Genomic DNA, 57,671 nt, shown 5'->3' with positions numbered 1-57,671 from the left:
GTGTCGGCGAAACTCGAAACGCGATCCTGCACGAAGGGCGGCACCGTCTCGGCGTAGCCCGGACCGTCTCCGCTGAAAAAGGTCTTGTCGACCTTCTTGTTGAAATCGTGTACCTTGCGGTTCCGCGTCTCGTAGGGGTCGTGGATGCCCCCCGGCGCGACCTCGGGTCCGGGGACGGAACACCCCGCGATGCCCAGAGCGACGGTCAGAACCACGACCGGCCTTAAATTCACCATCAACCCCCAGTCCTCTTCAAATCCCTTGGGAAAGCCTCGCGCCTTCCGTAAAAGGGTAGGTAATTTCATCTCCGCTCGTTCCCAACGAAGGATGCCGGAATCCCCGCCCATGTGGCACAATGGCGACAAGAGGCGGGACAGGGGTTCACTGTCACCGATTCCGGCCCAAGACACAACGAAGGGCTGATACAGGCTTATGAGCATGGCACAGAAAGACACCGGCCGCGAAGAATTGCGGGCAGCCCGCAGGCAAAGCCGGCCATATTACTGGTTTGTCGGCATCTTCAGCTTTTTCGTCAACATGCTGATGCTGACCGGACCGATGTACATGCTGCAGGTCTATGACCGCGTGCTTGGCTCCCGGTCCGAGGCCACGCTGATCGCGCTGTCGGTGCTGGTGGTCTTTCTCTATTCGATGATGGGTCTGCTGGACTACGTCCGGGGCCGAATCATGGGGCGGGTGGCGGCCCGGTTCCAGGCGGCGCTGGACCTGCGGGTCTTCGATGCCGTGCTGCGGCGCGCGGCGGTCCAGAACGATGACCTTGCCCAGACCGGGCTGCGGGACCTGGAATCGATCCAGAGGCTGATGTCCTCACCGGTGCTGATGGCCTTCTTCGACATTCCCTGGACGCCCTTCTTCATCTTCGCGATCTTCATCTTCCACCCCTGGATGGGCATCCTCGCGATCTGCGGCGGCCTGTTCCTGATCGCGGTGACCCTGATCAACCAGACGGTCAGCAAGAACCCGACCCAGAAATCCAACATCGCCGTGATGCAGGCGGAACGCACCTCGGACCAGATCCGGCAGGAGGCGGAGATGGTGCAGGCGCTGGGGATGCGCGGCGATGCCTTCACCCGCTGGATGAAGGCGCGGTCGCAGGCGCTGACGGGACAGATCCATTCGGCCGACCTGACCGGCACCTTCACCACGATCACCAAGACCTTCCGGATGCTGCTGCAGTCGGCGATGCTGGGCCTGGGCGCCTACCTCGTCCTGCAGGGAGAGCTGACGCCGGGCGCGATGATCGCCGGCTCGATCCTGATGGGCCGGGCGCTGGCCCCGATCGAACTGCTGATCGGCCAGTGGGCCCTGGTACAGCGGGCGCGCAAGGGCTGGGACAACCTCGCCCAGCTCCTGACCGAGGTGCCCGAGGCCGGCAAGCCCACCGCCCTGCCGAAACCCAAGGCCAAGCTCGACGTGCAACAGCTGACCGTCGTCGCGCCGGGCGAACAGCAGGCGGCGCTGCGGCTCGTGTCCTTCAACGTCGGTCCGGGGCAGGCTTGCGGCGTGATCGGGCCGTCGGGCGCGGGCAAGTCCACGCTGGCGCGCGCCCTGACCGGGGTCTGGCGTCCCGCGGGCGGCAAGATCCGGCTCGACGGGGCATCACTGGATCAATACGGCGCCGAGACGCTGGGCAAGCACATCGGCTACCTGCCCCAGCGGGTGACATTGTTCGACGGCACCATCGCCGAGAACATCGCCCGCCTGTCGCCCCAGCCCGACGCTGACAAGGTCGTCGAGGCGGCGATGAAGGCCGATGCGCACGACATGATCCTGAAATTGCCGCAAGGCTATGATACAAGGGTTTCGGCTGCCGGCGGGCGGCTGTCGGGCGGCCAGATGCAACGGATCGGGCTGGCCCGGGCGATGTACGGCGACCCGGTTGTGCTGGTGCTGGACGAGCCGAACTCGAACCTCGACAACGAGGGGTCCGAGGCGGTGAACAAGGCGATCAAGACCTTCAAGGAAGAAGGCAAGATCGTGCTGATCATGGCCCACCGCCCGGCCGCCATCAAGGAATGCGACCTGCTCCTGATGCTGGAAAACGGTGGTCGCGCGGCCTTCGGGCCCAAGGAAGAGGTCTTGCAGGCGATGGTCAAGAACCACCAGCAATTGCAGAAAGCCGGACCGGGAGGCGTCAGATGAACCCCGACAAGCAGTTTTCCCTGCGCATGCCGATGATCTTCGGGATCATCGGCCTGTCGATCCTGGTGGGTGGGTTCGGCACCTGGGCGGCGACGACGAACATTTCCGGCGCCATTGTGGCCTCCGGCCAGATCGAGGTCGACCAGAACCGCCAGGTCGTCCAGCATCCCGACGGCGGCGTGGTCGCCAAGATCCTTGTCGACGAGGGCGACACGGTCGAGGAAGGCCAGGTGCTGATCCGGCTGGACCCGACACTGCTGCTGTCGGAACTGGCAATCATCGAGGGCCAGCTCTACGAAATGATGTCGCGCCGCGCGCGACTGCAGGCCGAACGTGACGGCAAGGACGAGATCGTCTTTGCCGAGGAAGTGCTCAAGCGCGCCGAGACCGATCCCGAAGTGGCCGAACTGGTCGAGGGTCAGCGCAATCTCTTTTTCGCCCGCCGCGATTCGGTCGAGGGCGAGATCGGGCAGCTGCGCAAGCGCTCGGAGCAGATCGCCGATCAGGTCGTCGGCATCGTCGCCCAGCAGGAGGCGCTGGACCGGCAGCTGGACCTGATCCAGCAGGAGCTGGTCAACAAGGAAGGGCTGCGGGCACAGGGCCTTGTCCGGCAGCCCGAGATCCTTGCCCTCCAGCGCGAGCAGGCGCGGCTGGCCGGTTCGGTCGGCGAGCTGAAGGCCTCCAAGGCGCAAGCCGAGGGACGCATAACGGAAATCGACATCCAGATCCTCAGCCTGCAGACCAAGCGGCGCGAGGAGGCGATCACCACCCTGCGCGACCTGCAGTTCCGCCAGCGTGAACTGGCCGAGAAACGCCAGGCCATTCTCGAACGGCTCAACCGGCTCGACATCACGGCGCCGGTGGGCGGGGTGATCTACGGGCTGACGATCTTCACCCCGCGCTCTGTCATCCGCCCGGCAGACCCGGTGCTGTTCATCGTGCCGCAGGACCGTCCGCTGGTGATTGCCGCACAGGTCGAACCGATCCACATCGACAAGCTTTTCGTCGACCAGGAAGTGAGCCTGCGCTTTTCCTCGCTGGACCAGCGCGAGACGCCGGAACTGTTCGGCCGGGTCGTGCAGATCTCTGCCGATGCCTTCGAGGACCAGAACTCGCGCGTGCGTTACTACCGGGCCGAAATCGTGCTGAGCGAAGGAGAGATCGACCGCCTGCCCGAGGACGCGGCGCTGATCCCCGGCATGCCGGTCGAGGCCTTCATCCGCACCGAGGACCGCACGCCGCTGGCCTACCTGGTCAAACCCTTCACGGACTATTTCGCCAAGGCCTTCCGCGAGAGCTGAGACCTGCGGCCGGGCGGGTTTCCGACCGGCCCGGTGGCGCGCCGCAGGGTGCTTGCGCCCGGTTTGCGGCGCCGTTAGCGTGGCCGCGAAATCCGACAAGGAACGCATCATGACCAATGCCATCGACGCCCGCCTGGCCGAACTGGGCCTGACCCTGCCCGACGCGCCGGCCCCCGCCGCCAACTATGTGCCCTACGTCCTGTCGGGCAACCTGGTCTTTGTCTCGGGACAGATCAGCATGAACGCGGACGGGCTGATCACCGGCAAACTGGGCGCCGGACTGAGCGTCGAGGAAGGCGCCGCGGCGGCCCGCGCCTGCGCCCTGAGCCTGCTGGCACAGGTCAAGGCGGCCTGCGGTGGTGACCTGAGCCGCCTCAAGCGGGTGGTCAAGCTGACCGGCTTCGTCAATTCGACCGACGATTTCACCGACCAGCCCAAGGTCATCAACGGCGCCAGCGATACGCTGGTCGAGATCCTGGGAGATGCCGGTCGGCACTCGCGCTCTGCCGTCTCCGCCGCCGCGCTGCCGCTGGGCGTCGCCGTCGAGATCGAAGGCATCTTCGAGATCGCGTGATGGTGCCCCTGCCCGCGGCCTTTCTGGACCGCCCGATTGCCCACCGGGCCCTGCACGGGTCCGGGCGGCCCGAAAACTCGCGCGCGGCGATCCGCGCGGCGATGGAGGCGGGCTATGGTATCGAGATCGACCTGCAAATGTCGAAAGACGGGCAGGCGATGGTCTTTCACGACTACGCGCTGACCCGGCTGACCGGGGCCAGCGGGCCGATCCAGCAACGCAGCGCCGCCGAGCTTGGGGGCCTGACCCTGCTGGGCGGGGATGAGGGCGTGCCGCTGTTCGCCGAGGTGCTGGAGATCGTCGGCGGTGCCGTGCCGCTGCTGGTGGAACTCAAGGATCAGGACGGGCGGATGGGGCCCGACGTGGGGCGGCTGGAACGCGCCGCGGCCGAGGCCGCGCAGGGCTATCAGGGCCCGCTGGCCTTCATGTCCTTCAACCCGCATTCGGCGGCCGAGATGGCGCGCCTGTGTCCCGATGTCCCACGCGGGCTGACCACCTGCGCCTGCACGCCCGAGGATCACCCGACCCTGGGCGCCGAGGCCCGCGCCGAGCTGCGCGCGATGCCGGGGATCGCGGAGATGGGGGCCGCGTTCATCAGCCACGACCATCACGATCTGGCCAATCCGCAGGTTGCCCGGCAAAAGGCGCGCGGGCTGAACGTGCTCTGCTGGACGATCCGATCGCCCGAAGAGGAGGCGCAGGCGCGGCAGGTCGCCGAGAATGTGACCTTCGAGGGGTACATGGCTTGATCGGCGCGCGCGGGATGCCAGATTGAGCCATGTCATGACGGATCAAAGCCAGACCCCCACCCTGACCGTCGAAGTGCTGTCTTCGCTGGACCAGATCGCCGCCGCGACCTGGGATGCCTGCGCCTGCCCCGAGGCCGCGGACGGCGGGCGCCCCAACGATCCCTTCACCACCCATCGCTTTCTCAAGGCGCTGGAGGACAGCGGATCGGTCGGGACGGGCACCGGCTGGGACCCGCGCTACCTGGTGGTCCGCGACAGGGAAGAGACGATCGCCGTGGCGCCGATGTACGGCAAGAGCCACAGCCAGGGCGAATACATCTTCGATTTCAACTGGGCCCATGCCTACGAAGGCGCAGGCGGGCGCTATTACCCGAAACTGCAGATCGCCGTGCCCTTTACCCCTGCCACCGGGCGGCGGTTCCTGACCAAACCCGGACACGAGGTTGCGGGCATGTCGGCGCTGGTTCAGGGGGCGGTGCAACTGGGCGCGGAAAATCGTCTTTCCTCGATGCACGTCACCTTCTGCACCGAGGCAGAGGCCATCGCGGGCGAGGAAATGGGCCTGTTGCGCCGCACCACGCAGCAATTCCACTGGCAGAACCACGACTACGCGGATTTCGACGCTTTCCTGGCCTCGCTGAGTTCGCGCAAACGCAAGAACATCCGCAAGGAACGCGCCCGTGCGCAGGCGTTCGGCGGCGAGATCGAGATGCTGACCGGCGACCAGATCCGCCCCGAGCACTGGGACGCCTTCTGGGTCTTTTACCAGGATACTGGCAGCCGCAAATGGGGCACGCCCTACCTGACGCGGGCCTTTTTCGAGGCGGCGCATGAGACCCTGCGCGACGACATCGCGCTGGTCATGTGCACGCGGGATGGACGGCCCGTGGCCGGAGCGCTGAACTTTATCGGGCGCGACGCACTGTATGGCCGCTACTGGGGCTGTATCGAGGACCACCCCTGCCTGCACTTCGAGGCGTGTTACTATCAGGCCATCGACCTGGCCATCGCGCTGGGGTTGGCCACGGTCGAGGCCGGGGCGCAGGGCGAACACAAGCTGGCGCGCGGATACCTGCCGCGCCAGTGCCATTCACTGCACTGGATCGCCGACCAGGGCTTTGCCGATGCGGTGGGGCGCTACCTGGATGCGGAGCGGCGTGCGGTGGACGAGGACATCGAGGTGCTGACCGCTTTCGGCCCCTTCCGCAAGGACAGACAGGAGGACCACGAATGACCGAGAAACTGTCGGATACCGCCCGCAAGACCGTGCTGGAACCGCTGCTGGAGGCGGGCTGGGAGATGGTCGAGGGACGCGACGCGATCACCAAGACCTACCAGTTCAAGGACTTCACCGAGGCCTTTGCCTGGATGACCCGCGCGGCGCTCTGGGCGGAAAAATGGAACCATCACCCGGAATGGTTCAACGTCTACAAGACCGTGCAGGTGACGCTGTCGACGCATGACGTCGACGGGCTCTCCGCGCTGGATGCCAAGCTGGCGCGCAAGCTGGACAGCCTGTGACATAGGTTTCGGGAGGCCCGGGCCAGTGCCGGGCCTCCCGTGTCGCGATCAGATCGCGGACAGCAGCGCCTCGCCGCCCGAGGTCTCGCAGACACCGGGGTTTTCCTCGAGGTGCAGGACAGAAACCTTGCCGTCCTCGACCAGCATCGCGTAGCGCTTGGACCGTTCATAAAGACCCGCGGGCGGGGCGGTAAAATTCATCCCGATGGCGGTGGTGAATTCGGACGCGGGATCGCCCAGCATCCCGATGCCCACGCCTTCGGCGCCGGTGTCCTTGCCCCAGGCGCCCATGACGAAAGGATCGTTGACCGAAAGGCAATAGATCGCGTCCACGCCCTTTTTCGCGAATCCTTCGGCGGTGCGCATGAAGCTGGGCACATGGGCGGTGCTGCATGTCCCGGTAAAGGCCCCCGGAAGCCCGAAGATCACGACCTTGCGGCCCTTGGTCAGCTCGCTCAGCTTGACCTGTTCAGGGCCCTCGTCGCCCATACGGGACAGAGTTGCCTCTGGGAGGCTGTCACCTACGGAAATTGCCATTGTCCTGTCGCTCCTGCGAATTGCGTTTCTCCGAATCACGACTATAGGGTGTCCCGGGCAAAGGAAAACCGGAGGGCGGAGATATGAGCGATGTCGTGGTGATCGGTGCAGGACAGGCAGCGGCCTCTCTGGTGGCACGACTGCGGTCCAAAGGGCACGAGGGCAAGATCACCCTGATCGGCGAAGAGCCGGTGCCGCCCTACCAGCGCCCGCCGCTGTCCAAGGATTACCTGCTGGGCAAGATGGAGTTGGAACGGCTGTTCCTGCGGCCCGAGGCGTTCTACGCCGAAAACGGCATCGATCTGCGCACCTCTGACACCGCGGTCTCCATCGACCGGGCCGACAAGACCGTGATCGCCGGCGGAGAGGCGATTTCCTACGACCATTGCGTCTTGTGCACCGGATCGGTCCCGCGCCGCCTGCCCGGCGCCATCGGTGGCGAACTGGAGGGCGTGCACGTGGTGCGCACGCTGCGCGACGTGGACAAGATGGCCCCCGACTGCACCGAGGACAAACGCGTGCTGGTTGTCGGTGGCGGCTATATCGGGCTGGAGGCCGCGGCGGTCTGCACCAAGCTGGGGCTGAAGGTGACGCTGGTCGAGGCCGCCGACCGCATCCTGCAACGGGTCGCGGCACCCGAGACCTCGGCCTGGTTCCGGGCGTTGCACACGGCACGCGGCGTGGACCTGCGCGAGGGCGTGGGCCTGAAGCGGCTGATCGGCGAAACCCGCGTCACTGGCGCGGAACTGGCCGACGACACCGTTCTGGACGTGGATTTCGTGATCGTCGGTGTCGGCATCACCCCCACCACCACCCTCGCCGAGGCCTGCGGGCTGGAGATCGACAACGGCATCGCCGTCAACGCGCAGGGCCAGACCAGCGATCCGGCGATCTGGGCGGCGGGCGACTGCGCCTCCTTCCCGCAGCACGGCCAGCGGATGCGGCTGGAATCGGTGGGCAATGCCATCGACATGGGCGAACTGGTGGCCGACAACATCATGGGTGCCGGGCGCGACTACATCGCCAAGCCCTGGTTCTGGTCGGATCAGTACGACGTCAAGCTGCAGATCGCCGGGCTGAACGCGGGCTATGACCGGATCGTGGTGCGCGAGGACGGCGAGGCCCGGTCGCATTGGTACTATGCCGGCGACACCCTGTTGGCGGTCGACGCGATGAACGACAGCCGGTCCTACATGGTGGGCAAACGCCTGATCGAGGCGGGCAAGAGCCCCGACCCGGCGGCAGTCGCGGATCCGGAAACGAACCTCAAGGCACTGCTCAAGGCGTGAGGATCGTCGCGGGAGACTGGCGCGGGCGACGGCTGGCAGCCCTGGGCAAGGGGGATGCGGGCGCGCATCTGCGCCCCACCACCGACCGCGTGCGCGAGGCGCTGTTCAACATGCTGGGCGGCGGCCGTTTCGGAGATCCCTTTGACGGGACGCGGGTGCTGGATCTCTTTGCGGGGACCGGCGCGCTGGGGCTAGAGGCGCTGTCGCGCGGGGCGGAAAGCGCGGTATTCGTCGATGACGGGCGCGTGGCGGGCAAGCTGATCCGCGAGAACATCCGGTCGCTGGGCTGCGGGGATCGCGCCCGGCTGATCGCGCATACTGCCAGCCGCCTGCCCCCGGCCGAAATCCCCTGCGAGTTGATCTTCCTCGACCCGCCGTACGGCAAGGCGCTGGGGGAAAAGGCGCTGGCCTCCGCAAGGGCACAGTGCTGGGTCGCGCCGGGCGCGCTGGTGGTCTGGGAAGAAAAGACGGCGCAGGTGGCGCCCGAGGGCTTCGACCTGCTGGACACGCGGCGCTATGGCGACACGCATGTGACGCTGCTGCGGGCGACGACGCAAGAGTGAGACGAGACCCCGGCCTGTAGGCCGGGATTGGGTCAGCGGACAGGACAGGATCCGCCCCTGCCAAGCGGCTGGAAGTTTCGCGTTCAGATGGTATCTTCCAATTCAAATGAATGAATGGGAGGTATCCATGTCGATCTTTCGCCCTTCGCGCCGTGACCTGCTGAACATCGCGGCCCTGTCGCCGGCGCTGGCCCTGCCCGCACTGGCGGCCTCGCCCGCCCATGCGCAGACACTGGGCGCCCCCGCCGGGGCCAACCCCGCGCATTTCCGGTTCCAGCTGGGTGAGGCGGTGCTGACCGTCGTTTCGGACGGGCACCTGGAAATTCCCGCCAACGGGCTGGGCGTGAACGCCGATCCCGAAGAGGTAAAGGCTTTCCTCGAAAGCTATTTCCTCTCGACCGAGACGAATTATTCGCACACCAACCACCTGGTGATCGAGCTGGGCGAGGCCAAGGTGCTGGTCGATGTCGGATCCGGCAACCGGTTCCTGCCGACCGCGGGCAAGCTGATGGAGAACCTCGACAGCGCAGGGATCGACGCCAGCGGGATCACCCATGTGGTCATCACCCACGCCCACCCCGATCACGTCTGGGGCATCCGCGACGATTTCGACGAGGCGATCCTGCCGGACGCCCAGTTCTTTATCGGTGAGACCGAGCGCGACTACTGGTTGCAGGACGGGCTGGTCAACAACGTGCCCACCGAGATGCAACAATTCGTTGTCGGCGCGGTGAACTCGCTGAACGTGGAGGGCGCGGACTGGACCGTGGTCGACGACGAGGCAGAGATCGCGCCGGGCATCCGGGTCATCGACACGCCCGGCCACACCATCGGGCACATGTCGGTCGTGGTCGAATCCGGCGGCAAGCAGCTGATTGCCCTGGGTGACAGCATGAACCACGCCTGGATGAGCACCGTGCGCCCCGAGTGGGTCAGCAACTTCGACATGGACGGCGAACAGACCATGGCCACCCGCAAGCGCCTGCTGGACATGGCGGCGACGGACCGGATGGCGGTTCTGGGTTATCACTTCCCCTTCCCCGGCGTGGGGCACATCGCCGCCGAGGGGGACGCCTATCGCTTTGTTCCCGCGCTGTGGCAGTGGTGAGCGAGTAGGAAATCTGGCGCCTCCGGCCAAGGGGGCGCCTATCCGAAACGGTCAGCGCGCCTCTGCCCGGCGGCGGGCGGCGCGCTCTGATCCGATCAGCACGCCCAGCGCCAACAGGGCCACCGCACCCGCCGCCGGCCCCAGTGCCATGAGGCCCGCACTCTCGACCACCAGCCCGCCCAGCCCCGATCCCACGGCGATGCCGATGTAGATCGAGGCCGCGTGCAACGACATCAGCACCGGGGCGAGTTGTGGCGCCAGCGACACCAGCCGCAACTGTTGCGACGGCGAGAACAGCCAGCCCACCAGCGACCAGAAAAAGATGAAGCCGAGCAGAACCGCGCCCGGCAACGGCAAAAGGGCAAAGAGCGGCAGGCAGAGCACCTCCAGCCCGCAGATCAGGGCAAGACTGCGTGCAGGGCCAAGCCGGTCGGCCATGCGGCCGCCGACCATGTTGCCCAGCGGCGCCCCGATGCCGAAGACCAGCAGCGCCAGGCTGATCCCGTCGCGGCCATAGCCCATCGTGCCGGACAGAAGCGGCGGCAGATAGGTGTAGACCATGTAGATCGACCCCAGGAAGATCACGGTGAACCCGACCGTCATCAGTGCCACCGGGTCGCGCAGCACACCGCCGAGATCGCGCAGCGAGACCGGCGAAAAGCGCAGGCCCGCGGGCACCCGCGTCCAGACCAGCCAGAGACAGGGCAGTGCCATCGCCGCGACCAGCCCGAAGACGCTGCGCCAGCCGAAGGTATAGGCCAGCCAACTGCCCACCGGCACGCCCGCAACCTGCGCCAGCGTGATGCCGAGAAAGACCGAGGAGAGCGCCCGCCCGCGCCGCTCTGGCGGGGCCAGCGCCGCCGCGATGGCCAGCGCCACCGGAGAAACCATGCCCGCGCCTGCCGCCGCCACCAACCGCGCCGGGTAAAGCAGCGCCATGCCGGGCGCCAACGCCGCGAGCGCCGTTGCCGTGGCGAAGATGGCCAGCCCGGCGCTCAACACGCGGCGCCGTCCCACATGGCCGGTCAGCGCCACCAGAACCGGCGAGCACATGGCGTAGGCCACGGAATAGACGGTCAGCAACGAGGCGACGGAGGTCACGGGCGCGTCCAGCGCCTCGGCCATGGGTTCAAGCATCCCGATCAACGAAAAGGCGCCCATGCCGATCACGAAATTGCACAGTGACAGGATCGCGTAGATCCCGCGTGGATCGGCCTGCCCGTCTGTTCTTTGCGGCCCGGCCTGCGTCGCGCTCATCGCAGGGTCAGTAGGTCGGGTGGAACAGCCCTGCGGGCGAGAGGGTAAAGATCTCGACCCCGTCTGCGGTCACGCCCACCGAATGTTCGAACTGGGCCGAGAGCGACTTGTCCCGGGTGACGGCGGTCCATTCGTCGGCCAGCACCTTGGTTTCGGGGCGTCCGAGGTTCACCATCGGCTCGATGGTGAAGAACATGCCCTCTTCCAGAACCGGCCCGGTTCCGGGGCGGCCATAGTGCAGCACGTTGGGCGGCGCGTGGAACACCTGCCCCAGGCCGTGACCGCAGAAATCGCGCACGACGGACATGCGGTTGGTCTCGACAAAGGTCTGGATGGCATGGCCGATGTCGCCGAAGGTGTTGCCCGGCTTGACCGCCTCGATCCCCGTCAACAGAGAGTCATGCGTGACCTGGATCAGGCGCTCTGCCTTTCGGCTGAGCTTGCCCGCGACATACATCCGGCTGGTGTCGCCGTACCAGCCGTCGACGACCACGGTGACGTCGATGTTCAGGATGTCGCCATCCTTCAGCTTCTTGTCGCCGGGGATGCCGTGGCAGACGACATGGTTGACGCTGATGCAGGTCGCGTGCTGGTAGCCCTTGTAGCCGATGGTCGCCGAGGTCGCGCCCTCTTCGGTCACGCGACGTTCGATGTAGGCGTCGATGGCACCGGTGGTCTGGCCCGGTTCGACCAGTTCCGCCACCTCGTCCAGCAGTTGCGCGGCCAGCCGCCCAGCCACGCGCATTCCTTCGAAATCCGCCTGGGTATGGATGCGGATGCCGTCGCGGGTCAGTCGATGTCCAGCCTTGTCTTTCACGTCGCGTCCTCTGCTTTTGCCCCTTATCTAACCGCCGGGAACCGGATTTGCCAGTGGGACCGCCGTGGATGAGGCCCCGAAGGGCCGCCAAAGTCGCATTTGACGGCGTCCCGACCGGGGGCCACCGCCCTGCCCCGACGATTTCCCCGCCCGGGTCCGGGTAGGCCTTTCGCTTGGCGCCGCCGCGGCGTATCAGCCGGGCAAAAGAGCGGAGTTCCTCCATGTCCTTCATCACCCTGGTCCGCCACGGGCAGGCCAATTCCAGCGCCCGGGACGAAGGCAGCTATGACCGGCTGAGCGATCTGGGCTGGCAGCAGGCCCGCTGGCTGGGCGGCTATTTCGAACAGACGGGCGAGAAATTCGCCCGCGTCTACTCTGGCACGCTTCGCCGCCATGTCGAAACGGTCGAGGGGATCTCTCCGGCCAGCATGGCGGACCCTGTGCAGGACGCGCGGCTGAACGAACTGGCCTATTTCGACATGGCGCAGCTGATGGAGGCGCAGCACGGCATCGCCATCCCCGGCGACCGCGAGGAATTCATCCTGCACCTGCCGCAACTGCTGACGCTCTGGCGCGACGGCGCCCTGCAGGACGCCCCGGAAACCTGGCAATCCTTCGAGACCCGCGTGACCGAAGCCCTGACCGAGATCGCGGGCGGCGAGGGCCGCGCATTGGTGGTGACCTCGGGCGGGCTGATCGGCATGGCGATGCGGGTCATCATGCAACTGGAGCTGAAGGCGATGGCGCATCTCTGCCTGGCCATCGAAAACAGCTCTCTGCACCGTATCCAGCCGCTGGCGACCGGTCTGGCCATGACCCAGTTCAACGCCCTGCCACATCTCGACAGTCCCGAACGACAGCACGCCCGTAGCCACCTGTAGGCTGCGGTCGGAGGAAAAAACCTTGCACCCCGGCCCGCGCGCAGGTTCTCTGCCCGGCAAACACCAGGAACGCACATGACACATCTGTGGATCCGGGCGGAAAGCCGCCCCAACGAGGAACGCACCGGCATCACCCCTGCGGGCGTCACCGCTCTGCGCGACAAGGGGTTCCGCGTCACCATCGAGGACAGCCCGACCCGCATCCTGCCGATCGACGATTTCGTCTCGGCCGGGGCCACGATCGTCGCCGAGGGCAGCTGGCCCGAGGCCCCGCGCGACGCGATCATCTTTGGCCTCAAGGAACTGCCCGAGGCGGACACCCCGCTGGTGCATCGTCACATCATGTTCGGCCATGCCTACAAGGGGCAATCCGCCGGCGCACGATTGCTGAAACGCTTTGCCGCCGGGGGCGGCGCGCTCTACGACCTGGAATACTTGGTGGACCAAAACGGTCGCCGTGTCGCGGCCTTCGGCTATTGGGCGGGCTACGCCGGGGCGGCAGTATCCCTCCTCGCATGGGCGGCGCAGGCGGACGGCAAGACCTGCCCCCCGGTCCAGACCTGGCACGACGCGAACATGCTGCAGGACGACCTGCGCGCGGCACTCGACATCGCGCCGTGCCGGTCGGCCATCGTGATCGGCGCCCTGGGCCGCGTCGGCAGCGGCGCCCGCGATCTCTGCGCGCAGATGGACGTGCCCGTCACCTGTTGGGACATGGCCGAAACAGCCCATGGCGGCCCGTTTCCGGAAATCCTGGACCACGGGGTCTTTCTGAACTGCATCCTGGCGACCGAAGGCGTACCGGTCTTTGTCCCCCCCGCAGCCGTCGACAGCCCCCGCGCCCTGCGCGTGATCGGCGATATCGCCTGCGATCCGGACAGCCCGTTCAACCCGATCCCGATCTACGACGCGGCGACAAGCTGGACCGCGCCGGTGAACCGCGTCTGCGAAGCACCGCCGCTGGATGTCATGGCGATCGACAACCTGCCCTCGCTGCTGCCGCGCGAATCCTCGCTGGATTTCGCCGAACAGCTGCTGCCCCACCTGCTGGCGCTGGATTCCATCGAGACCGGCGTCTGGGGCCGCGCGCACGAGACCTACCTGAAACACAAACCGGAGGAACGCACATGACCATCCATTGGTGCGGCACCGGCCTGTCGGCCGTGCCCGGCCTGCGCCGCCTGATCGAAAACGGCCACCCCGTGACAGTCTGGAACCGGACAGAGGCCAAGGCCCGCGAGGCGGTCGGCGACCTGACCGACGACATCCGCGCCTTCGACATCGATGCCCTGGGCGCGGTGCTGGAAAAGGGCGATGTGATCGTCTCGATGTTGCCCGGCGACTGGCATGTGCCGCTTGCGGAACTCGCTCTGGAGAAGGGCGCCGATTTCGTCTCTTCCAGCTATATCGCGCCCGAAATGCGCGCCCTGGACGCCAAGGCCAAAGCCGCGGATGCACGTCTGGTGAACGAGGTCGGTCTCGACCCGGGCATCGACCACCTGATGGCGCATTGGCTGATGGCGGACTACCGCGCCTCGGATGCCTTCGATCCGGACAACGCGCTGTCCTTCACCTCCTACTGTGGCGGCGTACCGAAGATCCCCAACGCCTTCCGCTACAAGTTCAGCTGGGCGCCGGTCGGTGTTCTTAAGGCGCTGCGCTCTCCCTCGCGGTCGATCCGGCAGTTTTCCGAACTGAACGTGAACCGCCCCTGGGATGCGCTGTCGCGCTATGACGCGCCCCTGCCCACACCCGAAAGCTTCGAGGTCTACCCGAACCGCGACAGCCTGCCCTTCATGGCGGAATACGGGTTTGAGGAGGGCTGGAAGGTCAAGGATTTCGTGCGCGGCACCCTGCGCCTGAACGGCTGGGCAGAGGCTTGGGCGGACATCTTTGCCGAGGCCGGCACCGCCACGGATGCCCGCCTGCAGGAAATCGCCGACAAGCTGCTGGAAGAAAACGCCTACGACGAGGGTGAGCCCGACCGCGTGGTGCTCTGCGTCGCGCTGGAGGCGCAGAAGGACGGCATGTCGGTCTATCACAAGACCTATGTCATGGATGCCTGGGGCGACGAGCGCAGCTCTGCCATGGCGCGCCTGGTCTCTGTCCCGGTGTCCCTCGCGGTGGAATCGGTGCTGAACCGCGAGGTGCCGGCCGGTGTCAGCGCGGCGCCCTCGGACCCGAAACTGGTCGAGCGCTACATGGCTTCGGTCCAGACGCTGGCGCAGCACCTGGCCGTTGTGGATCACCTCGAATGAAACCTCTCGCCCTGATCGCCGCCCTGCTTGCGGGCCCGGCCTGGGCAGGGGATGTCTGTCACGACATCGACGCCACGCAAGGCTGGCAGGATGCCGAATTTCCGGCGGGCCTCGTTCAGGACGTGCGGTCCACCGGCTTCTGGTCGGTGGCCCCGGGTCTGACCCCGGCGGGCACGTCGGGGCACGGTGGGCTGGACGCCAAGGCACTGGCCGCGCGCGCCGAGGCGCGCCCCCTGGTCAGCGCGCTGCACGGCGCGCTGCTGGTCCGTTTCGAAGTGGCCGGCACCCGGCAGGAAATGGACTGGGCGCGCTTTCACGGCGCGATCCGACAGGTCGGGTCCTTCAACATGAATGTCGACAGCATCGCCTTTCGCATCAACGAGGGCGACGCGGCCCTTGCGGACAACGATGGCGCGCTGACCGTCTGTTTCCGCTACAGCGACTGAGCTCCGCCACCCCGGGGGGCGTCGTCCCCCGCGCGCCCTGCGCCCTGCTTCTTTGGGCCAAAAATACCTCTGGGGGTAAATGCGCGGCACGCGCAGAGGGGGCAAAGCCCCCTCCCCGCTCTCAACACAGGCGACAGGGCACGTCAGCTGCCGGCGTCCCCCAGCTTTGGCGCCGGATGGTCCAGCACCAGGTCCGCGTCCGAGAACCGGAAGGGTGCACGCACGCCCGGCACGCCTTCGGGCGCGATCTGCAATCCGCGCGCCACGACCTGCGGATCGGCAAAGACCTCTGCCATGTCGTTGATCGGCCCGGCGGGCACGCCCTGTGCCTCGCAGGCGGCCAACAGGTCGTCCCGCGTGCGCTGGCGCGTGGCCGTCATCAGCCGCGCGATCATCGCCTCGCGGTTGGCCACCCGATCGGCGTTCGAGGCGTATTCCGGCGCCTCGGCCATCTCGTCCAGCCCCAGAAGGCGGCAAAGCCGCTGGTACTGTGCGTCATTGCCGGTGGCGATGATGATATGGCCGTCCGAACAATCGAAGACTTGGTAGGGGGTCAGGTTGGGGTGGTAATTGCCCGTGCGTCCGGGCGGCGTGCCGGTGCTGAGATAGTTCAGCGCCTGGTTCGCCATGGCCGAGACCGCACAATCCAGCAGCGCCATGTCGACGTGTTGGCCCTTGCCAGTCCGCTCGCGCTGGTGCAGCGCGGCGAGGATCCCCGAAACGGAATAGAGGCCGGTAAACAGGTCGGTGATCGCCACACCCGCGCGCTGTGGCTGGCCGTCCGGATCGCCGGTGATCGACATGAAGCCGGACATGCCCTGGATGATGTAGTCATAGCCCGCGCGATGTGCGTAAGGCCCGTCCTGCCCGAACCCGGTGATCGAGCAGTAGATCAGGCGCGGGTTGACCTCTGCGAGAGAGGCATAATCCATGCCGTATTTCGCCAGTCCGCCGACCTTGAAATTCTCGATCAGGATGTCGGCCCCGGCCACCAGGTCGCGCATCCGGGCCTGGCCCGCGGGGCTGGTCAGGTCGACCACCTCGGAGCGTTTGCCGCGATTGCAGGAATGGAAGTAGGCCGCCGAGGTGTCGCCGTCCCGCTCGATGAACGGCGGTCCCCAGTTGCGCGTGTCGTCGCCCTGGGGCGCCTCGATCTTGATGACCTCGGCGCCAAGATCGGCAAGCGTCTGACCGGCCCAGGGGCCGGCCAGAATGCGTGCCAGTTCGATGACCCTTACGCCTTCGAGAGGGCCGCGTGGTGCCGATGTCATTCGCCCAGCTTGTCGTCCAGGATCTCTGCGAACTCGTCGTAGCTCATGTTCGTGTACTTCTTGCCGTCGATCACGAAGCTGGGGGTCGAGTTGATGCCATGTTCCGAGGCGTTCTTCTGGTACCAGGCCACGAGCGTCGAGATCTGGTCGGTATCGTTCAGGCAAGCCTCGATCTGGTCGCCTTCCATGCCGGCCAGGCGCCCGATCTTGCGCAGTTCGTCGACCACCGCGGCCTCGGAGCCCTTGCGCGCCCAGTCCTGCTGCCCCTTGTAGATCAGGTCGGTGATGCCAAAGAACTTTTCTTCGCCGCCGCAGCGGGCAATCAGCGAGGCCCAGACACCGACCTTGTCGAAGTAGACCTCGCGGTAGACGAATTTCACCTTGCCGGTGTCGATATAGTTCTCTTCCAGCTTGGGGATCAGGTTCGCATGGGCCGAGGCGCAATGCGGGCAGGTGTAAGAGGCGTATTCGATCACCTCGATCGGCGCATCCGCATCGCCCTTGACCATCTCGACCACGGTCGAGGTGTCCACCTCTGGCGATTGCGCCTGGGCCGCACCCGGCAAGCGCACGTCGGCGGCCCCGGTCTGCCCGCCCCCCTGGGTCAAGTACCACGCGCCACCGGCGACCAGTGCCAGCGCCACGGCGCCCGCGGGAAGAATGGATTTCATGTCGTAAGCCTCTTTCCTGTCGGTCCTGGGGCCAGGTCAGTCCCGGCCCGTCCTCGATATGACGTTTGCCGCCAGACGTTCAAGCGCCGCGCGCAGATCCGCGTCGCCCACATCCTCGGCCACGGCGCGGGCCCGGGCCTGAACCTCGGGCGCGGGCATGGCCCCCGCGCTGTCCTTCTTGCGGTACTGGAAATCGACCTGCCCTTCGGCAAAGCCGGTGGCCGCGGTCTGCGTCACACGCACCCGCGAAATGGCGTTGTAGCCATAGACCGCGTTGATCCGCGCGCGGATTTCCTCCTTGCGCATCTCGACCATCGGCGCCCGCGCGCCGGAGGTCAGCAGGGTCAGCGTGCCGCCGAAACCGCCCTTGGAGTAGCTCACCTCGACGGGGCGGGCGATTCCGGCCAGGTCAGCGCCGGCGATCTCCTCCCAGTGGGTCAGCACGCGTGTCTGGGCGAATCCCCGCCCCTCCGCCGCCTGGCGAATACGCCCCTGCAATAGCTTGGAGGCGCTTGAAAACCCGTAAGTGGTGGTCTTGCGTCCGGCCACGTTTGACTCCCTTTACCGCACGCTATTCTAGTGGCACGGCAGGGCGGCGCCAGCCCCCTTCCCACACGGAGTTTCACCCTTGCGTGATGAGCCCATGCCACGACCCGACCCGCAGGCGTTGCTTGACTGGTACGACCGCCACGCGCGCGCCCTGCCCTGGCGCGTCGGCCCTGCCGCGCGCCTGCGCGGAGAGCGTCCCGACCCCTACAGGGTCTGGCTGTCCGAGATCATGCTGCAGCAGACGACCGTGGCCGCCGTGCGCGATTATTTCCACGCCTTCACAACGCGATGGCCGACGGTGCAGGCCCTGGCGGCGGCCGAGGATGCCGATGTCATGGCCGCGTGGGCGGGCTTGGGCTATTATGCACGCGCCCGCAACCTGCTGAAATGCGCCCGGGTGGTGACCGACAGCCATGACGGCATCTTTCCCGATGATCACGCCACGCTGCTGACCCTGCCCGGGGTCGGCTCCTATACCGCCGCTGCCATCGCGGCGATTGCCTTTGACGACCCGCAGACCGTGGTGGACGGCAACGTGGAGCGGGTCATGGCACGGCTTTTCGACGAACACACGCCCCTGCCCGCCGCCAAGCCGATCCTGACCGATCACGCCGCCCGGCTGACGCCGCAAGAGCGCCCGGGATGTTATGCCCAAGGGGTCATGGACCTGGGCGCGACGATCTGCACGCCCAAACGCCCGGCCTGCGGGCTCTGCCCCTGGCGCAAGTCCTGCGTCGCCTGGGCGCAGGGCACCGCCGCCGAGTTGCCAAAAAAGGCGCCGAAGAAACGCAAACCCACCCGCCTGGGGATCGCCTACCTGGCGCGCCGGATCGACGGCGCCTGGCTGCTGGAACGGCGCCCGGACAAGGGATTGCTGGGCGGGATGCTGGGCTGGCCGGGATCTGACTGGGGCGAGGGCGCCCCGGAAGACAACCCGCCGATCCGTGCTGAATGGAAAACCGTAGCGGGCGAAGCACGCCACACCTTCACCCATTTTCACCTGCGCCTGACGGTGAAAACCGCGCTTGTGCCTATGGAACGGCAACCGGATCGCGGAGAATTCATCGAATTGCCCGATTTCAGCCCCGCCGATCTGCCTACGGTGATGCGCAAGGCCTTTGACCTTGCGCAAGGAACGTAACGGCGCGCTTGGGCCAAAGTGAGGGCGGTCATATGATCCCGACAACCGCCCCAGATCGGAGACGCCCATGTTGACCGCAACACAGGTTGCCAGACCCGCCGCCGCCCTGCCTTTTTACCTGTCCTACGGGTTGATTCCGCTGGTCTGGATCGCGGCGGTGCAAGGCGGGTTCTGGGTCTTTCTGCCCATTGTCGCCACCTGGTACCTGTTTTCCGCGCTTGATGCGGCGCTGGGGCTGAACACGGAAAACGCCGATCTGGACACGCCGGATGCCGCGCTCGGGCTTTACAAGCTGCTGACCGCGCTTTGGGTGCCGCTGCAATTCCTCAGCCTTTTTGGCCTGATCTGGTACGTCAGCGATGCCGCGCATCTGTCCGGGGTGGAGAAATTCGGCGTCTTCTTCGGTGTCGGCGTGATGACCGGTACCGTGGGCATCACCTACAGCCACGAGTTGATGCACCAGAAAAACCGGATGGAGCGGTTCCTTGGCGACCTGCTTCTGGCAATGGTGCTCTATTCGCATTTCCGCTCGGAACACCTGCTGGTGCATCACCGCTATGTCGGCACCCCGCGCGACCCGGTGACCGCGCGCTACAACGAAGGTTTCCACCGGTTCTATCCCCGCGTGTTGCGCGAAAGCCTTGTGTCCAGTTTCAAGGCGGAAAAAGCCATGCTGGCCCGCAAGCGCCTGCCTTGGACGGAGTTTTCCAACCCGTTCTGGCGCTATTGGACGCTGCAACTTGCCATGATCGCTCTGGCCTTGGGACTGGGCGGCGGGGCCGGGCTGGCGCTGTTCCTGGTGCAGGCGGGTGTGGCGATCTGGCAGTTGGAACTGGTGAACTACGTCGAACACTACGGGTTGACCCGCAAGCACCTTGGCGATGGCAAATACGAACATGTACTGCCGCGCCATTCGTGGAACGCGGCGCAAAAGGCATCCAACTGGTTGTTGATCAACCTGCAACGCCATTCCGACCACCACTACAAGCCTGACAGGCGCTTTCCCCTGTTGCAGAACCATTCCGAGACCGACGCGCCGCAGTTGCCTTATGGTTATCCTGTCATGACCATAGCGGCGATGATCCCGCCGCTCTGGCGTCGCGTGATGAACCCGCGGGTGCGGGCGTGGCGGCGCCAATATTACCCCGAGATCACCGACTGGTCTGCCTATAACAAGGCGTCGACGCCGCTGCCGCGCTGAGCCCGGCCCGGGCGCTGCCCCAAGGTCGCACCCCTCGTCAAAAGGGTGACAAGCCGCCCTGCCGGGTCTATGAGGCCCGCAAAATCGACGTTTCCACGGAAAGAGGATTCCCATGACCACGCAGGTTTTCGGCCACAAGTCCCCCGACACCGACAGCACCGGCAGCCCGATCATCTGGGCCTGGTACCTCAACGAAGTCAAAGGCGAGGCCGCCAAGCCGGTCCTCCTGGGCGAGCCCAACACAGAGGCCGCCTTCATGCTGAGCCACTGGAACCTCGACAAGCCCGAGATCATCTCGGACGTCGCCGCCGACGCGCCCGTCGTCATCGTGGACACCAACAACCCCGCCGAACTGCCCGCCTCGATCAACTCGGCCGACATCCGCGCCATCATCGACCACCACAAGCTGGTCGGCGGGCTGGAAACCAAGGGCCCGATCGACATCACCGTGCGCCCGCTGGCCTGCACCGCCACCATCATGGTGGACCTGATGGGCGACGACGCCGCCAAGATGCCGAAAGAGATCAAGGGCGCGGCGTTGACCTGCATTCTCTCGGACACGATGGAATTCCGCTCGCCCACCACCACCGACCATGACCGCGCCGTGGCCGAGAAACTGGCCGCCGACCTCGGGCTCGACGTCTCGGATTATGCCGCGCAGATGTTCGCCGCCAAGTCCGACGTTTCGGCCTTTTCCGACGCGGAACTGATCCGCATGGACAGCAAGGAATACGAGGTCGATGGCGTGAAATTCCGCGTCTCGGTGCTGGAAACCACGGCGCCGGAAATCCCGCTGGACCGCAAGGCCAGCCTGATGGACACCATGAAGACCGTCTGCGCCGAGGACGGCGTCGACGATGTTCTGCTCTTCGTGGTGGACATCCTCAAGGAAGAAGCCACCCTGCTGGTTCCCAACGATCGCGTCAAAGGCGTGGCCGAGAAGAGCTTTGGCGCCAGCGTCTCGGGCGACAGCGTCGTCCTGCCCGGCATCATGAGCCGCAAGAAGCAGATCATCCCGAATCTCAAGGTCTGAGGATCGGCGCCCCTTACGGGCGGTCAGGATCGGAACACTGGACGGGGGCCTGCGCCCCCGTTCTTTTTTTCGGGTGGGGCTCTGCCCCCACACCCCCGTAGGTATTTTCAGCCCAAAGAAACTGCGGGGGTCGAAAAGGGTATGGGCCCGCCGAGCGTGACACCCTCCGGCGAGATATGACAGCCCAGCGCCAACACCTCGACACCGGCGTCCCGCGCACCGGCGAAGGCCGCCGCATAGGCCGGGTCGATGTCCGCTGCCAGGGTCGCCCGGGTGCAATCCGTGCGCTGGACGAGGTAGAGCATCACCGCGCGATGCCCCTGCCCCGCCATCATCGCAAGCTCACCCAGGTGTTTGGTGCCGCGCGCGGTGACGCTGTCGGGAAACTCGGCGAGGCCGGGCGTGCGCGACAGCGTCACCGATTTCACCTCGACATAGCAATCAGGCCGGCCCGCGCCGGTCAGCAGAAAGTCGATACGGCTGTTCTCGCCGTATTGCACCTCGGGCCGGACAAGGTCGTATCCGCCCAGGCCCGCGACCTCGCCCGCCGTCAGAGCGGCCTTCAGCACGCGGTTGGGCACGCCGGTGTCGACGCCGGTGAAATGGCCGCCTTGATGTTCGACCAGCCGCCAGGCCCATTTCAGCTTTTTCCTGGGGTCGTCGTTGGGTTCCAGCCAGATGCGCTGGCCCTCGTCCTTGAGGCCCAGCATGCTGCCGGGGTTGGCGACATGGGCTGTCACCTCTCTCCCATCTTCCAGCAGGCAGTCTGCGAGAAAGCGTTTGTAGCGGCGGATCAGGGTCGCGGGGACCAAGGGGGTTTGAAAGCGCATGGCTGCCGCCTATACCCTCTGGAAAACATCGCGCCAAGGAGCTTGCCCATGCCAAATCCCACCGCCGCCATGCTGGTCATCGGGGACGAGATCCTGTCGGGGCGCACCCGGGATGCCAACATGCATTACCTGGCGCAGGAATTCGCCAAGCACGGCATCGACCTGAAAGAGGTGCGCATCGTTTCCGACGACCGCGACGCGATCGTGGCGGCGCTGACCGCGCTTCGGGACGGCTTTGACCATGTCGTGACATCGGGGGGGATCGGACCGACCCATGATGACATCACCGCGCCCTGCGTGGCCGAGGCGTTCGGCGTGGCGATCAGTGTCCGCGACGACGCCCGCGCTATCCTGCAGGCACATTATGACCGGCAGGGATCCGAGTTGAACGAGGCGCGGTTGCGCATGGCCCGCATCCCCGACGGCGCCACCCTGATCGAGAACCCGGTTTCGGCGGCACCGGGATTCACCCTGGGCAACGTCCATGTGATGGCGGGCGTACCGGCGGTCTTCCAGGCGATGGTGTCCAGCGTGCTGCCAAAGATGACCGGGGGCCAGCCCCTGCTCTCCCAGACGCTGCGGATCGAACGCGGAGAGGGCGACATCGCCGGGCCGCTGAGCACCCTTGCGGAGCGGTTTACCGACCTGTCCATCGGATCCTACCCGTTTCAGCGCAACGGCGTCTACGGCGCCAACGTGGTGATCCGCGGCACCAACGGCGGGCGGATCGACGCGGCCATGTCCGAGCTGAGCGCGCTGTTCCCAGAGGCGGTCGCCCAATAGGTGCCGCGCGAAAGGCACGCACGCCGCATGGACAGCCAATCCGGCAGCGGCCATAACGGAACAAACCGCAATTCCGGGCCGCCGCAATGACCGACGACCTTTCCGATTACTTCGAGGCACTTGATGCCACCTGGCCCGCGGCGTCGCGGGTCGAGGCCGGGCCATGGCTGCTGCGCGAGGGGCGCGGCGGCGGCAAGCGTGTCTCGGCCGCGACAGCGCATGGCACATGGGACGACGGCGACCTCTCCGCGGCAGAGGACGCCATGCGCCTCATGGGACAGGACCCGCTGTTCATGGTCCGCCCCGAGGATGCGGCGCTGGACGCGGCCCTGGCCGGACGCGGCTATGAGAAAATCGACCCGGTGCGACTGTGGTCGGCGCCCATCGCTCTATTGACTGACCTCAAGCTGCCGCGCGTCACTGCCTTTGCGATCTGGGAACCGCTGGCCATCATGCGCGAGATCTGGGAGGCCGGCGGCATTGGCGCCGAACGCCAGCGGGTGATGGAACGCGCCCCCATGCCCAAGACCGGGTTGTTCGGCCGCGTGTCGGACAAGCCCGCCGGCGCCGGATTCTGCGCGGTCCATGCCGGCATCGCGATGGTCCATGCGCTGGAAATCGCGCCCGAGCACCGTCAGAAGGGGCTGGGGGGCTGGATGATGCGCTGTGCCGCGCTTTGGGCGGCACAGAACGGGGCGGATCGCATAGCCGTGGCCGCGACTGAGGAAAACATCGGCGCCAATGCGCTTTATGCAGCCTTGAAGATGGAGGTCGTGGGGCACTACCATTACCGCATCCTGAACGGCGACTGCGAGGAAACGTGACCGACGCCCTGCCAACCGCGCTCAACCTGCCCATGGTCGATCCCTTACCGGAGGCCACGCAGAAATATTTCGATGTCTGTCAGGACAAGCTGGGCCTCGTGCCCAATGTCCTCAAGGCCTATGCCTTTGACATCGACAAGCTCAATGTCTTTACCGCCATGTACAACGACCTGATGCTGGCGGAGAGCGGGCTGACCAAGCTGGAACGCGAGATGATCGCGGTTGTGGTCTCGTCGGTGAACAAGTGCTTTTACTGCCTGACCGCGCATGGCGCCGCGGTGCGCGAACTGTCCGGAGACCCCAAGCTGGGCGAGATGCTGGTGATGAACTGGCGCGTGGCGGACCTGAACCACCGACAACGCGCCATGCTGGGGTTTGCCGAGAAGATGACCAAGGCCAGCGCGGAAATCGCCGAATGGGACCGCGAAGCCCTGCGCGATGCGGGCTTTTCGGAACGTGACATCTGGGACATCGCCAATGTGGCGGGGTTCTTCAACATGACCAACCGGGTTGCCAGCGCCACCGACATGCGTCCGAATGACGAGTACCACGCGCAGGCGCGCTGAGGCGCTGGCACTTGGCCTCGTGCTGGTGGCGGGCGGTGCGGCGGCGGCCGAACTGACCTTGCCTCGCGGCGCACAGCAAAGTTTCGGAACCGTGCGGTCGCCCGGGGCCTACGCCTTGCCAACCGGCCCCTGGGCGAACGGCCATCTGCCGGTCGAACGTGTCGAAGGCCGGATCGAGGTCGCCGCCTGGCACCTGCCCGACAACGACGAGACGCCTTTTCAACTGGCACAGCCATTGCGCGACAGCCTGATCGAGGCCGGCTTTGACATACTGCTGGACTGCCGGGCGCGGGCCTGTGGCGGCTTTGACTTCCGCTTTGCGACGCTGGTGCTGCCAGCGCCGGAAATGTTCGTGGACCTGAGCGATTATCATTTCATTTCCGCGATCTCGGAGAAGGAAGGCGCGGTTTCGATCCTGACCAGCCGTGATGCGCGCGCCGGGTACATCCAGATCATTCGCGCAGGCGGCAGCGTGGGAGAAATCCGGCCCGGTTCCCGAGTGGACCCGGAGCCGGCCGCGCCCGCGCAGCCACGCGACGACATCATCACGTCGCTGGAGAGCAGCGGGCATGTGATCCTGCGGGACCTGCTGTTCCGTTCGGGCTCCACCGCCCTTGGTGAGGGGCGCATCGCTTCTCTGGATGCCATTGCCGCCTACCTGGCGGCCAACCCGTCGCGGCAGGTCCTCTTCGTCGGGCATACGGATGCGACCGGGTCCCTGGAAGCGAACAGGCGCGTGTCCCTGCGCCGGGCCGAGGCGGCGATGAGCTATCTGCGCGACCGCCACGGCACGCCACCTGCACAGATCGGTGCGGAGGGCGTGGGATACCTGGCCCCCGTCGCGTCAAATCTCACGCCCGAGGGGCGCGAGGCGAACCGCCGTGTCGAAGCGGTGCTGATCTCGACCGAATGACGGCGCGCCGGCCTACCAGGTCTGAGGACCTTTCTCGGCAAAGGCATGAACGAGAAAGTCGATGAAGGCGCGCACCTTGGGCTGGGTGAACCGGCCCGGGGGATAGACCGCATAGATACCCTGCGTTTCCACCGGCAGATCGGGAATCGCATCCTGGACCAACCCGGCCTCCATAGCCTCGTGGTAGAGGTAGGACGGAAGGTAGGCGATCCCAAGCCCTGCGATACAGGCGTTCAGCAGCGACTGGCCGTCATTGACCGTCAGCCATCCGGCGGTGCGCACCTGGCGTTTCTCGCCCGAGGGCGCGGTCAGCTTCCAGACGTTGCCGGAGGACTGGTTGGAATAATGCAGCAGCTTGTGTTCGTTCAGGTCGTCGATGCGCTGCGGGCGGCCGAACTTCTGGAAATACGAGGGCGAGGCGATCATGCGCTTGGTCGTGTCGGTCAGCTTGCGCGCGCGTAGCGTCGAATCCTCCAGCTCGCCGATCCGCACCGCCATGTCGAAGCCTTCCGAGATCAGCTCGACGTAGCGGTTGTTCAGCACCATGTTGACGGTGATGTCGGGAAACTCGGCCAGGAATTCGCCCAACACGGGGCTGAGATGATTGACCCCGAAATCCGTCGCCACCGAGATCCGCAGTAGCCCCGAAGGCGCAGACTGCATGGAGGTGACCAACGCATCCGCCTCTCCGGCGTCGTTCAACACCCTGCGCGCGCGGTCGTAATAGGCCAGGCCGATCTCGGTGGGCGAGACACGGCGCGTCGTGCGGTTCAACAGTCGCGCGCCAAGCCGCGCCTCCAGGCTGGACACATGTTTCGACACCGCAGACTTGGAGATCCCCATCTTCTTGGCCGCATCGGTGAAACCGCCCTGGTCCACGACAGTGGCAAAGGCCTCCATTTCGGTCAGACGGTCCATTCAGGTCTCCATTCCAAAGTCATTCGTTCTGCGATCTATGGCGTCGAACTGGGGCGCAACTTTGGCACGGAGGCGACAATTGAGGGGTAATCGGTTTCGCTGTCTGCGGCGCGGAAACACAAAAGCCTGACCGGAATCGCGTGAAAAGTGTAATCTGCGGACCTGAAGGCAACTTCGGCAGAACTGATTTTCAAGGAGGATCCCCCCATGTTTCGTTCAATACTCTGCGCCGCCGCCCTGGCCGTGGCCCCCTTGGCCGTCATCGCCGACGGCGTGCCCGCCCCAGAGGGCGCCAAGGTCTATTTCATCAACATCGCCGATGGCGATACCGTGCAAAGCCCTGTCACCGTCCAGTTCGGTCTGTCCGGCATGGGCGTGGCCCCGGCCGGTACCGACAAGGACAACACCGGGCATCATCATATCCTGATCGACCGCCCGCCCTTTGGCGAAGGGGTCGAGGACGCGGATTTCGCCAATTACGGCATCCCGGGAGACGACAACCACCGGCATTTCGGCGGCGGCCAGACCGAGGCCACTCTGGGGCTCGATCCGGGCACACATACGCTGCAACTGGTGCTGGGGGACATGAACCACATTCCGCATGACCCGCCGGTGGTGTCCGAACAGATCACCATCACGGTGGAGTAACCTTTTCCGCACAAACAGAGGGCGCGCCGCAACCGCGACGCGCCCTTTTTCGTGTGCCGATCTTCATGTCCCGTAAGCAGGCCCGTATCAGGCGGCCTTGCGGCTGTGGCGGCCCTCTTCGACCTCTTCCACGATCTTGGCCACAAAGGCATCCAGGTCGCCCGGGTTACGGCTGGTGACGATGCCACTGTCGGCAATCACAGGCTCATCCATGACCCGTGCGCCCGCGTTCTTGAGGTCGGTGCGGATCGACGGATAGGCCGTCATTTCGCGTCCCGCCACGATCTCCGCCTCGATCAACACCCAAGGTGCGTGGCAGACGGCGGCAATCACCTTGCCCTGTTCGGCAAAGGCCCGCACCAGCGCGATCACCGGCGCCTCGACGCGCAGCAGGTCCGGGTTGATCTGGCCACCCGGGATCACCAGCGCGTCATATTGCGTTGCGTCCGCATCCGCGACTCGCAGGTCGGCCCCCGCCGGGCGCCCCCAGTCGCTGCCTTCCCAGCCCGTCGCGGCTTCGCCGTCGAGCGTGGCGACATGGACCGTCGCGCCCTTGGCGCGCAGCTGGTCGCGGGGCACTTCGAGTTCGGACTGTTCAAAGCCATGCGTGGCGACGATGAGGATCCTTGCGTTGCCGATATCGGCCATGACAAACCTCCTTAATTTCGTTTCGGTTGCGGGGAAAACGCCCGCAACGCCAACGCGTTCCAAGAAGGTTCTATCTCTTCAGAGCACGGCGGCCAGCCGCGTGCCCTGGTCGATGGCACGCTTGGCATCCAGTTCCGCCGCCACGTCGGCGCCGCCGATCACGTGCGTCTCGATCCCCTTCGCCTCCAACACATCGGCCAGCGACCGTTCGCTGACCTGTCCGGCACAAAGCACGATAGTATCGCAGGCGATCACCTCGGGCCGCTCGCGCGTCTCGCCATAGCTGACGTGCAGGCCCGCATCGTCGATGCGCTCGTAGTTCACGCCGCTGCGCATCTCGACGCCCTTCATCTTCAGTGCCGCCCGGTGGATCCAGCCCGTTGTCTTGCCCAGGCGCTTGCCCGGGCGTTCCGCCTTGCGCTGCAGCAGCACGACCTCGCGTTCTGCGGCATCGGGCCGAGGTCCTTCGGGGGCAAGTCCCGACCGTGCCTCGGCCGGGTCCGTTACGCCCCATTCGCGCATCCAGTCAGGCAGGCTTTCGGTCGGACTGTCCCCGGTCACGAGGAATTCGGCCACGTCGAACCCGATCCCGCCTGCGCCGATGATCGCCACGCGCTTGCCGACCTCGGCGCCGTCGCGCAGCACGTCGACATAGCCCCTGACCGATGCATGCTCCTGCCCGGGGATCTGCGGATCGCGCGGCAGGACGCCGGTCGCCACGATCACCGCATCAAAGCCTTCCAGAGCCTCGACCGTCGCTTCGGTCCCGAGGCGCAATTCGACGCCTGCGGCCTCTGTCATGGCAGCGAACCAGTCCACGAGGCCGTGGAACTCCTCCTTGCCCGGGATCTTGCGGGCCATGTTCAGCTGTCCACCCAGGCTGTCCGACTTGTCGAAAAGCACCACCGTGTGGCCGCGCTCTGCCGCCGTGATCGCCGCCGACAGGCCGGCAGGACCGGCGCCCACGACCGCGATGCGTCGCGGCGCCTCTGTCGGTTCGACCACCAACTCCGTCTCGAAGGCCGCCTTCGGATTCACGAGGCAGCTGGAAACCTTGCCCTGGAATGTGTGGTCAAGGCAGGCCTGGTTGCAGGCGATGCAGGGCGCGATCAGGTGCGATTGGCCGCGCGCGGCCTTGGCCACGAAATCCGGGTCGGCAAGGAAGGGCCGTGCGAGGCTGACCATGTCGGCACAGCCCTCGGCCAGCACCTGTTCCGCCACGTCCGGCGTGTTGATCCGGTTCGACGTGATCAGCGGTACACCGACCTTGCCCATGAGTTTCTGCGTCACCCAGGCAAAGGCCCGGCGCGGCACGCTGGTGGCGATGGTGGGGACCCGCGCCTCGTGCCAGCCGATGCCGGTGTTGATGATATTGGCCCCTGCCGCCTCGACCGCCTGCGCAAGCTGCACGACCTCGTCATGGGTGGAGCCGTTCGGGATCAGGTCGATCATCGACAGGCGGAAGATGACGATGAAATCCTCGCCCACCGCCGCACGCACCCGGCGCACGACCTCGACCGGCAGGCGCATCCGGTTCTCATAGCTGCCGCCCCAGTCGTCGGTGCGCTTGTTGGTATGGGTGACAAGGAACTGGTTGAGAAAATAGCCCTCGGACCCCATGATCTCGACCCCGTCATACCCTGCCTCGCGGGCCCGGGCGGCAGAGGTTGCGATGTCGGCGATCTGTTTCTCGATGCCGGCCTCGTCCAGTTCTGTGGGCGGGAAAGGAGAGATCGGCGATTTCACAGGCGAGGGCGCGACGCAATCGGGACCATAGGCATAGCGGCCCGCGTGGAGAATCTGCATGGCGATCTTGCCATCCGCCGCGTGCACGCGGTCGGTGATCATGCGGTGATTGGCGATGTCCTCCGGGGTGAAGAGCCCCGCAGCCCCCGGAAAGACCCCGCCTTCGCGGTTGGGCGCCATGCCCCCCGTCACCATCAGGCCGACCCCGCCCCGCGCCCGGGTGGCATAGAATTCCGCGACCCGGTTCCAATCACCCCGCTCTTCGAGGTTGGTGTGCATCGATCCCATCAGCACGCGGTTCTTGAGCGTGGTGAAACCAAGATCGAGCGCGCGCAGCAGGTGCGGATAGTCTGTCATCATGTCCTCCCGGGGTCCTCGCGGACACCTCACATGATGCACCTGACACTGTCACGATCAACGTCACGTCATGGCCCTGCACGCCTGCCTCAGCGTTCCGCTTGAAATGCCCTGCCGCCGGGGGCAGTTTGATCAGGAACCAGTTTGGAGGGCGCATGACACCCGTCACCGCCAAAGGCGACAAGACCGCGCAACTGCCGCAGCTTCAGGACGCGCGAAACCCCGGCATGCTGCTGGACATGGACTGGGTGCGTGCCGCGCGTGCCAACCGCTCGGCGATCGAACGGCGCGCGGCCACCCTGCCCGGGCGACGGTCGGTCAAGAAGGAATTCCAGGCGGCCTGGCTGGCCCGCGCGATTTCCTGCATCGACCTGACGACGCTGGCCGGCGATGACACGCCGGGGCGCGTCGCCAGGCTGTGTGCCAAGGCACGGCATCCGGTGCGCGCCGATCTGCTGGAGGCGCTGGGGCTGGACGGGCTGACCGTCGGCGCCGTCTGTGTCTACCACGACATGATCGGCCCAGCGCTGTCGGCCCTGCAGGGCTCCGGCATTCCGGTGGCTGCCGTGTCGACCGGCTTTCCCGCCGGCCTGTCGCCCTTTCGCCTGCGCGTGGCCGAGATCGAGGAAAGCGTGCAGGCCGGCGCGCAGGAGATCGACATCGTCATCTCGCGCCGCAAGGTCCTGACTGGCGACTGGCAGGGGCTCTATGACGAGATGCGCACCTTCCGGGCGGCCTGTGGCGAGGCGCATGTCAAGGCGATCCTCGCCACCGGGGAACTTGGCACGCTGCAGAATGTCGCCCGCGCCAGCCTTGTTTGCATGATGGCGGGGGCGGATTTCATCAAGACCTCGACCGGCAAGGAAAGTGTCAATGCCACCCTGCCCGTCAGCCTGGTGATGATGCGGGCGATCCGCGCCTATCACGAGGCCACCGGCTATCGCGTCGGCTACAAGCCCGCGGGCGGGATTTCCAAGGCCAAGGACGCTGTCACCTACCTGTCCCTGGTCAAGGAGGAACTGGGCGACCGCTGGCTCCGGCCCGACCTCTTCCGCTTTGGCGCCTCGTCGCTCTTGGGCGACATCGAACGGCAGTTGGAACACCATGTCACCGGGGCCTATTCGGCCTCGTGGCGGCACGCAGCGGGGTGAGACCCGGTCCGCTCAGCGGCAGGCCGCCCGGCGGACGATCTGAGGGCCGAGCGGGCGGAGCCCCGAAACGACAGGAAACAAGACCGATGGCGGCAATGACACGTCTGACACCAAAGAGCGCCTCCGTATGCAGATGACTCCGCAATGGTCGCTGATGATGGTCGCCGTCTTCCTTGTGATGGGGGTCAGCAACTGGCGGCGGCGGCGCCTGAAACGCGCCGCGCGCGACCTGCCGACGCGGCTGTTCCGGCAATTGGGGCCGGAGCCGGAATACGATTTGCCCGACAGCCCGCCCGAAGGACTGGAAGATTTTGCCGCCCTGCAAAAGCGCAGCCTGCGCGTGCAACACTGGGTCTGGGGCCTCGCACTGCTTTGGCTGGTCTACGTTTTCTACCTGGCAATGGGAGCCACGCAATGAACGCCATCCTGACGGTGCTTGCCGCGCTCGGACTTGCAACACCCGTTCTGGGCCAGAGCTATGCCTGTGCGCCCTCCGGCGCGGCGTCGGACGCGGCCCCGATTGCCGCGATCACGGTCAGCCAGCGCATGATAACCATCGACCAGGGTGGATTGAAGACCACGGCGCGAATGGCGCAAGGCACGTTGGAACGCCGGGTATTCCTGGCCGAAGACGCGGCGCTGATCGTCTACGGCGACGCGGTTCTGAAAGCCGGGCAACCGCCCGCCTTCGGGGATCGCGTCACGCTCCAGCACCTGCGTTTCGACGCGACGGCCCCGACCCTGACGCAAACCGCCTGCGAGAGGCTGAAATGACCATCAAAGAGATCTTCGAAAGCATGGATTACGGCCCCGCCCCCGAAAGCGCCGGGGATGCGCTGGCCTGGATCGTCGATCAGGGGTCCCGGTTCGGGCACTTCATCGACGGCGCCTTTACCGAACCCGGCGAAGGCTTTGACAGCCGCAACCCGGCCACCGGCGAAGTGCTGGCGACGCTGACGCAGGCGACGCCGGAAGACGTGGACACTGCCGTTGCCGCCGCGCGCGCGGCCCAGCCGGCCTGGGAGGCGCTGGGGGGGCCGGGGCGCGCGCGCTATCTCTATGCGCTGGCGCGGCTATTGCAGAAACACGCACGGCTGTTCGCGGTGCTGGAAACGCTGGACAACGGCAAGCCGATCCGCGAGAGCCGCGACATCGACATTCCGCTGGCACAACGGCATTTCTATTATCACGCGGGCATGGCGCAGCTGATGGACAGCGAGTTGCCGGATCGGCAGGCGCTGGGAGTTTGCGGACAGATCGTGCCGTGGAACTTTCCGCTGCTCATGCTGTCGTGGAAGATCGCCCCGGCGCTCGCCACCGGCAACACGGTGGTGCTGAAACCTGCCGAATGGACCTCTCTGACCGCGCTGCTGTTTGCCGACATCTGCCAGCAGGCCGGGCTGCCCAAGGGCGTGGTCAACATCGTTACCGGCGACGGCGCGGTGGGCGAGATGATCACCGGCGCTGACGTGGACAAGATCGCCTTTACCGGATCGACCGAGGTGGGGCGCAAGATCCGCAAGGCAACGGCGGGGCGCGGTATCGGCCTGACGCTGGAGCTGGGGGGCAAATCGCCCTATGTCGTATTCGAGGACGCGGACCTCGACAGCGCGATCGAGGGATTGGTGGATGCGATCTGGTTCAACCAGGGACAGGTTTGCTGCGCCGGGTCGCGCCTTCTGGTGCAGGAGGGTATCGCCGAGCCCTTTTATGACCGGTTGCGCGCCCGGATGGACAAGCTGCGCATCGGCAACCCACTGGACAAATGCATCGACGTGGGCGCCATCGTGGATCCCGAACAACTGCGCCGGATCGAAGGCATGGTCTCCGGTGCCGAGGGCACGGTCTATCGCGCCAACTGCCCCATGCCAGAGGGATGTTACTACCCGCCCACTCTGATCTCCGGCCTGTCGCCCGCATCGCCCCTGATGCAGGAGGAGATCTTTGGCCCGGTGCTGGTCTCTTCGACTTTCCGCACGCCCGCCGAGGCGGTGCAGCTGGCCAACAACACGCGGTACGGGCTGGCCGCCAGCGTCTGGTCCGAGAACATCAACACCGCCCTGGACGTGGCGCCGCAACTGGCGGCCGGGGTCGTCTGGGTCAACGGGACCAATATGTTCGACGCCGCCGCAGGGTTCGGTGGGGTCCGCGAAAGCGGCTTTGGCCGTGAAGGCGGCTGGGAGGGTCTGCGCGCCTACACCCGCGCCCGGGGCGAATCCGCGAGCCTGTCTCCGGTCGAGGCCTTCGCCGGCGACAGCGCAGAGCCACAGCCGGTGGACCGCACCGCCAAGCTGTATGTCGGCGGCAAGCAGGCCCGGCCCGACGGAGGCTACGCGCGCAGCATATACGACCGTGCGGGCAAGCTGATCGGCCAGGCCCCCATCGCCAACCGCAAGGACATCCGCAACGCGGTCGAGGCCGCACGCGGCGCAGGCGGCTGGGGCAAGGCCACGGCGCACAACCGCGCGCAGGTCTTGTATTACATCGGCGAGAACCTTTCGGCGCGCTCCGGGGACTTCGCGGCCCTGATCGACCGGCTCACCGGCGGCAACGGCGGCGCGGCTGAGGTCGAGGCCAGCGTGAACCGGCTGTTCAGTGCCGCCGCCTGGGCGGACAAGTTCGATGGCGGCGTTCGCAGCGTGCCCATGCGCGGCGTGGCGCTGGCAATGAACGAACCCTGCGGCGTGATCGGCGCGCTCTGCGCGGACGAGGCACCGCTGCTGGGGCTGGTCTCGGTCATGGCCCCGGCCATCGCTATGGGAAACCGGGTGGTGCTGGTCGCCTCCGAACCCTTCCCGCTTGCGGCGCTGGACTTCTACCAGGTGCTGGAAACCTCGGACGTGCCGGGCGGGGTGGTGAACATCCTGACCGGCTCCCACGCGGAATTGGCCCCCACCCTGGCCGAGCACATGGACGTTGAGGCGGTCTGGTCCTTTTCCTCGACCGATCTGAGCGGCACGATAGAGGCGGCCTCGGCCGGCAACCTGAAACGAACCTGGGTCAATGACGGGCGCGCGCGTGACTGGCTGGATGGCGACGACGCACGCGAATTCCTGGAACAGGCAACCGAGGTCAAGACCGTCTGGGTGCCCTACGGAGCCTGAGAGGCGCGGCGGGGCGCCGGAAGGCACGTCAGGCTCACCTTGGATGTCCTTTCGCCTTTGTCTGCATGGCTCCCTGGATGTGCCCGCAGCCCATTGGGCGCGACGTAAAAAGCTGAAGGCTCGGGCAGATAAGGCGCCCGTCCCCGGTCCTTCTGCCGCGCGACATTGAGAATTTACATTTCCGATGCTATCTTGGAGACATGCCCATGCGCCCGGGCTTGGAGGGCGCGTAGCGACACAGGAGGACATTGTCCTGTCTTCGACGACACTTGCGGCGCATGCCGCTGATCAGGGCCGGGGCATTTCGGCCATGACGCAGAGCGAACCAACCGCCGAGAGCCTTCTCGCGGCAGTGCTCGAAACACTCTCCGACAACAAGGCAGAGGATATCGTGCAGATCGACCTGCACGGCAAATCCTCGGTGTGCGATTACATGGTCATCGCCACGGGCCGCTCGTCGCGCCAGGTCGCGGCACTGTCGGAAAAGTTGGCGGATGAACTCAAGCAGCGCTTCGGTGTTCTCTCCACGATGGAGGGCAAGGATACCGGGGACTGGGTGCTCATCGATGCGGGGGACGTGGTTGTCCATCTCTTCCGCCCCGAGGTGCGCGAGTTCTACCAGCTGGAAAAGATGTGGGCTCCGGTGGCGGGCAACCAGGCCTGAGCGGTGCGCGTGCATCTTTGCGTGGTTGGCCGGCTCCGCAAGGGGCCGGAAAAGCCGCTTGTCGATGATTACCTGACGCGTTTCGACCGGACGGGCCGGGCGCTGGGGCTTGGCCCGGCGCAGGTGATCGAGGTCGAGGATCGCAAGGGCGGCGGCATGGCGGGCGAGGCCGCACTGCTGCGACGCGCGATCCCGTCAGGCGCGCGCGTCTGCGCCTTGGACGAGCGCGGGCACACTTGGACCTCGCCCGAGTTTTCCGAAAAACTTGCGGATTGGCGCGATGGTGGTGCGCAGGATCTGGCCTTTGTCATCGGCGGCGCCGATGGGATCGACCCCGGCCTGCGGGCCGAGGCACAGGACCTGATGTCTTTCGGACGGATGGTCTGGCCGCATATGCTGGTGCGCGTCATGCTGGCCGAACAGCTATACCGCGCCGCCTCGATCCAGGCAGGCGCGCCCTATCACCGGGTGTGACGCTCAGGCGTAGGCGATCCAGAGCAGGATCAGCCCCAGGATCACCCGGTAGACGACATAAGGCGTAAAGCTGACAGAACGCAGAAGGCGCATCATCAGCCAGAGCGCACCCAGCGCCGACACGAACGCCAGAGCCGCCGCAATCGCGCCATCTCGCGCGGCCTGAACATCGGCAGTTGCGATGACCTCGGCCCCCAGCAGCGCGGCAGAGGCCATGATGGTCGGGATCGACATCAACATGGCCAGTTTCGCGCCATCGTGCCGGTTGTAACCCAGTTGGCGCGCCGCCGTGATGGTGATGCCGGACCGCGAGGTGCCGGGGATCAGGGCGACGGCCTGCCACAGCCCCATTATGATCGCATCCCGCAGGTTCCAATCGCTGTCCGACTTGTCCTGCGCGCCTTTCATGTCCGCCCAGTAGAGAACGAGACCGAAGACAAGCATGGTCCAGCCAATTACCGCCGTCGAACGCAGCATGTCGTCCAGCCCCGACAGCTTGAGCGCCAATCCGAACAGAATGACCGGGATCGTGGCCACTAGCAGCAGAAAGGCCAGGCGCGCGCCCGGCGTGTCCATGCGCCCGGTCATGAGCCGCAGCGTGCCGGTGGCCGCGCCTCCCACATCGGTCCGGAAGTAAAGGATCACCGCAAGCAAGGTGCCGACATGAACGGCCACGTCGATCACCTGCCCCTGGTCCTGCAGGCCCGTCAGGTTCGGCAAGAGAATCAGGTGGCCCGAGGAGGAGACCGGAAGGAATTCGGTAACTCCCTGTATCAGGGCAAGAATCAGCAGTTGCGTGAAAGCCATTGTCGCGGTCCAATCAAAGCTATGGGCCTTGGTATAACTCCTTGTTTCAGAGCCGAAAGTGACAATTTGGGTCCGAATTGGACCTAAATTTGAATGCGGCACGTCGATTTTGACCGCGGAAATCGGGAATAATCTGGATATAGGTAAGCACTGCTGACTTTCATTCTGAGACAAGCTTCTGTAAGGAGACGCGGACGTTCTAGAGATTACCTGCAAAGGGTGGATGAATGGCGAAGCAGCCGATGCTGAAATTTGTGTCCGTGGGGCGGGAGATGCCGGTCAAGCGGGAGGCCGCGGAGCGCCGGACGGATTTCGACGAGATCTATGCCGAATACGCCGACGCGAAGGCCGAGGAACAGGCCGCGCGCTGCAGCCAGTGCGGCGTGCCCTATTGCCAGAGCCACTGCCCGCTGCACAACAACATCCCCGACTGGCTGCGCCTGACCGCCACGGGCCGCCTGCAGGAGGCCTATGAGGTCAGCCAAGCCACCAATACCTTCCCCGAGATCTGCGGCCGCATCTGCCCGCAGGACCGCCTGTGCGAAGGCAACTGCGTGATCGAACAGTCGGGCCATGGCACCGTGACCATCGGCTCGGTCGAGAAATACATCACCGATACCGCCTGGGAAGAGGGCTGGGTCAAGCCCGTGACCCCGGCGCAGGAACGCACCGAAAGCGTCGGCATCATCGGCGCCGGCCCCGGCGGGCTGGCCGCGGCCGACATGCTGCGCCGCGCCGGCGTGCAGGTCACGGTCTATGACCGCTACGACCGATCGGGCGGTCTGCTGACCTATGGCATCCCCGGCTTCAAGCTGGAGAAGGACATCGTGATGCGCCGCAACAAGCAGCTCGAAGAGGGCGGCGTGCGTTTCGTGATGAACTGCAACGTGGGCGAGGACATTTCCTTCGAGGAGATCCGCGCACAACATGATGCGGTGATCATCGCCACCGGCGTCTACAAGTCGCGTGACCTGGGCGGCCCGGGCGCGGGTGCGCAGGGCATCGTCAAGGCCATCGACTACCTGACCGCATCGAACCGCGCGTCGAACTTTGGCGACAGCGTGCCGGAATTCGAAAGCGGCGAGCTGAACGCCAAGGGCAAGAAGGTCGTCGTGATCGGCGGCGGCGATACGGCGATGGACTGTGTTCGCACCGCTGTTCGCCAGGGCGCGACCAGCGTCAAATGCCTGTACCGCCGCGACCGCGCCAACATGCCGGGCAGCCAGCGCGAGACGCAGAACGCCGAGGAAGAAGGCGTTGTCTTTGAATGGCTTACCGCGCCCAAGGGCTTCAAGGGTGAGCCGGTCAATGCCGTGGTGGTCGAGAAGATGCGCCTGGGCGCGCCGGATGCCACCGGGCGTCAGCGCCCCGAGGTGATCGAGGGATCGGACTACGACGAGCCCGCAGACCTGGTGATCAAGGCCCTGGGCTTCGAGCCCGAGGAACTGCCGACGCTCTGGGGCTGCCCCGAGCTGGAAGTGACCCGTTGGGGCACCATCAAGGCAGAGTTCACCAGCGGCCGCACCGCCCTGCCCGGCGTCTATGCCATCGGCGACATCGTGCGCGGCGCAAGCCTTGTCGTCTGGGCCATCCGCGACGGGCGCGACTGTGTCGAAGCGGTCCTGGAGGACCTGAACAGCAAGGGAGCCGTCGCCGCAGAGTGACCTGGTCGGTTTGTACGTTTTGTACAAAACGTACAGCGTTTCCAGCATTTTGTACAAACCGGCAAGGGTTGGTTAACCAAGGCGCAGGCGGCGCCGGAATGAGTCAGAAAGGCTGTCTCATGTGGCTCGAAAGATTGACAAAGGGTGAAGGCTCCACCGCGCTTTGCGCTGGTCTGGCGACGCTTGCGTTGCTGGGCGGCGCCAGCACGGCCCAGGCCCAGGGCGGGCTTTTCACCCCGCCCGCGGGCTGCGAGACCTACCTGACGGTGCAATCCCGCAGCTGCGTCGTGACCAACCACTATGTCTGCCCGCAGATCGACCCGGATCACCGGTTCCGCACCGATTTCGGCGAGGCCGGCCCCTATTTCACCAGCCGCATCGACGATGACGGCCAGTGGATCGAAAGCGGCCCGCCCGAGGATCCGACCCGCACCCGGACGGTACGCCCGATCCCCGATCCCGGCAGCATTTCCGAGCTGGTCCAGAACGGCATCGACAGTTTCGATTTCACCCAGCGGTCGACGATCGACGGGCCGACCCGCGTCACCGGCTTTGACCGGATCATCGGCGAGATCGAGATCGACGGCGAAAAGCTGTACCGGACAGAGTTCGAGATGACCCGTCGCGATGCCTCGGGGCGGGTGATCGAACACGTCCGGGGGCGCGAATACGTTTCCGACAAGCACAAGCGCTTTTTCGCGGGGTTTGCCGTGGATGTCACCGAGGACGAGCGCCAGACCAACGCGCGCGACCGCAGCCCGGTGGATTTCATCTATCCCGGGGAACAGGGGTTCCGCGGGATCTATCCGCGCCACGACTGCGACCTGATGAGCGGGTTGCCGACACAGGAGGACATGGCATGACCGGCGTGACACGCGGAGGGTGCCTGTGCGGCGCGGTGCGGTACAGCCTGTCGAAAGCGCCGGAGGCCTATGGCGCCTGCCATTGCGGCATGTGCCGCAAATGGACCGGCGGCATCGAACTGGGCATCGAGGTCGCGCCGGGCGGGATCACCTGGGAAGGTGAGGACAATATCGCCACCTACAAGAGTTCCGACTGGGCAGAGCGCGGCTGGTGCCGCAACTGCGGGTCGAACCTGTTCTGGCGGCTGACCGCACCGGGACCGATGCACGGGCTTCTGGCGCTTTGCGCCGGGTCCCTGGACACGTTGGAGGGCCTGGATCTGCAATCCGAGGTCTACATCGATCACAAACCTGCCGGGCACGCCTTTGCCGGCGACCGCAAGCGCATGACAGAGGCCGATGTTCTGGCCGCAGTGGGCGTCACGCCGCCCGAAGGCGGATAACGGCCACAACCGACACCGAGAATGAGGGGCCCGCCCCTCACGCTCCCCGAAGAAATTTTCGCCCAAGGAAACCGGCAACGGTTGCGCGGGCCGAACAGGATAGACGAGGGACCGCCACGGCGGCCCGTGAGACGGAGGGCTTAAGCCATGACCAAATACGATGCCGACTGGGTGCATGCCGAGGAAGCCAAGCGCAAGTGGATGAGCGAAAACGGCCTGTACCACGAAAGCGATGAGCACAGCTCTTGCGGCGTGGGCCTTGTCGTGAACCTCGACGGGAAACCGTCGCGGCGGGTTGTCGAGGCGGGGATCACCGCCCTGAAAGCGATCTGGCACCGGGGCGCGGTGGACGCGGACGGCAAGACCGGCGACGGCGCCGGCATCCACGTCCAGATCCCGGTTCCCTTCTTCTACGACCAGGTTCTGCGCACCGGCCACACGCCCCGCAAGAACGAGATGATGGCCGTGGGCCAGGTCTTTCTGCCGCGCACCGACTTTGGCGCGCAGGAAGCCTGCCGGACGATCGTGGAAACCGAGGTCCTGCGCATGGGCCATTACATCTACGGCTGGCGCCACGTCCCGGTGAACGTCGAGTGCCTGGGTGAAAAGGCCAACGCGACCCGCCCGGAGATCGAGCAGATCATCATCTCGAACGCCAAGGGCGTGGACGAGGAAACCTTCGAGCGCGAGCTTTACGTCATCCGGCGCCGGATCGAGAAGGCGGCGGCTGCGGCGGGGATCACCCAGCTGTACATCGCCTCGCTGTCCTGCCGGTCGATCATCTACAAGGGCATGATGCTGGCCGAGCAGGTGTCGGAATTCTATCCCGACCTGCAGGACGAGCGGTTCGAATCCGCTTTCGCGATCTATCACCAGCGCTATTCGACCAACACCTTTCCGCAGTGGTGGCTGGCGCAGCCGTTCCGGATGCTGGCCCACAACGGCGAGATCAACACGCTCAAGGGCAACGTCAACTGGATGAAGAGCCACGAGATCCGCATGGCCTCGGGCGCCTTCGGGGACATGGCCGAGGACATCAAGCCGATCGTGCCCAACGGGTCGTCGGACTCGGCGGCGCTGGACGCGGTCTTCGAGGTGCTGGTGCGCGCCGGGCGCAACGCGCCGATGGCCAAGACCATGCTGGTGCCGGAAAGCTGGTCCAAGCAGGCGGTGGAACTGCCGCAGGCCTGGCGCGACATGTATTCCTACTGCAACTCGGTGATGGAGCCCTGGGACGGCCCCGCGGCGCTGGCGATGACCGATGGCCGCTGGGTCTGTGGCGGTCTGGACCGCAACGGTCTGCGCCCGATGCGCTACGTCGTGACCGGCGACGGCATGCTGATCGCCGGGTCCGAGATCGGCATGGTGCCGACGGACGAGGCGACGGCGCGCGAGAAGGGGGCGCTTGGCCCGGGCCAGATGATCGCCGTCGACATGAAGGACGGCAAGCTCTACCACGACGTCGAGATCAAGGACCGGCTGGCCGCCGCGCAGCCCTTTGGCGAGTGGGTCGGCAAGATCACCGAGCTGGACGAGCCGCTGGCCGCCGTCAGCGAAAAGCCCCTGTTCGAGGGCGCGGAGCTGCGCCGCCGCCAGATCGCGGCGGGCTATACCGTCGAAGAGCTGGAACAGATCCTCGCGCCGATGGCCGAGGACGCCAAGGAAACGCTGGCCTCGATGGGCGATGACACGCCCTCTGCGGTCCTGTCCAAGAAGTACCGGCCGCTGAGCCACTACTTCCGGCAGAACTTCAGCCAGGTGACGAACCCGCCGATCGACAGCTTGCGCGAATTCCGGGTCATGAGCCTCAAGACCCGCTTCGGCAACCTCAAGAACGTGCTGGACGAGGACAGCAGCCAGACCGAGATCCTGGTTCTGGACAGCCCCTTTGTCGGCAACGCGCAGTTCAACGAACTGAAGAACCACTTCAACGCGCCCTGCACAGAGATCGACTGTACCTTTGGCGCCGGTGAAGGCGCCCTGCGCGAAGGCCTGGCGCGTATCCGGGCCGAGGCCGAGGATGCTGTGCGCTCGGGATCGGGCCACCTGATCCTGACCGACGAGCACAGCGGCCCGGGCCGGGTCGCGATGCCGATGATCCTGGCCACCAGCGCGGTGCACAGCCACCTGACGCGCAAGGGGCTGCGGACCTTCTGCTCGCTCAACGTGCGGTCGGCGGAATGCATCGACCCGCATTACTTCGCCGTGCTGATCGGCGCGGGCGCGACCATCGTGAACGCCTACCTGGCCGAGGACAGCCTGGCGGACCGCATCAATCGCGGCCTTCTGGACATGACCCTGACCGAAGCGGTGGCGCGCTACCGCGAGGCGATCGACCAGGGCCTGCTGAAGATCATGTCCAAGATGGGCATCTCGGTGATCTCCTCCTATCGCGGCGGCCTGAACTTCGAGGCCGTGGGGCTGAGCCGTGCCATGTGCGCGGAATATTTCCCCGGCATGATCTCGCGCATCTCGGGCATCGGGGTCAGCGGCATCCAGCACAAGGCGGAACAGATCCATGCGCTGGCCTTCGAGCGTGGCCAGGACGTGCTGCCCATCGGCGGTTTCTACAAGGCACGCAAATCGGGTGAGACGCACGCCTGGGGCGCGCAGACCATGCACCTGATGCAGGCCGCCTGCGACCGCGCCTCTTACGAGATGTGGAAGCAGTATTCGAACGCGATGCAGTCGAATCCGCCGATCCACCTGCGCGACCTCCTGGCAATCAAGCCGCTGGGCAAGGCGCTACCGATCGAAGAGGTCGAGAGCATCACCTCGATCCGCAAGCGGTTCGTGACGCCGGGCATGAGCTTGGGCGCGCTGAGCCCCGAGGCGCACAAGACGCTGAACGTGGCCATGAACCGCATCGGCGCCAAGTCGGACAGCGGCGAGGGCGGCGAGGATCCGGCGCATTTCGTGCCGGAGCCCAATGGCGACAACCCCAGCGCCAAGATCAAGCAGGTGGCGTCGGGCCGGTTCGGCGTCACCGCCGAGTACCTCAACCACTGCGAGGAACTGGAGATCAAGGTGGCCCAGGGCGCCAAGCCCGGTGAAGGCGGCCAGTTGCCCGGCATGAAGGTCACCGACCTGATCGCGCGGCTGCGGCATTCGACCAAGGGCGTGACGCTGATCTCTCCGCCGCCGCACCACGACATCTACTCGATCGAGGACCTGGCGCAGCTGATCTACGACCTCAAGCAGATCAACCCGCGCTGCAAAGTGACGGTCAAGCTGGTGGCCTCGTCCGGTGTCGGCACCATCGCCGCGGGCGTTGCCAAGGCCGAGGCCGACGTGATCCTGATCTCGGGCCACAACGGCGGCACGGGCGCCAGCCCTGCCACCTCGATCAAATACGCCGGCCTGCCCTGGGAAATGGGCCTGACCGAGGCGCACCAGGTGCTGGCGATGAACAACCTGCGCGAGCGGATCACGCTGCGCACGGACGGCGGTCTGCGGACCGGCCGGGACATCGTCATGGCCGCGATGCTGGGCGCCGAGGAATACGGCATCGGCACCGCCGCGCTGATCGCGATGGGCTGTATCATGGTGCGCCAGTGCCAGTCGAACACCTGCCCGGTGGGTGTCTGCACGCAGGATGAATCCCTGCGGGCCAAGTTCACCGGCAATGCCGACAAGGTGGTGAACCTGATCACCTTCTACGCGCAGGAAGTGCGGGAAATCCTGGCCGAGATCGGCGCGCGTTCGCTGGACGAGGTGATCGGCCGTGCCGACCTGCTGAGCCAGGTCAGCCGTGGGTCGGACCACCTGGACGACCTGGACCTGAACCCGCTGCTGATCCGCGTCGACGGGTCGGATGACATCGTCTATGACCGCAACAAGCCCCGCAACGAGGTGCGCGACACGCTGGACGCGGAAATCGTGCGCGATGCGCAGCGGTTCCTGGAAGACGGCGAGAAGATGCAGCTGTCCTACGCGGTGATGAACACGCATCGCACCGTGGGCACCCGCGTCAGCAGCCACATCGTGCAGAAATTCGGGATGCGCAACGCGCTGCAGCCGAACCACTTGCACGTCAAGCTGACCGGCAGCGCCGGCCAGTCGCTGGGCGCCTTCGCGGCGCCGGGCCTCAAGATCGAGGTCTCGGGCGATGCCAACGACTATGTCGGCAAGGGCCTGTCGGGCGGTCTGATCGTCGTGCGCCCGCCGTTGGTCTCGCCGCTGACCGCGGCCGAGAACACGATCATCGGCAACACGGTCCTGTATGGCGCCACCGACGGGCATCTCTTTGCGGCGGGCCGCGCGGGCGAACGCTTTGCGGTGCGCAACTCGGGCGCCAAGGTGGTGATCGAGGGCTGCGGGTCGAACGGCTGTGAATACATGACCGGCGGCGTCGCGGTGATCCTGGGCAGCATCGGGGCCAACTTCGGCGCCGGGATGACCGGGGGCATGGCCTATATCTATGACCCCGAGGGCACCGCACGGCAGATGATGAACATGGAGAGCCTCGTCACCTGCCCGGTCAGCGTGACTGCCTGGGAGGACCAGCTGAAAGGTCTGATCCAGCGCCACGTCGAGGAAACGGCCAGCCGCAAAGGCAAGGACATCCTGCAGAACTGGGACCTGGAGAAGGACAACTTCGTGCAGGTCTGCCCGAAAGAGATGTTGGACAAGATCTCTCATCCGCTGGGGATCGAGGGCGATCTGGCGGTGCCGGCGGAATAAGCCGCCACGGAACAGTCACGAAGGGGGCCCGGTCACGGCGACCGGGCCCTTTTCTTTTGGGCTATTGCGGATCGGGGGGCTGTCCCGCTTTCGGGCGATTGGCGCCGCCGCGCCGCTGGGGTAGAGAACGGACATGGCGACCAAGGCGAAGAAACCGGCGCGCAAGCGCAAGACGAAGGGCAAGGTGGTGCAGCGGCCCCGGCGGCTGGCCTTCCTGCGGCGCTGGCTGCTGCGGGTGGCGCTTGGCGCGGCGGGGATCGCGGTGTTGGCGGTGCTGCTGTTCCGGGTGGTGAACCCGCCGGTCACCCATACCATCTGGTCCGAGTCGCGGCGGCTGGGCGGGGTCGAACGCGCCTGGGTGGACGTTCAGGACATCGCGCCGGTCATGCTGCGCTCCGCCGTGGCGGCCGAGGACGCGAATTTCTGCACCCACTGGGGCTTTGACATGGGCGCGATCCGCGCGGCGATCGAGGAAGGTGCCCGGCGCGGCGGCAGCACCATCAGTCAGCAGGTGGTCAAGAACGTCTACCTCTGGCAGGCGCGCAGCTACACGCGCAAGGCGCTTGAGGCGCTGATGACGCCGCTGGTCGAGGCGTTCTGGCCCAAGCGCCGCATCCTTGAGGTCTACCTGAACGTGGCCGAGTTCGACGAGGGTGTCTTTGGCGTCGACGCGGCGGCGCGGCATTATTTCGGCGTGGCGCCAAGGGACCTGAGCGCACGACAGGCGGCGCTGCTGGCCACGGTCCTGCCCAATCCCAAGGGGCGCGAGGCGGACCGGCCCAGCGCCGCGATGAACCGCCGGGCGCGGACGATCATGGACGGCGCCGCGCTGATCGCGCAGGACGGGCGATCCGCCTGTTTCGAACGCTAGCGGTCAACCGGCGGCTTGCCGCTGCCCGTCTCATGGCCGGTGAAGGCCCGGGCAAAGGCGACATGGGTGCCGGAGCAGCGGACAGCGGCGCAGGACCGCGTCAGGTCGGCACATCGGGTAGAAACCCGTCGCCACAGCCCGCGCCCCGGTGCGCAATCACCCGGGCGTCGGGTTCACGCCTCCTTGCCTACCAGTCGAGGCCTACCAGTCCAGCTTTATCCCGTGTTCGACCTGCAGGGTCTGTGCCGCAGGGGCCGAGAGCCGAGTCACCACCGAGCCGAAGCCATTGGCAATGGGTCGCTCGCGCTTGACGTTGAAGGCAAAGCGGCTGGTCTCGTCGATCTTTTCGACATCCACCTCCAGCCCCCAGGTCATGCCGCTGGCGACGTCCCGGCGCTCCCATGCCAGAGCGAGGCCAAGACCACAGTCCGCCTCGTCCTCGTAAGAGGACAGCGTACAGGCGAGGCGCGGGGTGAAGGCGGTGCGCATCTGCTGGGCCAGGGCCTCGGACCCGTCGGGCGTGGCGAGGCTTTCGAACCGGATTTCCGCCGTGGCGCGGGCGCCCCGGAAGTCATCCAGCTGGATCGCGCCGGTATGGCTCAGGCCCATCTGGCGCGCCGTCACATCCGCGTCCCCGGCCCGTGCATAGGCAAGGTCGAGACCGACGCGCGGTTTCATCACGAAGCCGTCGAAGTCACGCTGCCCCGAGATGCCGAGGCCCGCGAAGCCGGCCAGGTAGGTGTAGTCGCCGGTCGCGTTGATCGGCGCGGTGGTCGCGTCAAAGTTGATGTCGAAGCTGTGCCGCCCGGCGGCCCCGGCCATGTAGTAATCCAGGAAGAGGCCCTGTCCAAAGCCGCGGGCACCGTAGACACCGCCGTTGACACCGAAGCCGTCGATCAAGCCATCCCCCAGCCCTCGGACATCCGTCCGGCTGTAGTAGCCGCCCATGAAGTAGCCCGCGATGGAGGTGTCGCTGGTAAAGCGTTCCCGCTGCCAGGCGAATTGCAGCAGCGCCTGCAGGCCCGTGTCCTCGGTCTTGTTCAGCGTGAAGGTCCCGTCCAGGATCTCGCGGCTGCCGGAAACACAGTTGTAGCGATCGCTGCCGAAGGTGCCCCGCGCGTTGCCGGTGGCATCCTGGATCTGGATGCTGCCGTCCACGTCAAAGGCCTGAAGCGTGCCGCAGGGCAGGTCGCGGCCCGCCTGCAGCCGGTCCAGCGCGCCCTTTGCCATCCGGCTGAAGGCCCGCGACTGGGTGTCGATGGTCTCTGACAGGTCATCCTCGAGGATTTCCGTCAGCGGCTCGCGGATCTGGTCGACAAGGTCGTCGGTGATGGTCACGGCGGCCAGCGACAGCGGCGCACCGTCATAGCGCGTATCCGCCGAACTGACGGCGACCGTGGGCTGGCAGCTGTGCGGACCCTCGACCTTTTCATCGTTGATGGCGCGGATCGTCAGCGCCTGCGGCGTGGCATAGTTGGCCGCGGTAAAGGTCATGGTGGCCGGGGCAACGGTACACTGGCTGTCGCCCGCAAAGCTGAGCGTGACCGGCGATGTCGGTGTCCCCATCAGTGCAAAGGTCATGGTGGCATCGTCGCCGCCGCCCTCGTTGGTGACGAGATCGTCGTTGGTCACGGCGATGTCCGCAAAATCATCGTCGGTGATGGTCGCGGTCTGGGTCAGCGTGCTGCCAAGGATCGTGGTCAGGTCACCCGAGACCAGGGCATCGACCGTCAGGACCACGGTTTCCGGGCCTTCGATCTCGCCGTCTTCCAGCACCGGAACGGTGATGGTGATCGAGGTCTCGCCCGCCGGGATCGTGGCCGTGCCCGAAAGCGCGGTGAAGTCCGTCCCCGGGGTGGCGGTGCCGCCGACGCTGTAGCTGACGACCGTGTCCTGGGTCGAGGCGCGCGCCTGCGTCAGGGTAAAGGTCACGTCGGTGGGAGTGCCGGCATTGGCCTCCAACCCGTCGGTGGCCGCGCTCAGCGTGACCGCGTTTTCGGCGCATTGGGTCATCGGAATGTTGTTGCCGACGACATAGGGATCGCCCGGTTCGATCACGAAGCTGGTGTAGAATTCCGGGTTGGCCGCCAACGATGTATCCGCCAGGAAGCCGGTCGAACCGTCCTCGGACGAGCCGATGGAAGCGGGGTTGTCCGGCAAGAGCGTGGTCAGGTCCAGCGTGCCCGAAGAGGTGCGCGCGGTGCTGGGGATACCCACGGCGGTCGGGTAGACAACCGACATGGTGTAGGTCCCGGGGCGCAGTGCGAACCACTGCAACTCGCCCGTCGATCCGTCGCGGGTGATGTTGATGAAGTTCGTGGTGCCCAGCGTGCTGTTGGCGCCCGACGGCCCGGTGACGGTGAACCCGCCCCCCGGGATGATGCGGCCGTCATCCTCGCAGTAGAAATAGCCCTGCGGGTCAAAGTCCTGGTCGTCGGGGATGCCGTCGCCGTCGCGGTCGCCGGTTTCGAAGAGGTCCGGAATGCCGTCGCCGTCCGCATCGGGCAGCGGATTCGGGTTCGGGGTGCCGGTCAGGTCGGCGGTCACGGTGATCGGCGCGGCCGCGGTGGCAAGGTTGCCCGCCGCATCCGCCGCGGCGCCCGCATCGACCGAGATTTCCACCGGGCCGTCGTGGTCGGGCGTGACGGTAAAGCCGTAGTCCGCACCGCTGCCGGTCAGGGCCGAGGCCGTGCCGTTGGTGATCTGGACCGAGGTCAGGGCAAGGCCCGTCACGTCCTCTGAGAAGGTCAGCGTGACCGGGAAGGGATCGGCCTGCGCGTCCAGCGGTCCGGCCAGGGTGGCGGTGGGAATCTCGGCGTCCTTGACGGCGGTCTCCGTGGCGTCGAGGCCGGTGTTGCCCGCCGGGTCGGTCAGGGCCACGGTCAGCGTCAGGCTTCCGTCGTTCAGCCCGCTGAGGTTCAGCCCTGTGACCTGATCCGTCGCCGTGGCGATGGTGCCGCTGCCGGTGACGGGCGCGCCCCCGCCGTCCGAGGTGATGGCATAGGCAAAGGCGGCCCCGGGTTCGGCCCCGGCGAAGGTAAAGCCGACACCCGCCTGGTTGGTGTTGTTCACCGGGTCCTGGTCGAAGGTCACGGCATAGCCGGTGGGCGCAGTGGCGTCCTTGGTGGCCGTGGCCGTGGCCTGCGGCGCGGGGTTGCCGGCAGCGTCCGAGGCGTCTGCCGTCAGGCTCAGCGGGCCGTCCGCGAGGCCGGAAAGATCCAGCGTCACGGTCCAGGTGCCGGCGCTTACGGTGGCGGTGCCGATGACAGTGGCGCTACCGTCGCCAACCGTGACCGCGACCGGCGTGCCATCGGCCAGCCCGGTCGAGGTGCCGGTGACGGCCAGGGCGCCGGCCTCTGCCGCGTTGATCACGCCGTCCGCCGTCAGCGGGATGTCGATGGTCAGTTCAGGCGCGGTGGCATCCTTGAGCGCCTCGTCAGTGGCGTCGGGACCGGTGTTGCCCGCCGGGTCGGTCAGGGCGACGGTCAGCGTCAGGGTGCCGTCGTTCAGCCCGCTGAGGTCCAGCCCGGTGACCTGCTCCGTCGCCGTGGCGATGGTGCCGGTGCCAGTGACAGGCGCGCCGCCACCGTCCGAGGTGATGGTGAAGGCATAGGTTGCGCCCACCTCGGCCCCGGCAAAGGTAAAGCCGGTGGCGGTCTCGTTGGCGACATTGACCGGATCGTCATCCAGAGTGGCGGTGTAGCCCGAGGGCGCGACCGTGTCCTTGGACACGCTGGCGGTGGCCTGCGGCGCAGGGTTGCCCGCCGGATCGGTGGCGTCGGCGGTGACGCTGAGCGCACCATCGGCCAGGCCGGTCAGGTCCATCGTGAGGGTCCAGGCGCCGCCGGTGACACTGGCCGTGCCGGCAACATTGCCGCTGGCCGCATCGGCCACCGCGACGGCCACGTCGGCACCGTCGGGCAGATCGCCGGAGGTGCCAGAAATCACCACCGTTGCGGCCTCGGCGCCGTTGATCACGTCATCGCCCTCGATCGGGGTGGCGATGGCCAGGACCGGGGCGTTGGTGTCCTTGGTCGCGGTCGCGGTGGCTGCGGCACCGGTGTTGCCCTTGAAGTCGGTCAACGTGACGCTCAGCGTCAGGGTGCCATCGGCCAGGCCGGAGAGGTCGAGGCCTGTCACCTGCTGGGTGGCGCTGGTGATCGTGCCGGAGCCGGCCACAGGCGTGCCGCCGCCATCGGACGTGATTGTATAGTCAAAGGTGACATCCGTCCCGGTCACGCCAGGCCCGACCTCTGCATCGGCAAAGGTAAAGCCAATAGCGGCCTGGTTGGCAATGTTCACCGGGTCCTGGTCGAAACTGGCGGAATAGCCCGCCGGCGGCGTCGTGTCTTTGAGGAAGGTGGTGGTCGCCGAAGAGCTGTTGCCCGAACTGTCGAAGACCTCGGCTGTCAGGGTGATGGTGCCATCCGCCAACCCGGAAATGTCGAGCGCGTCGGACCAGCTGTGGAAGGCCCCCGGACCGGCGGTGAGGCCGGTGGTGACGGAGACGGAACCCGTCGCGCCGTCGGTGGCGGTGATGACCACTTGCACCGCATCCGCGGCGTTGAGGGCGACACCCGAGGCGGTGAAGGCCGCCGCCTCGGCGGCGTTCACCGCGTTGGCATAGAGACTGTCGGCCACGGAGGGATCGGGATCCTGGATCTCGATCGAGGGGGCCAGCCCATCCTTGGTGATCGTGGTCACGGCCTGAACCGCCGGGTTGCCCGCCGCATCCGTGACATCGGCAGAAAGGTCATAGTCTCCGTCCGGCAGCGCCGAGATGTCGAAGGAGATGCTGTAGGTGCCGCCGGTGGCGGTGGCTTGCCGGTTGTAGACGGCCGCGCCGCCGGTATCGCGCAGGATCAGGCGCACGAGGGTGCCGTCGGCCACTCCTGACACCGTGCCGGAGACGGTGAATGCCCCTGCCTCGGCGGTATTGATCACGTCATCGCCCGCGATGGGCGTGTCGATGGTGACACCGGGAATGCCGGTGTCCTTGGTGGCCGAGATGGAGGCCTGGGGCGCCGGGTTGCCTGCCGGGTCAGAGGCATCCGCGGTCACGGTCAGCGGTCCGTCCGCCAGCCCCGACAGGTTCAGCACGGCCGACCAGGCGTTGCCGGTGATGCTCGCGGTTCCCGTCACGAGGCCCGCGCCGCCATCGGAGACCGCGAGGCTGACAACGGTGCCGTCCGGCAGATCGACCGACCCGCCGGAGACCGTCACCGCGGTTGCCTCGGCCGCGTTGACCACGGCGTCACCGGCCAGCGGCGTGTCGATGGCCAGGGCGGTGGGCGCGGTGGCGTCCTTGGTCGTGGTGTCGGTGGCATCGGGGCCAACATTGGTGGCCGCGTCGGTCAGGGCCACGGTCAGGGTCAGCGTGCCGTCCGGCAGGCTGCTGACGTCGACGCCCGTGATCGTGTCGGTCGCCGTGACGATGGTGCCGTTGCCGGCCACGCTGCCTGCGCCGCCATCCGAGGTGATGGTATAGGCGTAATCCGCCCCCGGTTCGGCCCCGGCAAAGGTAAAGCTGACCGCTGCCTGGTTGGCGATGTTCACAGGGTCCTGGTCGAAGGCCACGCTATAGCCGGTGGGAGCGGTGACATCCTGCGCGGTGCCCGAGACGGTGATGTCATAGGGCGCCTCGTCCACGTCGTCGTTGCCCAGCGAGAGGTCAAAGCTGAACGGCAGCGTCGTGGTCGGGTCGGTCTGGATCGCCGTGGCGGGCGTGTAGAGAATGGTGATCGTGGTATCGCCACCAATCGGCACGGTGGTCGCCAACGGCCCGGTGACGCTGTCCACCACGACGTTGGTTGCGCCCGAGATCACGGGCGCGGCGGCCAGCGTCAGGGCATCGGTGCCGGTGTTCGAGACGGTCAGGACAAGGCTCTGCTGCGTGCCCGCGTCCAACGTGCCCTGGTCAAGGGTGCCGCCGTCGGCCACGGCGCCGCCGATGGAGCCGCTCAGCCCGATCTCGGGGGTGATCACGGTCAGCGTGTCGGCGGCGGTGCCGGAATTGCCCAGCACCGAGGTCAGGTCGCCCGTGGTGTTCACGAAGTCCCCGGCGGTGGCGGGGGTCACGTCGACGCTGACGGTACAGGTGGTCGTCCCCGGGGCGGTGCCGCCGGTGTAGCTGATGCTGGAGGCGCCGGCCGTCGCGGTCAGCGTGCCGCCGGTACAGGTGGTCGAGGCATTGGGCGTCGCCGCCACCACCAGGTCCGTCGGCAGCGGATCGGTGACATCGAGCCCGCTGGCGTCAAGGATGGAACCGCTGTTGTCGATGGTGAAGGTCAGCGTCGAGGACTGGCCAAGGTTGATCGTGTCGGGAGCAAAGACCTTGGTGAAGACGGGCTGCGGAACGACGGTCAGGGTCGCGTTCGCGGTGCCCGAGTTGCCCAGCGAGGAGGTCAGATCGCCGCTGGTGTTCACCTGCGCGCCCACTGCCGTGCCGGTCACGTTCACCGCGACGGTACAGGTGGCCCCGGCGGCGACTGTTCCGCCGCTGTAGCCGATGGTGCCCGCGCCGCCCGTGGCGGTCAGCGTGCCGCCGGTACAGGTGGTCGAGGCCGCCGGCGTCGCCGCGACCTGCACGCCCGCAGGCAGATTGTCGGTGAAATCCAGCGCCGTGGCGTCGATGATCGAGGTGCTGTTGTCGATGGTGAAGGTCAGCGTGGTGTCAAAGCCCAGCGCGATGGCCGGGTCGGCAAAGCTCTTGGCAAAGCCGGGCTGCGGCATGACAAAGAGCACGTCGGTCGCGGGGCCGGAATTGCCCATCGAAGAGGTCAGGTCGCCGCTGGTGTTGGTGTAGTTGCCTGCCGCGGCCGCAACCACGTCGACCGCGATGGTGCAGGCCCCGCCCGCCAGCTGCTGGCCACCGGTCAACGAGATCGACCCATTGCCCGCCACCGCGGTTACGGTGCCCGAACAGGTGTTGACGACATTCGGGGTGGCGGCGACGACGACGCCCGCCGGCAGGTTGTCGGTAAAGGCCAGGTTGGTGGCGTCCAGCGTCGCCGGGCGATCGTTGTCGATGGTGAAGGTCAGCGTGCTGACCTGGCCCGCGCCCAGCGTGTCCGGGGCAAAGACCTTGGTGAAGGCAGGCGGCGGCACGACAGCCAGCGTGTCCGAGGCACTACCGGAGTTGCCCAGGCTGGAGGTCAGATCCCCCGAGGTGTTGTTCAGCAGGCCCGTGGTGGTGGCGGTTACGTCCACCTGAACCGTACAGATCGACGAAGCGGCCACAGTGCCGCCGGTATAGGTGATCGTCCCGCTGCCGCCCGTGGCGGTCAGCGTGCCGCCGGTACAAGTGGTCGAGGCATTGGGCGTCGCCGCCACCTCGGCCCCGGCGGGCAGGTTGTCGGTGAAGTCCAGCGCCGTGGCGGCCAGGACCGACTGGCTATTGTCGATCTCGAAGACCAGCGTGCTCGAGAAACCGTCGGCGATCAGGTCGGGGGTGAATTCCTTTTCGAAACCGGGCTGCGGCACGATCGTCAGGGTTGCGCCCGCGTTGCCGGAATTGCCCGCCGAGGAGGTCAGGTCGCCGGTGACGTTGGAGGACGAGCCGACCGCGGTGGCCAGCACGTCGACCGTGACGGTACAGGTGGCGCCGCCGGCGACGGTGCCGCCGGTATAGCTGACCGTGCTGGTGCCCTGGGTGGCGGTCAGGGTACCGCCGGTACAGGTGGTCGAGGCATTGGCGGGCACGGCGACGAGCATCCCTGCGGGCAGGTTGTCGGTGACGTCCAGCCCGGTCGCGGCAATCGACGCGCCGCTGTTGTCGATGGTCAGGGTCATCGTGGTCGTCTGGCTCAGCGCGACGGCACTGGCGGCAAAGCTCTTGTCGAAGAGGGGCTGCGGCTCGGCCGTCAGGGTGTCTGACGCAGGACCGGAGTTGCCGCTGCTGGAGGTCAGGTCGCCGCTGGTGTTGACATGCGCACCCGCCGTCGTGGTCGTCACATCGACAGAGACGGTACAGGTCGTACCGGCTGAGACCGTTCCGCCGGTATAGGAGATCGTCCCGCTGCCGCCCGTGGCGGTCAGCGTGCCGCCGGTGCAGGTGGTCGAGGCATTCGGGCTGGAGGCAACGACGACCCCGGCCGGAAGCGCGTCGGTGAAGTCGAGGCTGCTTGCCGAGAGGCTCGAGGCGCTGTTGTCGATGGTGAAGGTCAAGGTCGACGATTGCGACACGAAGACCGTGTCCGGCGCAAAAGCTTTGGCAAAGGTCGGCGCGGGCTGAATGCTGAGACTGGCCGAGGCGGGCAACGAGGTCGGGAGGCCCGCGACGAAAAGCTGGCTGGACGTGTTGCCATAAGAGCCGGGCGCGGTCGCGGCGGGAACATTGACGGTGGCGGTCAGGGTGCAGGTCTGCCCGGCGGCGATGCTGCCGCCCGCGAAGGTCAGGAAGGAGGAGCCAGACAAAACGCCGCCGCCGCAGCCGGCGCTGGCCGAATGCCCCGTCGCCGTCGCGCCGGTCAGCATCGCGTCCAGATCATCCGAGAACGAGACGTTGGACGCACCGACCAAGCTGTTGTTGACGATCTCGAAGGTCAGGACCGCGCTGCCGCCCGCGACGGCGTCACCGTCGAAAGACTTGCCAAAGCTCAGCGCCAGCCCGGCGCCAATGCTGAGCGTGTCGGTGGCCGCTGCGCCGGTGACGCCCAGGCCCGCGATCGTGCCCGTGACGTCACTGGTGGTGTTGATCGCCGTGCTCAACGGTGCCGCCGCGGCGGGCACCGTGACCGCCAGGCTGATGGTACAGCTGGCGCCGGCCGCCAACGAGATGCCGGACACATCGACAAGGGAGGTCCCCGTCCCGGTCAGGGTGCCAGAGCAGTTGTCGAACAGCGTGCTGTCGTAGCTTGCCCCGGCGAGCATCGCGTTCAGGTCGTCGGTAAAGGCGATCGAGCTGGCGGCGCGCGTCGTGTCGAGGTTGGTAACGGTGAATTCCAGCGTGACCTGATCGCCGGAGACAACCGGATCGTCGACAAAGCTCTTGGCGAGGCCGAGCAGCTCGCTCTGAACCTCCAGTTGCGTGCCCACCGGATCGGTGGTGCCGAAATTGGACGTCAGGCTGCCGGTCGCGGTGGTGTAGGTGCCGTCGGCTGCGGCTGCGGGCACCAGCACGTCAAGTTCGATCACGCAGCTTGCATCTGCGGCGACCGCGCCGCCGCTGTAGACCAACACGGACGTAATGCTTGTCATTGTGCCCCCGCAAGTGTCGCTGGCCGGGGGCAATGTGGCGGACACCCCGGACAGGATGTCCCCAAGAGCATGCGTGAAGGTGATGCTGGAGGCATCGCCCGACGGGCTGCTCAGGTTGGGGTTGGTGATCGTGTAGCGCAGGGTAACCGTCTGGCCCGCGATGGCGGGTCCATCGGGAAAGGCGATCTCGAACCGCGGCAGCTGGCTGTCCGCACCGGTCACGTCGATGCTGTCAGAGGCCGCCGTGTTCGGCAGGAGCGCGGCCCCTGCATCGTTGATGTTCGCGGTCAGGTCGCTGGTGGTGTTGGTATAGGTGCCGTCCGCCCCGGCCCCGAGCGTCACGGCGATGGTGGTGGTGCAGCTGTCGCTGATCGCGACCGACGCACCGGAAAAGGTAACGGTAGACGTGCCGGTGACCGAGCTGAACCCGCAGCCATCGCTGACCACCGAGGAAAAGGTGGAGCCGGGCAGGAATGCATCCAGATCGTCGGTAAAGCTGATGTCGGTGGCGGTCTGTTCGCCGTTGTTCAGGATGAAGTCGATGTTGACGAGCGCGCCGGTCTGCGCGGCGTTGTCCTGGAACCCCTTGGTCAGCGTCAGATCCACGTCACCCGCGCCCCAGGTAAAGGAGGCCTGAGCCGGGTCACCATCTGCCGCTTCGTTCGACAGGATCACGTCACTCGGCGCGGAATAGGTGCCGTTGTCCAGCGCCGTGCCGGTGTCGTAGGTGATCGTGAAGGAACAGCTTGCCCCGGCAGCAAGGCTGCCGCCGGTATAGACGAAGCCCGCGGAGGCCAGAGCCGGGAAAGGCGGCGAAGGCAGGGTCGAGTTCGGGATCGAGCTGAGCTGTCCGGTGCAATCGCCCGGAACCGCGATGCCACTGCCCATAATGCCGACCGCGTTGCCCAGGCCGACGACCGATCCCGACCCCGAGTTCAGCAGGTCGCTATTGTCATCGGTGAATCCCAGACCGCTGAGGGCGCTGCCGGCGTTGGGGTTTGTCAGGGTGTAGACCACTTCGACCGTGGTCGCCGGCAGCAGCGGATCGCTCTGGAAGACCTTTGTCAGGACCGGGGGCAGCACCGCGGGGGCCGCCTCGACCGTCAGCGTATCCTGGCCGATCGCCGAGCCGACGCTGGGCACGCCGCCGATCGAGGCGGTCACCGCGCTGGTCGTGTTGACGTATTCGCCCGCGGCCGCGCCACCCGGAATATCGACTGTCACGCTGAAGCTGCAGGAGTCACCGGGGGCGAGCGTGCCGCCCGCGAGGGTCAGCAGGCCGCTGCCGCTCAGCGAAGAGCCCAGACCGCAGGGCGCCGACGGCAGGCCAGAGGCGACCGCTCCACTCAACATCGCGTCGAGATCATCGGTAAAGGTGATCCCGGTGGCGGTGCCGGAGCGGTCGTAGTTGGTCAGCGTGAAGTCCAGGGTTGTGCTGCCCCCGGCCGTCACTGGACCGGCGGCAAAGGACTTGACCACACCCACGCCCGTGGGCGTGTTGACCGTCACGCTGGCATAGCTGCTGCCGTCCGAGAAAAAGCCCGGGGCGGCGCCGGAAAGATTTCCGGATTCAAGGTCGAACTGTCCGGCCCCCATCGCCAGCAGGTCGACCGTGACGGTACAGGTGGCATTCGCCCCAATGCTGCCGCCGCTCACGGACAGCGACGAGCCGCCCGGCGTGGCGTCCACCGTGGGTACGCCAAAGAAGTTGCAGGTCGAGGCAGCATTGGCCGGGCTGGCAATGACGAGGCCGGACGGAAACGTCTCGGAAAAGGACAGGCTGCTGGCGAATGCCGCGTTGAGCGAATTGTCGATCGTATAGGTGACAGTCGTGGTCTGGCCGATGTCCAGCGTGCCGGGCGACACGCTCTTGCTGAACCCCGGGCGCGAGGCATCGACCGTCAGGTCGGTCGCAAGCGACATCGAGTTGCCCGCCGAAGACAGCAGGGTAATGGCCGGAAGCGTATGCGTGCCCGGCGTGCTGGACGTGACGTTGACGGTGATCGTACAGCTGGACGAGGCGCCAATGGCCGAATCCGACAGCGAGACCGTCCCGCCGCCACCCGGCGCGACCAGTGTGCCGATGGCGCAGCCGCCGTCGTCAGAGGCAGAGCCCACCAGCGTCACCGAGGCCGGCAGGACGGCGGTAAAGCCGAGATCGGTCACGGGCGAACCGGCGCCGTTGGTGATGGTGAATGTCAGCTCGGAGACGTTGCCGGGACCGATGATCGAGGGGGAGAACTGGGTTGCCAGTGTCGGTTGCGACTGTGCCGCCGCTGGCGACAGCGCCGCCATGAGCCAGAACAGACAAACCCCAAGAACCCGCTGAATCGCCGACATACCGTATTCCCCTCGTCCCGTATCGGCCTTGCCTCTGCCAGGCGCCCGGAGCTGGGCGCAGTTTTGATCACGGCTGACCGATCTTTTGTGGCACTTGCGTAGCCGAGCGGATTACGTCGGGAAAGGCTGGCGTACCGGCGACCGGGCGAATTCCGCAAAGCGACCCGCGAAGTGCGGCTTTCTGGCGACACAAGGCGAGGCGAAACCATCTTTGCCCCGACAACCCACGATCAAAAGGTTAATCGCGCCAGCCCATTGCAGCAAAGATCTTAGGCATCACCTCAAGGGCATATCAGCAACAGTTGTGGGTCTGGGATCACGGGGCGACGAGGGTCTGCAAGTCGAAGATCGGCAAGAGCACCGACAGGACGATCACCAGCACCATGGCCCCGACAACCATCATCAGCGCCGGTTCCATCAGCGACGCGATCCGCTTGCGCCGTGTCGAGAGGCCGTTTTCGACCAAGGCCGCCGCGCGTCCCGCCATCCGCGCCAGCCGGGCCGAGACCTCTCCGGCGCCGATCAGCTGGCGCGCCACCGGCGGCACGAAACTGAGCGCGGCAAGCGCATCGGACAGGGATTCCCCGGCTCGGACTGACGTTGCGACCTGTTCCGCCTCGATGCGAAACCGGGTGATGGTCAGGACCGACCCGGCGCTGTCGATGGCGATGGGCACCGTGTGGCGTGCCTCCAGCACCAGCGCCAGCGTGCGCAGGTACTGCACCGCCGCCGCCTGCTGGATCAGCCCGCCCACCAGAGGCAGGCGCAGCAAGAGCCTGTCCCGCCTCTCTCGCAGGGCGGCGATGCGCCCGCTCAGCAGGATCAGACCCGACAGGCCCAGCGCGACGGCGGCCAGCAAGGGCCACTGCGCTTCGACCCAACGGGCAAAGCCCATCATGACGCGCGTCAGGTCAGGCAGAGGGCGCCCCGATGTTTCGAACAGCGCCACGATCTCGGGCGCGACGGTCACGAAGAGCACCCCCGCCACCAGCACCGAGACCACCGCCACGAAAGCCGGGTAGACCAGGGCCGACCCCAACTGCGCCCGATCGCTGCGGGCAGTTTCAAGGTGATCGGCCAGACTGTTGAAGACGCTGGACAATTCCCCTGCCCTTTCGCCCGCCTGCACGGCGGCAAGGTAGTAGCGGGGAAAGCCAGCGCCGCTGTGCTCCAGCGCCCGCGACAGCGGTTCTCCTTCCAGCAGGGCGGCCTGTGCGCGCGCGACCACGAGGTCCAGCGCCGCCGTGCTTCCGGCGCTTTTCAACGTGCCCAATGCCGCGTCCACCGCCATTTCCGCCCCCAGCAGGACCGCCATCTGGCGGGTGAAGACCGCCTGCAGGTCGCGCGACAGCCGGGCGCGGCCCAGCACTGGCCCACGCGCGGCGCGTGTTCGCGCCGTCAGCTCGGAAACATAGAGCCCCTGTGCCTTGAGCTGGTCCGAGGCATGGGCCTCTGTCTCGGCGACCAGGGTGCCGGACTTGCGCCGTCCCTCGGCGGTGTAGGCTGTATAGGCAAAGGCCCTCACGCGCCGTCCCCGACCACGCGCAGCGCCTCGGCAAGGCTGGTCTGGCCCGCGGCCACGGCGCGCAATGCCTGGCCGATCAGCCGATTTCGCGGCGGCAGGGCCGAGGCCCAGAGCGCAGCCTCGCCCGCGCCGTGGTTGATCTCTTCGCGCAGGTCCTCGCCCACTTCGAGGATCTCGAAGATGCCCAGCCGCCCGGCATAGCCGGTACCATTGCAGGCACCGCAGCCCTGCGCATCGTGCAGCAGTGTGGGCAGGGGCAAATCCACACGGTCGAACTGCGCCGCCTCGCTAGATGACGGCGGGTGCGATCTGCGACACTCG

The 57,671-nt window shown here is 66.5% G+C and carries 47 protein-coding genes (2 of these 47 only partly in view); 32 read left to right on the top strand and 15 right to left on the bottom strand.

The features are described 5' to 3' along the window. Window positions 1-236, bottom strand: partial view of an MlaA family lipoprotein gene (locus tag RBB42_RS07055; RefSeq protein ID WP_305969209.1) — the start only. It extends 511 nt beyond the left edge of the window; 236 of the gene's 747 nt are visible here — the first part of the coding sequence; it begins with the start codon at window positions 234-236; the stop codon falls past the left edge of the window. A 196-nt stretch (window positions 237-432) separates the two neighbouring features. Between RBB42_RS07055 and RBB42_RS07050 the strand changes: the two genes are divergently transcribed. From RBB42_RS07050 to RBB42_RS07025, 6 genes are all read left to right on the top strand, one after another. After that, the gene (locus tag RBB42_RS07050; protein ID WP_305969210.1) at window positions 433-2,163 is read left to right on the top strand and encodes a type I secretion system permease/ATPase; all 1,731 of its coding nucleotides are present in this window, start codon (window positions 433-435) and stop codon (window positions 2,161-2,163) included. Further along, window positions 2,160-3,464: an HlyD family type I secretion periplasmic adaptor subunit gene (locus RBB42_RS07045; RefSeq protein ID WP_305969211.1), complete on the top strand. Its 1,305-nt coding sequence runs from the start codon at window positions 2,160-2,162 to the stop codon at window positions 3,462-3,464. Before RBB42_RS07050 ends, RBB42_RS07045 begins: the two co-directional genes overlap by 4 nt. Window positions 3,465-3,573: 109 nt before the next feature. Beyond that, window positions 3,574-4,038 carry a RidA family protein gene (locus tag RBB42_RS07040; protein ID WP_043142615.1) on the top strand — a complete coding sequence of 155 codons (465 nt, stop codon included), beginning with the start codon at window positions 3,574-3,576 and terminating at the stop codon, window positions 4,036-4,038. Further along, window positions 4,038-4,787, top strand: coding sequence for a glycerophosphodiester phosphodiesterase family protein (locus RBB42_RS07035; protein ID WP_305969212.1), 750 nt, complete (start codon window positions 4,038-4,040; stop codon window positions 4,785-4,787). The genes RBB42_RS07040 and RBB42_RS07035 overlap by 1 nt, the downstream gene beginning before the upstream one ends. A gap of 34 nt (window positions 4,788-4,821) precedes the next feature. Beyond that, window positions 4,822-6,021, top strand: coding sequence for a GNAT family N-acetyltransferase (locus RBB42_RS07030; protein ID WP_305969213.1), 1,200 nt, complete (start codon window positions 4,822-4,824; stop codon window positions 6,019-6,021). Next, window positions 6,018-6,308: a 4a-hydroxytetrahydrobiopterin dehydratase gene (locus tag RBB42_RS07025; RefSeq protein ID WP_305969214.1), complete on the top strand. Its 291-nt coding sequence runs from the start codon at window positions 6,018-6,020 to the stop codon at window positions 6,306-6,308. Before RBB42_RS07030 ends, RBB42_RS07025 begins: the two co-directional genes overlap by 4 nt. A gap of 48 nt (window positions 6,309-6,356) precedes the next feature. On the opposite strand, the gene RBB42_RS07020 is transcribed toward RBB42_RS07025, so the two are convergent. Next, entirely contained in the window at window positions 6,357-6,845 is a 489-nt protein-coding gene (locus RBB42_RS07020; protein WP_305969215.1) for a peroxiredoxin, read from the bottom strand. 83 nt (window positions 6,846-6,928) lie between these two features. On the opposite strand from RBB42_RS07020, the gene RBB42_RS07015 reads away from it, so the two are divergent. The 3 genes from RBB42_RS07015 (at window position 6,929) to RBB42_RS07005 (ending at window position 9,805) form a co-directional block, all read left to right on the top strand. After that, the gene (locus RBB42_RS07015) at window positions 6,929-8,134 is read left to right on the top strand and encodes an NAD(P)/FAD-dependent oxidoreductase (RefSeq protein ID WP_305969216.1); all 1,206 of its coding nucleotides are present in this window, start codon (window positions 6,929-6,931) and stop codon (window positions 8,132-8,134) included. After that, window positions 8,131-8,697: a 16S rRNA (guanine(966)-N(2))-methyltransferase RsmD gene (gene rsmD / locus RBB42_RS07010; protein ID WP_305969217.1), complete on the top strand. Its 567-nt coding sequence runs from the start codon at window positions 8,131-8,133 to the stop codon at window positions 8,695-8,697. Before RBB42_RS07015 ends, rsmD begins: the two co-directional genes overlap by 4 nt. A gap of 127 nt (window positions 8,698-8,824) precedes the next feature. Further along, complete coding sequence (locus tag RBB42_RS07005; RefSeq protein ID WP_306043623.1) at window positions 8,825-9,805, top strand: MBL fold metallo-hydrolase; 981 nt, start codon at window positions 8,825-8,827, stop codon at window positions 9,803-9,805. 51 nt (window positions 9,806-9,856) lie between these two features. Here the strand turns inward: RBB42_RS07005 and RBB42_RS07000 are convergent, their stop codons facing one another. After that, entirely contained in the window at window positions 9,857-11,062 is a 1,206-nt protein-coding gene (locus RBB42_RS07000) for an MFS transporter (RefSeq protein WP_305969219.1), read from the bottom strand. A gap of 7 nt (window positions 11,063-11,069) precedes the next feature. After that, window positions 11,070-11,879 carry a type I methionyl aminopeptidase gene (gene map, locus RBB42_RS06995; RefSeq protein WP_305969220.1) on the bottom strand — a complete coding sequence of 270 codons (810 nt, stop codon included), beginning with the start codon at window positions 11,877-11,879 and terminating at the stop codon, window positions 11,070-11,072. Window positions 11,880-12,100: 221 nt separating this feature from the next. Between map and RBB42_RS06990 the strand changes: the two genes are divergently transcribed. The 4 genes from RBB42_RS06990 (at window position 12,101) to RBB42_RS06975 (ending at window position 15,464) form a co-directional block, all read left to right on the top strand. Beyond that, window positions 12,101-12,760 (top strand): histidine phosphatase family protein, encoded by a 660-nt coding sequence (locus RBB42_RS06990; protein ID WP_305969221.1) that lies wholly within the window; start codon window positions 12,101-12,103, stop codon window positions 12,758-12,760. 75 nt (window positions 12,761-12,835) lie between these two features. Continuing rightward, entirely contained in the window at window positions 12,836-13,891 is a 1,056-nt protein-coding gene (locus tag RBB42_RS06985; RefSeq protein ID WP_305969222.1) for a saccharopine dehydrogenase, read from the top strand. After that, a complete protein-coding gene (locus RBB42_RS06980; protein WP_306043622.1) occupies window positions 13,888-15,018 on the top strand; it encodes a saccharopine dehydrogenase C-terminal domain-containing protein in 1,131 nt (376 codons plus the stop codon). Before RBB42_RS06985 ends, RBB42_RS06980 begins: the two co-directional genes overlap by 4 nt. After that, window positions 15,015-15,464, top strand: coding sequence for a hypothetical protein (locus RBB42_RS06975; protein ID WP_305969224.1), 450 nt, complete (start codon window positions 15,015-15,017; stop codon window positions 15,462-15,464). Before RBB42_RS06980 ends, RBB42_RS06975 begins: the two co-directional genes overlap by 4 nt. Window positions 15,465-15,607: 143 nt before the next feature. Here RBB42_RS06975 and RBB42_RS06970 read toward each other — a convergent pair whose 3' ends face one another. The 3 genes from RBB42_RS06970 to RBB42_RS06960 are packed head-to-tail and all read right to left on the bottom strand — an operon-like array spanning window position 15,608 to window position 17,955. Then, a complete protein-coding gene (locus RBB42_RS06970) occupies window positions 15,608-16,735 on the bottom strand; it encodes a CaiB/BaiF CoA transferase family protein (RefSeq protein WP_305969225.1) in 1,128 nt (375 codons plus the stop codon). Continuing rightward, a complete protein-coding gene (locus RBB42_RS06965; protein WP_305969226.1) occupies window positions 16,732-17,406 on the bottom strand; it encodes a DsbA family protein in 675 nt (224 codons plus the stop codon). The genes RBB42_RS06970 and RBB42_RS06965 overlap by 4 nt, the downstream gene beginning before the upstream one ends. A gap of 36 nt (window positions 17,407-17,442) precedes the next feature. After that, the gene (locus RBB42_RS06960; RefSeq protein WP_305969227.1) at window positions 17,443-17,955 is read right to left on the bottom strand and encodes a DUF721 domain-containing protein; all 513 of its coding nucleotides are present in this window, start codon (window positions 17,953-17,955) and stop codon (window positions 17,443-17,445) included. A gap of 94 nt (window positions 17,956-18,049) precedes the next feature. Here RBB42_RS06960 and mutY point away from each other — a divergent pair, with 94 nt between their 5' ends. From mutY to RBB42_RS06945, 3 genes are all read left to right on the top strand, one after another. After that, on the top strand, window positions 18,050-19,096 hold the full coding sequence (gene mutY, locus RBB42_RS06955; RefSeq protein ID WP_305969228.1) for an A/G-specific adenine glycosylase: 1,047 nt from the start codon (window positions 18,050-18,052) through the stop codon (window positions 19,094-19,096). A 67-nt stretch (window positions 19,097-19,163) separates the two neighbouring features. After that, window positions 19,164-20,297 (top strand): alkane 1-monooxygenase, encoded by a 1,134-nt coding sequence (locus RBB42_RS06950; protein ID WP_305969229.1) that lies wholly within the window; start codon window positions 19,164-19,166, stop codon window positions 20,295-20,297. A 112-nt stretch (window positions 20,298-20,409) separates the two neighbouring features. Then, window positions 20,410-21,330 (top strand): manganese-dependent inorganic pyrophosphatase, encoded by a 921-nt coding sequence (locus RBB42_RS06945; protein ID WP_305969230.1) that lies wholly within the window; start codon window positions 20,410-20,412, stop codon window positions 21,328-21,330. A gap of 107 nt (window positions 21,331-21,437) precedes the next feature. On the opposite strand, the gene sfsA is transcribed toward RBB42_RS06945, so the two are convergent. After that, a complete protein-coding gene (gene sfsA / locus RBB42_RS06940; RefSeq protein ID WP_305969231.1) occupies window positions 21,438-22,160 on the bottom strand; it encodes a DNA/RNA nuclease SfsA in 723 nt (240 codons plus the stop codon). Between the two features lie 48 nt (window positions 22,161-22,208). On the opposite strand from sfsA, the gene RBB42_RS06935 reads away from it, so the two are divergent. The 4 genes from RBB42_RS06935 to RBB42_RS06920 all read left to right on the top strand — a co-directional run bounded on the left by RBB42_RS06935 (window position 22,209) and on the right by RBB42_RS06920 (window position 25,246). Beyond that, a complete protein-coding gene (locus RBB42_RS06935) occupies window positions 22,209-22,943 on the top strand; it encodes a competence/damage-inducible protein A (RefSeq protein WP_305969232.1) in 735 nt (244 codons plus the stop codon). An 86-nt stretch (window positions 22,944-23,029) separates the two neighbouring features. Next, entirely contained in the window at window positions 23,030-23,767 is a 738-nt protein-coding gene (locus RBB42_RS06930; RefSeq protein ID WP_305969233.1) for a GNAT family N-acetyltransferase, read from the top strand. Beyond that, window positions 23,764-24,333 carry a peroxidase-related enzyme gene (locus RBB42_RS06925; protein WP_305969234.1) on the top strand — a complete coding sequence of 190 codons (570 nt, stop codon included), beginning with the start codon at window positions 23,764-23,766 and terminating at the stop codon, window positions 24,331-24,333. Before RBB42_RS06930 ends, RBB42_RS06925 begins: the two co-directional genes overlap by 4 nt. Then, the gene (locus RBB42_RS06920) at window positions 24,305-25,246 is read left to right on the top strand and encodes an OmpA family protein (protein ID WP_305969235.1); all 942 of its coding nucleotides are present in this window, start codon (window positions 24,305-24,307) and stop codon (window positions 25,244-25,246) included. Before RBB42_RS06925 ends, RBB42_RS06920 begins: the two co-directional genes overlap by 29 nt. Window positions 25,247-25,258: 12 nt before the next feature. Here the strand turns inward: RBB42_RS06920 and RBB42_RS06915 are convergent, their stop codons facing one another. Continuing rightward, window positions 25,259-26,164 carry a LysR family transcriptional regulator gene (locus tag RBB42_RS06915; protein ID WP_219513589.1) on the bottom strand — a complete coding sequence of 302 codons (906 nt, stop codon included), beginning with the start codon at window positions 26,162-26,164 and terminating at the stop codon, window positions 25,259-25,261. A gap of 207 nt (window positions 26,165-26,371) precedes the next feature. Here RBB42_RS06915 and RBB42_RS06910 point away from each other — a divergent pair, with 207 nt between their 5' ends. Beyond that, complete coding sequence (locus RBB42_RS06910) at window positions 26,372-26,812, top strand: DUF4399 domain-containing protein (RefSeq protein WP_305969236.1); 441 nt, start codon at window positions 26,372-26,374, stop codon at window positions 26,810-26,812. 87 nt (window positions 26,813-26,899) lie between these two features. On the opposite strand, the gene RBB42_RS06905 is transcribed toward RBB42_RS06910, so the two are convergent. Then, window positions 26,900-27,460 (bottom strand): type 1 glutamine amidotransferase domain-containing protein, encoded by a 561-nt coding sequence (locus tag RBB42_RS06905; RefSeq protein ID WP_305969237.1) that lies wholly within the window; start codon window positions 27,458-27,460, stop codon window positions 26,900-26,902. A gap of 78 nt (window positions 27,461-27,538) precedes the next feature. Next, window positions 27,539-29,563: an NADPH-dependent 2,4-dienoyl-CoA reductase gene (locus tag RBB42_RS06900; protein WP_305969238.1), complete on the bottom strand. Its 2,025-nt coding sequence runs from the start codon at window positions 29,561-29,563 to the stop codon at window positions 27,539-27,541. Between the two features lie 155 nt (window positions 29,564-29,718). Between RBB42_RS06900 and deoC the strand changes: the two genes are divergently transcribed. The 6 genes from deoC to rlmH all read left to right on the top strand — a co-directional run bounded on the left by deoC (window position 29,719) and on the right by rlmH (window position 34,956). Continuing rightward, window positions 29,719-30,714, top strand: coding sequence for a deoxyribose-phosphate aldolase (gene deoC, locus RBB42_RS06895; RefSeq protein ID WP_305969239.1), 996 nt, complete (start codon window positions 29,719-29,721; stop codon window positions 30,712-30,714). Window positions 30,715-30,847: 133 nt separating this feature from the next. Continuing rightward, complete coding sequence (locus RBB42_RS06890; protein ID WP_305969240.1) at window positions 30,848-31,132, top strand: hypothetical protein; 285 nt, start codon at window positions 30,848-30,850, stop codon at window positions 31,130-31,132. Next, complete coding sequence (locus RBB42_RS06885) at window positions 31,129-31,488, top strand: hypothetical protein (protein WP_305969241.1); 360 nt, start codon at window positions 31,129-31,131, stop codon at window positions 31,486-31,488. The genes RBB42_RS06890 and RBB42_RS06885 overlap by 4 nt, the downstream gene beginning before the upstream one ends. After that, window positions 31,485-33,818 carry an aldehyde dehydrogenase family protein gene (locus RBB42_RS06880; protein ID WP_305969242.1) on the top strand — a complete coding sequence of 778 codons (2,334 nt, stop codon included), beginning with the start codon at window positions 31,485-31,487 and terminating at the stop codon, window positions 33,816-33,818. Before RBB42_RS06885 ends, RBB42_RS06880 begins: the two co-directional genes overlap by 4 nt. A gap of 310 nt (window positions 33,819-34,128) precedes the next feature. Then, window positions 34,129-34,482 carry a ribosome silencing factor gene (rsfS, locus tag RBB42_RS06875; RefSeq protein ID WP_371931783.1) on the top strand — a complete coding sequence of 118 codons (354 nt, stop codon included), beginning with the start codon at window positions 34,129-34,131 and terminating at the stop codon, window positions 34,480-34,482. A gap of 3 nt (window positions 34,483-34,485) precedes the next feature. Next, window positions 34,486-34,956, top strand: a complete 471-nt coding sequence (gene rlmH / locus RBB42_RS06870) for a 23S rRNA (pseudouridine(1915)-N(3))-methyltransferase RlmH (protein ID WP_305969244.1) — start codon at window positions 34,486-34,488, stop codon at window positions 34,954-34,956. 3 nt (window positions 34,957-34,959) lie between these two features. On the opposite strand, the gene RBB42_RS06865 is transcribed toward rlmH, so the two are convergent. After that, entirely contained in the window at window positions 34,960-35,763 is an 804-nt protein-coding gene (locus RBB42_RS06865; RefSeq protein ID WP_305969245.1) for an undecaprenyl-diphosphate phosphatase, read from the bottom strand. Window positions 35,764-35,990: 227 nt separating this feature from the next. Here RBB42_RS06865 and RBB42_RS06860 point away from each other — a divergent pair, with 227 nt between their 5' ends. The 5 genes from RBB42_RS06860 to mtgA all read left to right on the top strand — a co-directional run bounded on the left by RBB42_RS06860 (window position 35,991) and on the right by mtgA (window position 44,287). Beyond that, window positions 35,991-37,427, top strand: coding sequence for an NAD(P)-dependent oxidoreductase (locus RBB42_RS06860; RefSeq protein ID WP_305969246.1), 1,437 nt, complete (start codon window positions 35,991-35,993; stop codon window positions 37,425-37,427). Window positions 37,428-37,525: 98 nt separating this feature from the next. Then, window positions 37,526-38,290, top strand: coding sequence for a hypothetical protein (locus RBB42_RS06855; protein ID WP_305969247.1), 765 nt, complete (start codon window positions 37,526-37,528; stop codon window positions 38,288-38,290). Beyond that, on the top strand, window positions 38,287-38,733 hold the full coding sequence (locus RBB42_RS06850; RefSeq protein WP_305969248.1) for a GFA family protein: 447 nt from the start codon (window positions 38,287-38,289) through the stop codon (window positions 38,731-38,733). The genes RBB42_RS06855 and RBB42_RS06850 overlap by 4 nt, the downstream gene beginning before the upstream one ends. Window positions 38,734-38,880: 147 nt before the next feature. Then, a complete protein-coding gene (gltB, locus tag RBB42_RS06845; protein WP_305969249.1) occupies window positions 38,881-43,416 on the top strand; it encodes a glutamate synthase large subunit in 4,536 nt (1,511 codons plus the stop codon). Window positions 43,417-43,549: 133 nt separating this feature from the next. Continuing rightward, entirely contained in the window at window positions 43,550-44,287 is a 738-nt protein-coding gene (gene mtgA / locus RBB42_RS06840; protein WP_305969250.1) for a monofunctional biosynthetic peptidoglycan transglycosylase, read from the top strand. Window positions 44,288-44,488: 201 nt separating this feature from the next. Here mtgA and RBB42_RS06835 read toward each other — a convergent pair whose 3' ends face one another. From RBB42_RS06835 to RBB42_RS06825, 3 genes are all read right to left on the bottom strand, one after another. Next, on the bottom strand, window positions 44,489-55,825 hold the full coding sequence (locus tag RBB42_RS06835; RefSeq protein ID WP_305969251.1) for a DUF7933 domain-containing protein: 11,337 nt from the start codon (window positions 55,823-55,825) through the stop codon (window positions 44,489-44,491). A 316-nt stretch (window positions 55,826-56,141) separates the two neighbouring features. Continuing rightward, window positions 56,142-57,350, bottom strand: a complete 1,209-nt coding sequence (locus tag RBB42_RS06830; RefSeq protein WP_305969252.1) for a type II secretion system F family protein — start codon at window positions 57,348-57,350, stop codon at window positions 56,142-56,144. Next, window positions 57,347-57,671, bottom strand: the final stretch of a protein-coding gene (locus tag RBB42_RS06825; RefSeq protein ID WP_305969253.1) for a GspE/PulE family protein. 1,160 nt of this gene lie beyond the right edge of the window; only the last 325 of its 1,485 coding nucleotides appear in the window; its start codon lies beyond the right edge, outside the window; its stop codon occupies window positions 57,347-57,349. Before RBB42_RS06825 ends, RBB42_RS06830 begins: the two co-directional genes overlap by 4 nt.

This window comes from Mameliella sp. MMSF_3455 (genome assembly GCF_030733205.1).
GTDB lineage: Bacteria > Pseudomonadota > Alphaproteobacteria > Rhodobacterales > Rhodobacteraceae > Antarctobacter.
This window is presented reverse-complemented; position numbering and strand designations above follow the sequence as displayed.

What these genes read in the sequence shown, in the direction of transcription:
- RBB42_RS06965 (WP_305969226.1), bottom strand. Translation starts at nt 17,406, where the DNA reads ATGAAATCCATTCTTCCCGCGGGCGCCGTGGCGCTGGCACTGGTCGCC.
- gltB (WP_305969249.1), top strand. Translation starts at nt 38,881, where the DNA reads ATGACCAAATACGATGCCGACTGGGTGCATGCCGAGGAAGCCAAGCGC.
- RBB42_RS07005 (WP_306043623.1), top strand. Translation starts at nt 8,825, where the DNA reads ATGTCGATCTTTCGCCCTTCGCGCCGTGACCTGCTGAACATCGCGGCC.
- RBB42_RS06975 (WP_305969224.1), top strand. Translation starts at nt 15,015, where the DNA reads ATGAAACCTCTCGCCCTGATCGCCGCCCTGCTTGCGGGCCCGGCCTGG.
- RBB42_RS06885 (WP_305969241.1), top strand. Translation starts at nt 31,129, where the DNA reads ATGAACGCCATCCTGACGGTGCTTGCCGCGCTCGGACTTGCAACACCC.
- RBB42_RS06935 (WP_305969232.1), top strand. Translation starts at nt 22,209, where the DNA reads ATGCCAAATCCCACCGCCGCCATGCTGGTCATCGGGGACGAGATCCTG.
- RBB42_RS06850 (WP_305969248.1), top strand. Translation starts at nt 38,287, where the DNA reads ATGACCGGCGTGACACGCGGAGGGTGCCTGTGCGGCGCGGTGCGGTAC.
- RBB42_RS07050 (WP_305969210.1), top strand. Translation starts at nt 433, where the DNA reads ATGAGCATGGCACAGAAAGACACCGGCCGCGAAGAATTGCGGGCAGCC.
- mtgA (WP_305969250.1), top strand. Translation starts at nt 43,550, where the DNA reads ATGGCGACCAAGGCGAAGAAACCGGCGCGCAAGCGCAAGACGAAGGGC.
- deoC (WP_305969239.1), top strand. Translation starts at nt 29,719, where the DNA reads ATGACACCCGTCACCGCCAAAGGCGACAAGACCGCGCAACTGCCGCAG.
- RBB42_RS07020 (WP_305969215.1), bottom strand. Translation starts at nt 6,845, where the DNA reads ATGGCAATTTCCGTAGGTGACAGCCTCCCAGAGGCAACTCTGTCCCGT.
- RBB42_RS06865 (WP_305969245.1), bottom strand. Translation starts at nt 35,763, where the DNA reads ATGGCTTTCACGCAACTGCTGATTCTTGCCCTGATACAGGGAGTTACC.
- RBB42_RS06910 (WP_305969236.1), top strand. Translation starts at nt 26,372, where the DNA reads ATGTTTCGTTCAATACTCTGCGCCGCCGCCCTGGCCGTGGCCCCCTTG.
- RBB42_RS07000 (WP_305969219.1), bottom strand. Translation starts at nt 11,062, where the DNA reads ATGAGCGCGACGCAGGCCGGGCCGCAAAGAACAGACGGGCAGGCCGAT.
- RBB42_RS07015 (WP_305969216.1), top strand. Translation starts at nt 6,929, where the DNA reads ATGAGCGATGTCGTGGTGATCGGTGCAGGACAGGCAGCGGCCTCTCTG.
- RBB42_RS07040 (WP_043142615.1), top strand. Translation starts at nt 3,574, where the DNA reads ATGACCAATGCCATCGACGCCCGCCTGGCCGAACTGGGCCTGACCCTG.
- RBB42_RS06890 (WP_305969240.1), top strand. Translation starts at nt 30,848, where the DNA reads ATGACTCCGCAATGGTCGCTGATGATGGTCGCCGTCTTCCTTGTGATG.
- RBB42_RS06970 (WP_305969225.1), bottom strand. Translation starts at nt 16,735, where the DNA reads ATGACATCGGCACCACGCGGCCCTCTCGAAGGCGTAAGGGTCATCGAA.
- RBB42_RS06945 (WP_305969230.1), top strand. Translation starts at nt 20,410, where the DNA reads ATGACCACGCAGGTTTTCGGCCACAAGTCCCCCGACACCGACAGCACC.
- RBB42_RS06980 (WP_306043622.1), top strand. Translation starts at nt 13,888, where the DNA reads ATGACCATCCATTGGTGCGGCACCGGCCTGTCGGCCGTGCCCGGCCTG.
- rsfS (WP_371931783.1), top strand. Translation starts at nt 34,129, where the DNA reads ATGACGCAGAGCGAACCAACCGCCGAGAGCCTTCTCGCGGCAGTGCTC.
- RBB42_RS07025 (WP_305969214.1), top strand. Translation starts at nt 6,018, where the DNA reads ATGACCGAGAAACTGTCGGATACCGCCCGCAAGACCGTGCTGGAACCG.
- sfsA (WP_305969231.1), bottom strand. Translation starts at nt 22,160, where the DNA reads ATGCGCTTTCAAACCCCCTTGGTCCCCGCGACCCTGATCCGCCGCTAC.
- RBB42_RS06985 (WP_305969222.1), top strand. Translation starts at nt 12,836, where the DNA reads ATGACACATCTGTGGATCCGGGCGGAAAGCCGCCCCAACGAGGAACGC.
- RBB42_RS06990 (WP_305969221.1), top strand. Translation starts at nt 12,101, where the DNA reads ATGTCCTTCATCACCCTGGTCCGCCACGGGCAGGCCAATTCCAGCGCC.
- RBB42_RS06950 (WP_305969229.1), top strand. Translation starts at nt 19,164, where the DNA reads ATGTTGACCGCAACACAGGTTGCCAGACCCGCCGCCGCCCTGCCTTTT.
- RBB42_RS06880 (WP_305969242.1), top strand. Translation starts at nt 31,485, where the DNA reads ATGACCATCAAAGAGATCTTCGAAAGCATGGATTACGGCCCCGCCCCC.
- RBB42_RS06905 (WP_305969237.1), bottom strand. Translation starts at nt 27,460, where the DNA reads ATGGCCGATATCGGCAACGCAAGGATCCTCATCGTCGCCACGCATGGC.
- RBB42_RS06900 (WP_305969238.1), bottom strand. Translation starts at nt 29,563, where the DNA reads ATGACAGACTATCCGCACCTGCTGCGCGCGCTCGATCTTGGTTTCACC.
- mutY (WP_305969228.1), top strand. Translation starts at nt 18,050, where the DNA reads ATGCCACGACCCGACCCGCAGGCGTTGCTTGACTGGTACGACCGCCAC.
- RBB42_RS07045 (WP_305969211.1), top strand. Translation starts at nt 2,160, where the DNA reads ATGAACCCCGACAAGCAGTTTTCCCTGCGCATGCCGATGATCTTCGGG.
- RBB42_RS06835 (WP_305969251.1), bottom strand. Translation starts at nt 55,825, where the DNA reads ATGTCGGCGATTCAGCGGGTTCTTGGGGTTTGTCTGTTCTGGCTCATG.
- RBB42_RS06930 (WP_305969233.1), top strand. Translation starts at nt 23,030, where the DNA reads ATGACCGACGACCTTTCCGATTACTTCGAGGCACTTGATGCCACCTGG.
- RBB42_RS06860 (WP_305969246.1), top strand. Translation starts at nt 35,991, where the DNA reads ATGGCGAAGCAGCCGATGCTGAAATTTGTGTCCGTGGGGCGGGAGATG.
- RBB42_RS06855 (WP_305969247.1), top strand. Translation starts at nt 37,526, where the DNA reads ATGAGTCAGAAAGGCTGTCTCATGTGGCTCGAAAGATTGACAAAGGGT.
- RBB42_RS07035 (WP_305969212.1), top strand. Translation starts at nt 4,038, where the DNA reads ATGGTGCCCCTGCCCGCGGCCTTTCTGGACCGCCCGATTGCCCACCGG.
- RBB42_RS07030 (WP_305969213.1), top strand. Translation starts at nt 4,822, where the DNA reads ATGACGGATCAAAGCCAGACCCCCACCCTGACCGTCGAAGTGCTGTCT.
- RBB42_RS06915 (WP_219513589.1), bottom strand. Translation starts at nt 26,164, where the DNA reads ATGGACCGTCTGACCGAAATGGAGGCCTTTGCCACTGTCGTGGACCAG.
- RBB42_RS06920 (WP_305969235.1), top strand. Translation starts at nt 24,305, where the DNA reads ATGACGAGTACCACGCGCAGGCGCGCTGAGGCGCTGGCACTTGGCCTC.